Origin of the sequence: Citrobacter sp. wls711 (assembly GCF_005281055.1) — a bacterium.
GTDB classification, from domain to species: Bacteria; Pseudomonadota; Gammaproteobacteria; order Enterobacterales; family Enterobacteriaceae; genus Citrobacter; species Citrobacter gillenii.
The window spans coordinates 57,125-114,795 of sequence record NZ_SZXC01000026.1 but is presented as its reverse complement, the minus strand read 5'-3'; the positions used below and the strand labels follow the sequence as shown (position 1 = coordinate 114,795).

Genomic DNA, 57,671 nt, shown 5'->3' with positions numbered 1-57,671 from the left:
ATTGGCCTGGTGTTCTGGATGGCTAACAGCCTCGGCTGGGCGGATACCAACGTCGCGGCAACCTATTCGCTGACGCTGCTGTTCCTGCGTACGCCGCTGCTGTCTGCCGTTGGCGCGCTGCCCACGCTGCTCACCGCCCAGGTGGCGTTTAATAAACTGAATAAATTTGCACTGGCACCGTTCAAGGCTGAATTCCCTCGTCCTGGTGCATTCCCAAACTGGAAAACGCTCGAGCTACGTAACGTGGTTTTCCACTATCAGGACAATACTTTCTCCGTTGGGCCGGTCAATCTGACCATTCACCGTGGCGAGCTGATCTTCCTGATTGGCGGCAATGGCAGCGGGAAATCTACGCTGGCCATGTTACTGACCGGGTTATACCAGCCGCAGTCTGGCGAGATCCTGCTCGACGGTAAGGTGGTGGCGGTCGACAAATCTGAAGACTACCGCAAGCTGTTCTCCGCCGTGTTTACCGACGTCTGGCTGTTTGACAAACTGCTGGGGCCGGAAGGTCAATCGGCCAACCCGGCGCTGGTCGATAAGTGGCTGGAACATCTGCAGATGGCGCACAAGCTGGAGTTGAACGACGGGCGCATTCTGAATCTTAAGCTGTCGAAAGGGCAGAAAAAACGCGTGGCGCTGCTGCTGGCGTTAGCCGAGGAACGCGACATTATTCTGCTGGATGAATGGGCTGCCGATCAGGACCCACACTTCCGTCGCGAATTCTACCAGGTGCTGTTGCCGCTGATGCAAGAGATGGGCAAAACCATTTTTGCCATTAGTCACGACGATCACTACTTTATTCATGCCGATCGCTTGCTTGAGATGCGCAATGGCCAGCTGACTGAGCTGCTGGGCGACGATCGCGACGCTGCCTCGCGTGATGCCGTCGCACGTACTGCCTGAATCGGTGAGTTGTTACCCGATGGCACTACGCTTATCGGGCCTTTAACTCCGCGGCCGCCGGTTTTTTATCCATCCGGCGGCTTCGTTTATTGTTATTTACATAATTCGGCATCATGATTAATGATATTTCATATCATGGATTTATGATTGATGTCCGTAATAAACAAAAATAGCGCCAGGCTACGTGATGAAGAACGTGCCCGCCTGATCTGGCTGCTGACCACTGATAAAGCCATTATTTCAACGCTGCTGGGCAAGCTTACCCTGGCTGAGCAATATGACGTCGGTACGCTTGCCGACGATATTGCTGAGGTAGGGGCGCTGGTGGAGCATTTGCCGCCACCCGACCTGGCCGATACCCTCGAAGCATTACCCTCCGAAGAGCGTCACGCGCTGTGGCGGCTGATCCAAAGCGACAAGCGTGGTTATGTGTTGCTGGAGGCGTCTGAAAACGTCTGGGACGATCTGATCGATGAAATGTCGGACCGGGAATTGCTCGACGCGCTGCAATACCTCGACATCGACGAGCAGATTTACGTGGTGCAGCATTTACCGCGTAACCTGACTGGTCGATTGCTGGCGACGTTACCGGCGGAAGAGCGGGCGCGCGTGCGCCAGGTGATGCACTACGAGAAGAATCGCGTCGGTGCGATCATGGAGTTCGAGGTCATTACCGTGCGCCCGGACGTGACGCTGGAGGTGGTACAACGCTACCTGCGACGGCTGGGTAAAATGCCGGAGAACACCGATAAACTCTTCGTCACCGACCGCAATAAAGTGCTGGTGGGCGAGCTGACGTTAACCCGTATTCTCCTCAATGACGTGCAACGCAAAGTCAGTGAGGTGATGGAAGACGATCCGCTCACCTTTGCCCCGGAAGATATCGCCGAGCACGCCGCGCGTACCTTTGAACGTGATAACCTGGTCAGTGCGGCGGTGGTGGACCCAACCGGCAAGCTGATGGGGCGTTTAACCATCGATGAGATCGTCGATGTGGTGTATGAAGAAACGGACACCGATCTGCGCCGGATGGGGGGCTTAAGCGCCGGAGAAGATGTCTTTGCCCCGGTTACCAAAGCGGTAAAAACCCGTTGGGCCTGGTTGGCCGTTAATCTCTGTACCGCATTTATCGCATCGCGCGTCATCGACGGTTTTGAACACACGATTTCACAGCTGGTGGCGCTGGCCTCGCTCATGCCCATCGTGGCGGGGATCGGCGGCAATACCGGTAATCAGACCATCACCATGATTGTCCGCGCGCTGGCGCTGCAAAACATTCAGCCAGGAAACCTGACGTTCCTGATCCTGCGCGAAATGGGCGTGGCGGTGATTAACGGGCTGGTCTGGGGCGGGATTATGGGCGGCATCACCTGGTGGTTGTACGATGACATGGCGCTCGGCGGCGTGATGACCCTGGCAATGATGCTTAATCTGTTAATGGCAGCGCTGATGGGGGTGATTATTCCAATGACCATGGTCAAGCTGGGGCGCGACCCGGCGATCGGCTCAAGCGTGATGATCACCGCCATTACCGACACCGGCGGGTTCTTTATTTTTCTCGGTCTGGCGACGCTGTTTTTGGTGTAGTCGGGCGTTTGCCTCTGACGATGCGTGGCAGGACCAGCATCGTCAATACCCCGGCAACCACGCCAATTGCCAGGTTGCCAGTCGACACCGTTGCGGCAACGGTAATCAGCATCACCAGCGTTTCGCTGATCGGCATTTTCGCCAGTGTCGCTGGCTGAATGCTGTGCCAACTGAACGTTTTCACCGCCACAATGACCATAATACCTGCCAGCACTGACATGGGGATTTTTGCCATCATGTCGCTTAACGCAGTGACCAACAGCAGCAAGACCAGCCCAGCGGCGAACGTGGAGACGCGGCTGCGTCCTTTACCCATCTCAACGTTAACAATCGTTTGACCAATCATCGCGCATCCGGCGATACCGCCATATAACCCGGCCAGAATATTGGCTATCCCCAGCCCCGTACTTTCACGATTCTTATTCGAGGGCGTGACCGTCAGATCGTCAACCAGTCGGGCGGTAAGCAGCGACTCCATCAAGCCGACAAAGGCAATACTCAGCGCGCAGGGCCAGATAATCGCCAACGTGTGCAGGTTGAGAGGCACCAACAGCTGCGTGAATCCGGGTAATCCACCGCTCAATGAGCCTTCGTCACCGACGGTAGGTAACAACTGCCCGCTGGTCACGGTGAAGACCGTCAGCAGCACGATGGCAATCAGCGGCGCTGGAATACTTTTAATAAACCGCGGTACCCACAGCACGATAAGCAGCGTCAGAACAAACAGCCCCCAAATCAACGGGCTTTTACTCCAGAAGTGCGGAACCTGAGCAAAGAAGATCAAAATGCCCAGCGCGTTAACAAAGCCGGTCATCACGGCCCCAGGGATAAAACGCATCAGTCGTGCCATCCCCAATACACCAAACAGGATTTGGATAACCCCGGCCAGCAGCACCGCGGGCAGGATGTACTGTACGCCGTGCTGATGCACCATTGGGCCAATGACCAGCGCCACCGATCCGGCTGCGGCGGTAACCATGGCCGGACGTCCGCCTAAAAAGGACATCGCCAGACACAGGACAACCGAGGCTATCAGGCTGACTTTGGGGTCTACGCCGGCGATAACAGAAAAAGAGATCACTTCCGGGATCAGCGCCAGCGCCGTGACCACGCCGGCCAGCGTTTCGCGCATCAGCAGGCGGGGTTGACGCAGCACAACGCCGACGGAATGTTCCGCCACGGCGGCAGGGGATGAATCAGTCGCAGACATAGTTACTCTCAGGTCAGAAATGGCCTGATAACAGCAGACCGGCAAGCATCCGTGCGGTGAATAGCAAAGCGCAGCATAGTACCCGCCTGACGGGCAGGTTTCCAGAAATGATTGTCAATAACCGTATAAAGAATCAACCTATTAATAACATTTTTAAAATTTAAACATAAAATATAAACAATATTTTATTATTTTTTACTTAAGTGTTACCGTTGGGCCGTTCGATTTTCACCTGCATGAAAAGCAAAAAGCGATACTAAAAGTAAGGCATTAACATTATGAAAAAAGTGACAGCCATGCTCTTCACCATGGCCCTGGGGCTGAATGTTGTCTCGATGACGGCACAAGCGAAAGCGGTGGAAGAGCAGGAAACGGATGTACTGTTGATTGGCGGCGGCATCATGAGCGCCACATTGGGAACCTATTTACAGGAACTGGAACCACAATGGTCTATGACCATGGTCGAGCGACTGGATGGGGTGGCCGAGGAGAGTTCAAACGGCTGGAACAATGCCGGTACGGGCCACTCCGCGTTGATGGAACTGAACTACACGCCGAAAAAAGCCGACGGTACCGTCAGCATTGAAAAGGCCGTTGAAATTAACGAAGCCTTCCAGATTTCCCGCCAGTTTTGGGCCTATCAGGTCAACAACGACGTGATGCATGACCCACGCTCATTTATCACTACCGTTCCCCACATGAGCTTTGTCTGGGGGGATGAGAACGTTAACTTCCTGCGCGCGCGTTATAAAGCCCTGCAGCAAAGTTCGCTGTTCCGTGGCATGCGCTACTCCGAAGATCACGCCCAGATCAAAGAGTGGGCACCGCTGGTGATGGAAGGACGCGATCCAAACCAGAAAGTGGCGGCAACGCGTACCGAGATTGGGACTGACGTCAACTACGGCGAAATTACGCGCCAGCTGATCGCCTCGTTACAGAAAAAGCCTAACTTTGCGCTGCAACTCAGTACTGAAGTACGGGGTTTTAAGCGTAACGCTGATAACAGCTGGACCGTCACGGTTGCCGATCTGAAAAACAACGCAGCGGAACGCGACATCAAGGCGAAGTTTGTCTTTATTGGCGCCGGTGGCGCTGCGCTGAAACTGTTGCAGGAAACCGACATCCCGGAAGCGAAAGGCTACGGCGGATTCCCGGTTGGCGGACAGTTCCTGGTGGCGGAAAACCCGGATGTGGTGAATCGCCACCTGGCGAAAGTATACGGTCAGGCTTCTGTCGGTGCACCGCCGATGTCCGTACCGCACATTGACACCCGTATTCTGGATGGCAAACGCGTGGTGCTGTTTGGACCGTTTGCGACCTTCTCCACCAAGTTCCTGAAAAACGGTTCATTGTGGGATCTGCTGAGTTCTACCACCACTTCAAACGTTATGCCGATGATGAATGTGGGTCTGGATAATTTCGATCTGGTGAAATATCTGGTCAGCCAGGTCATGCTCAGCGACGACGACCGTTTTGCTGCGCTGCAGGAATACTACCCGCAGGCGAAGAAAGAAGACTGGCGTTTGTGGCAGGCGGGCCAGCGCGTGCAGATCATCAAAAGTGATGAAGACAAGGGCGGCGTGCTGCGTCTGGGGACCGAAGTGGTGAGCGACAAAGACGGTACAATTGCCGCACTGTTGGGTGCATCACCGGGCGCGTCAACGGCGGCACCGATCATGCTGCATCTGATGGAAAAAGTGTTTAAAGATAAAGTCGCCAGCCCGCAATGGCAGGCGAAGCTGAAAACGATTATTCCGTCTTACGGCACCAAGCTGAACGGTAACGTCGAGGCCACGGAACAAGAGCTGCAGTACACCAGTGGCGTTTTGGGTCTGAAATACGATAAACCGCAGGTGGCTGATGAAACGCCTCAACCGCAGTTAAAACCTCAGGCTCAACCGCAGCCAGAGCAGAAAGCGGTTGCGGATATCGCACTGTAATCGCATGGTTGCATGCCGGATGGCGCTACGCTTATCCGGCCTACAACACGCTATACGTAGGCCGGATAAGGCGGTACGCCGCCATCCGGCACATTCTCATTTATCGCGCGACTGCGTCCTGAATCTTCTCTTCTGCTTTCCAGATACGGTATTTTACTTCTACGTTTTCCGGGGTGTAGACCACAATCGGTAATTTGCTGTTGTAACGCAACATACCGTCGTCACCTAAATGAGCGGTAATAAACTTCTTCTCTTTCTTGCCGTCCGGGCAGGCCATCATGGTTGACACCGGAGAGGTAACTTTGTCGAATACGTAGTAGTCGTAACCCCAACCTTCCAGCGTTTTGCTGTCCAGTTCTCCGCCCAGGCGATGCTGGTTGCAGTCAACGTCCAGCGTTTGGCCGATCAGCAGTTCTACCTTTAGAGTAGATTCATCTTTCTCAGGAGTAAGCTGGATAACCTGGCGTTTCATCCCTTTGTCTGCTTTCGGATACGGGGCGACTTTTTCCAGCGGCTGAGCGGGAGTATCACTGGTTGCTGCCCATGCAGAGGTGCTGGCAAACGTGGCTAGCAGGATGGCAGGGACGATGGTCTTCATCTTATTGTTCACAGTGTTTCCTTTCTTCTGTCTTCTGAACGTGTTTGTCGCAGGTTAGCATATTCACATGCGCTATTAATCTAAATTTACTTATATTTAAGGTGTATTAATTGAATGTTTAATTATTAAGTAGAGGTATGTGCTAAGAATTATCCTATTTTTAAGATTATTCTCTTGTATATATATTCGCTATATAATTGTTTATATAGCTCATTGAAATGTGAGTAAAAGCGCGTTTTTTTATACCAACCCTACACTCTTTTGATCCGGCAACAGCATTTACCCCGATTGGGGTATGCACCTCTAACACATCCTGAAATATCTTACTGTTAAAAATAACTACTCATAAATAGTGCGGTTACTTATTGTCGTTCAACCCGCTCAGGGAGAGCGTCATTTATGGAAGGACAATGTCATGGTTGATTTATCCCGTCGAGGCATGTTGACAGGTAGCTGGCGTAACGCCAGTACGGGGATCCGTCCGCCGTGGAGCATGGAAGAATCTCACTTTCTGGCGCATTGCCTGCGTTGTGACGCCTGCGTCCAGGCGTGTGAAACCGGCATCCTGCAGCGAGGCCAGGGCGGTTTTCCGAGCGTAAATTTCAAACACGGCGAGTGCAGCTTTTGTTACGCCTGCGCAGAGGCCTGTCCCGAATCACTCTTTCTTCCGCGTCACACCAGGGCCTGGGATCTGAATGTTACGATCGGTGAAAACTGTCTCGCCAATCAATCTGTAGAGTGCCATCGCTGTCAGGATAGCTGTGAACCCATGGCCATTACCTTTCGCCCCACGCTGTCCGGTATATATCAGCCACAGCTCGACAATCAAGCCTGTAGCGGATGTGGTGCGTGTGTCGCGACCTGTCCGGTATCAGCCATTAATGCGGAGTACCACCATGGACACTAACTGGCAGGTTTGCAGCCTGGTCGTTCAGGCCAAAAGTCAGCACATCAACGATATCGCTACGCAGTTACGTACATTTCCAGGTTGTGAAGTTGCACTCAGCGATGTGGAAAGCGGCCAACTGATTGTGGTGGTAGAAGCAGAACACAGTGAAACACTAATGAAAACAATTGAGTCAGTGCGCAACGTTGCGGGCGTACTGGCGGTGTCGCTGGTTTATCACCAGCAGGATGAGCAAGGTGAGGAAACACCATGAAACTCAGTCGTCGTAGCTTTATGAAAGCTAACGCCGTTGCGGCCGCTGCGGCGGCTGCCGGGTTAAGCGTGCCGGGCGTTGCCCGCGCGGTAGTCGGTCAGCAAGAAGCGATCAAATGGGACAAAGCCCCGTGCCGTTTTTGCGGTACTGGCTGTGGCGTATTGGTTGGCACCCAGCAAGGCCGTGTTGTGGCATGCCAGGGTGACCCGGAAGCGCCGGTTAACCGTGGACTTAACTGTATTAAAGGGTATTTCCTACCCAAAATCATGTACGGAAAAGACCGTTTAACGCAGCCGATGCTGCGCATGAAGGACGGTAAATATCACAAAGAAGGCGAGTTCACCCCGATTAGCTGGGATCAGGCCTTTGATGTGATGGAAGAAAAATTCAAAACGTCGTTGAAAGAGAAAGGACCTGATGCCATCGGCATGTTTGGTTCCGGTCAGTGGACCATCTGGGAAGGCTACGCCGCCGCGAAGCTGTTCAAAGCTGGTTTCCGTACCAACAATATCGACCCGAACGCGCGTCACTGCATGGCCTCGGCGGTGGTGGGCTTTATGCGTACCTTTGGTATGGATGAGCCGATGGGCTGCTATGACGATATCGAACATGCGGATGCGTTCGTGCTGTGGGGCGCGAACATGGCGGAGATGCACCCAATTCTGTGGTCGCGCATCACTAACCGTCGTCTGTCCGATCCCAACGTCAACGTTGCGGTTCTCTCTACCTATCAGCATCGTAGCTTTGAGCTGGCAGATAACGGCATGGTCTTCACGCCGCAAAGCGACCTGGTGATCCTCAACTACATCGCCAACTATATCATTCAAAACAATGCGATAAACCAGGATTTCTTCAGCAAACACGTTAACCTGCGCAAAGGTGCGACGGATATTGGCTACGGCTTACGCCCAACGCATCCGCTGGAAAAAGCCGCGAAAAACCCAGGTTCCGATGCGTCTGAGCCGATCAGCTTCGAAGAGTACAAGGCGTTTGTTGCGGACTATACGCTGGATAAAACCGCAGAAATGACCGGCGTGCCGAAAGATCAGCTGGAACAGCTGGCGCAACTGTATGCCGATCCGAAGAAGAAAGTTATCTCCTACTGGACGATGGGCTTTAACCAGCATACTCGCGGCGTATGGGCCAATAACCTGGTCTATAACCTGCACCTGCTAACCGGCAAAATCTCTCAGCCTGGCTGCGGACCGTTCTCGCTGACCGGTCAGCCTTCCGCCTGTGGTACCGCCCGTGAAGTGGGGACGTTCTCTCACCGTCTGCCTGCGGACATGGTGGTGACTAACGAGAAGCACCGCGATATCTGTGAAAAGCACTGGAATCTTCCGACCGGCACCATCCCGGCGAAAGTCGGTCTGCACGCCGTGGCGCAGGACCGTGCGCTGAAAGACGGCAAGCTGAATGTCTACTGGGTGATGTGTAACAACAACATGCAGGCCGGGCCGAACATCAACGAAGAGCGTATGCCGGGTTGGCGCGATCCGCGCAACTTTATCATCGTGTCCGATCCGTATCCGACCGTCAGCGCTCTGGCTGCCGACCTGATCCTGCCGACCGCAATGTGGGTAGAAAAAGAAGGGGCCTACGGTAACGCCGAGCGTCGTACTCAGTTCTGGCGTCAGCAAATTAAAGCGCCGGGTGAAGCGAAGTCTGACCTGTGGCAAATGGTGCAGTTTGCCCGTCGTTTCAAAACCGAAGAGGTCTGGCCGGAGGAACTGCTGGCACAGAAACCGGAGCTGCGCGGTAAAACGTTGTACGACGTCCTGTTCGCCACGCCTGCGGTGACGAAATTCCCGCTGACGGAACTGGCTGACGATCAGCTGAATGATGAATCCCGCGAACTGGGCTTCTATCTGCAAAAAGGGCTGTTCGAAGAGTACGCCTGGTTTGGTCGCGGTCATGGCCACGATCTGGCGCCATTTGACGATTATCACAAAGCGCGCGGTTTACGCTGGCCGGTGGTCGACGGTAAAGAGACCCAGTGGCGCTACAGCGAAGGTAACGACCCTTACGTGAAGGTGGGCGAAAGCTACAAGTTCTACGGCAAGCCGGATGGCAAAGCGGTCATCTTCGCGCTGCCGTTTGAACCCGCCGCAGAAGCACCGGATAAAGAGTATGACCTGTGGCTCTCCACCGGTCGCGTGCTGGAGCACTGGCACACCGGCAGCATGACGCGCCGCGTACCTGAACTGCACCGCGCCTTCCCGGAAGCCGTCCTGTTTATTCATCCGCTGGATGCGAAAGCCCGCGATCTGCGTCGTGGCGACAAGGTGAAAGTGGTTTCCCGTCGTGGCGAAGTGATTTCGATTGTTGAAACCCGCGGTCGTAACCGCCCACCGCAGGGGCTGGTGTACATGCCGTTCTTCGACGCCGCACAGCTGGTGAACAACCTGACGCTGGATGCGACGGATCCGCTCTCTAAAGAGACGGATTTCAAGAAGTGCGCCGTGAAGCTGGCGAAGGTGTAACGCGTTATGTCCCGGTCAGCAAAACCCCAAAATGGCCGCCGCCGCTTTCTGCGCGATATGGTTCGCGCAGCGGGCGGGCTGGCTGCCGTTGGCGTGGTGCTGGGGTTGCAACAGCAAACTGCACGTGCAACCGGCGTGCGGTTGCGCCCGCCAGGGGCATTGGCTGAAGACGCCTTTGCCAGCGCCTGCGTGCGCTGTGGACAGTGCGTTCAGGCTTGCCCGTACGACACGCTGAAACTGGCGACGCTGGCCTCCGGGCTGGCGGCGGGGACGCCGTATTTTGTCGCGCGCGACATTCCCTGCGAAATGTGTGAAGACATCCCGTGCGCCAAAGTCTGCCCAAGCGGCGCGTTGGACGGGGAGATCGAATCCATTGACGATTCACGCATGGGACTGGCGGTACTGCTGGATCACGAGAACTGCCTCAATTATCAAGGGCTGCGCTGCGATGTCTGTTATCGCGAATGCCCAAAGATAGACGAGGCCATCACCCTGGAACTGGATCGCAATATGCGCACCGGTAAGCACGCGCGGTTTATTCCGACCGTACACAGCGATGCCTGCACCGGATGCGGTAAATGTGAAAAGGTCTGCGTGCTGGAACAGCCGGCAATAAAAGTGCTGCCGCTGTCGCTGGCGAAAGGGGAGTTGGGACACCATTACCGCTTCGGTTGGCTGGAGGGGAACAATGGCAAATCGTAAACGTGATGCCGGGCGTGAAGCGCGGGAGAAAAAAGGTTGGTGGCGCAGCCACCGTTGGCTGGTGCTGCGTCGTCTGACGCAGTTTTTGGTGCTGGCGATGTTTCTCAGCGGCCCGTGGTTCGGGGTGTGGATCCTGCATGGCAATTACAGCAGCAGCCTGTTGCTGGATACCATCCCATTCACCGATCCGCTGATTACGCTGCAAAGCCTCGCCAGTGGACATCTGCCCGCGACCGTAGCGTTAATCGGTGCTGCACTTATTACGGGGCTGTATGCTCTTGCCGGTAAGCGGTTGTTTTGCAGCTGGATCTGCCCAATGAACCCGGTCACTGATTTTGCAAGTGTGTTACGCAGAAGGTTTGACCTGAATCAGTCTGCGACTATTCCGCGCCATATACGGTACGTCCTGCTGGTCGTTATCCTGGTGGGATCCGCGCTGACCGGTACGCTGCTTTGGGAATGGATAAACCCGGTCTCTTTGCTGGGACGTGGCCTGGTAATGGGATTCGGTAGCGGTATCCTGCTGATTATTGCACTGTTTTTATTTGATTTACTGGTTGTTGAGCATGGCTGGTGCGGACACCTTTGCCCATTAGGCGCGCTGTATAGCGTGCTGGGAAGCAAAGGGGTGTTAACCGTGTCAGCAAAAGAACGCGAGAGATGTAACCGCTGTATGGATTGTTTTCATGTTTGCCCGGAACCGCATGTGCTACGTGCCCCGGTGCTGGATGAGCAAAGTCCGGTGCAGGTAACCAGTCGCGATTGCATGGGTTGCGGTCGCTGTGTGGATGTCTGTTCTGAGGATGTTTTTACAATAACAACACGATGGAGTTCGGGAGCGAAATCATGAAAAGCCATGACCTGATTAAAGCGCTGAGTCAAATGGCGGCCGCGCTGGCCCTGGTAGTGAGTGGGGCCGTTTGGGCTGCAAACGGAGTGGATCTGAGCCAGTCACCGGAAGTCTCGGGGACCCAGGAAGGGGCGATTCGCATGCCGAAAGAGCAGGAGCGTATGCCGCTGAACTATGTTAACCAGCCGCCGATGGTCCCGCACAGCGTTGACGGTTACCAGGTAACGACCAACACCAACCGCTGCCTGCAATGCCACGGCGTCGAAAGCTATCGCACCACCGGCGCGCCGCGCATTAGCCCGACGCACTTTATGGATAGCGATGGCAAAGTACTGGCGGAAGTCGCGCCGCGTCGCTATTTCTGTCTGCAGTGCCATGTCCCGCAGGCGGATGCTGCACCGATTGTCGAAAATACCTTCACCCCCTCGAAAGGTTACGGGAAATAAGAGGTCATTATGGAAAATTCTAACCGTAAACCAGGCTGGATTAAGCGCGTCTGGCAATGGTGGCGTCGCCCCAGCCGTCTGGCGCTCGGCACGCTGTTGTTAATCGGCTTTGTGGGCGGCATTATTTTCTGGGGCGGCTTTAATACCGGTATGGAAAAGGCCAATACGGAAGAGTTCTGCATTAGCTGTCACGAAATGCGCAACACGGTATACCAGGAATACATGGAAACCGTACACTACAACAACCGCAGTGGTGTACGAGCTACGTGTCCTGATTGCCACGTCCCGCACGAGTGGGGCCCGAAAATGATCCGTAAAATCAAGGCCAGCAAAGAACTGTACGCGAAAGCACTGGGGTTGATAGATACACCGCAAAAATTTGAAGACCATCGTCTGACGATGGCGCAAAATGAATGGCGGCGTATGAAAGACAATAATTCGCAAGAGTGTCGTAACTGCCACAACTTCGAGTTTATGGATTTAACTGCCCAGAAAGGTGTAGCGGCTAAAATGCATGACCAGGCTGTAAAAGAAGGGCAAACGTGTATTGACTGTCATAAAGGGATTGCACACAAGCTGCCTGATATGCGCGAAGTCAAACCGGGCTTTTAACAGGATGTAAATAATCAGGATGCTTGAAGCCAGAGAACTGCTCTGTGAGCGAGATGACAGAATACTGTTTAGCGAGCTGTCATTTCGCGTTAACGCAGGGGAATGGGTGCAAATTACCGGAAGTAACGGTGCGGGGAAAACGACCCTGTTGCGGTTGCTTACCGGGCTGGCTCGTCCTGATGCCGGAGACGTTCTCTGGCAAGGTCAACCGCTGCATCAGGTGCGGGACAATTTCCATCAGGAACTGCTGTGGATCGGACATCAGCCGGGGATAAAAACCCGGCTTTCGGCGTTGGAGAATCTGCGCTTTTTCCATCATGATGGCGATATCGCCCAGTGTCTGGAGGCGCTGGCACAGGCAGGTCTTGCCGGATATGAAGATATTCCGGTCAATCAGCTCTCCGCCGGGCAGCAGCGTCGTGTTGCGCTGGCTCGCCTGTGGCTAACCCGCGCCCGACTGTGGATCCTCGATGAACCGTTCACCGCGATTGATGTTAATGGCGTTGAGCGTCTCACCCAACGTATGGCACAGCATACGGAGCAGGGCGGAGTTGTTATTCTGACGACTCACCAACCTCTCAATGTAGAAACCAATAAAGTGCGGCGCATCGCGCTGACCCGCGAGAGGACAGCGCAATGATGTGGCGAATTTTCCGTTTAGAACTGCGGGTTGCGTTTCGTCATAGTGCGGAGATCGCCAATCCGTTATGGTTCTTCCTGATTGTGATTACGTTATTCCCGCTGAGCATTGGCCCAGAGCCACAGCTGCTGGCGCGCATTGCACCAGGGATTATCTGGGTGGCGGCATTACTGGCGTCGTTGCTGGCGCTGGAACGCTTATTCCGTGATGACCTGCAGGACGGTAGCCTTGAGCAGCTGATGCTGTTGCCGTTACCGTTACCGGCTGTGGTGCTGGCGAAGGTGATGGCGCATTGGGTAGTGACTGGCCTGCCGCTGCTGATCCTCTCGCCGCTGGTGGCGTTGCTGCTGGGCATGGATATGTACGGGTGGCAGATTATGGCGCTAACCCTGCTGCTCGGCACGCCGACACTGGGTTTTCTCGGGGCACCGGGCGTGGGGTTAACGGTGGGATTAAAGCGTGGCGGCGTATTGTTAAGCGTACTGGTGCTACCGCTCACGATTCCATTACTGATTTTTGCTACCGCCGCGATGGATGCTGCCTCAATGCACTTACCCGTTGAAGGCTACATGGCAATTCTGGGTGCACTGTTGGTTGGCAGCGCGACGTTAAGTCCGTTTGCGACAGCGGCGGCGCTACGTATTAGCGTGCAGTAACTGTAGGCTGGATAAGGCGCAAGCGCGGCCATCTGGCACTAAGGTAATTTCATTTGTTTTGCTTGAGTCTGGTGACTGAACTATGTGGAAAATACTTCATCAACTGGCGATGCCCCCACGGCTCTATCAGATCTGTGGCTGGTTTATCCCGTGGCTGGCCATTGCCAGCGCAGTGGTACTGGTAACGGGCTGGATCTGGGGATTTGGCTTTGCACCCGCGGATTATCAGCAGGGACAGAGTTATCGCATCATCTACCTGCACGTCCCGGCGGCAATCTGGTCGATGGGCATTTACGCCTCGATGGCGGTTGCCGCGTTTATCGGCCTGGTCTGGCAGATGAAAATGGCCAATCTGGCGCTGGCGGCGATGGCCCCCATTGGTGCGGTGTTTACCTTTATTGCCCTGGTGACCGGTTCTGCATGGGGTAAACCGATGTGGGGAACCTGGTGGGTGTGGGATGCCAGACTCACCTCTGAACTGGTGCTGCTGTTTCTCTACGTTGGCGCGATTGCGCTGTGGCACGCATTTGATGACCGCCGTGTAGCAGGGCGTGCCGCGGGGATTCTGGTGCTGATTGGCGTGGTGAACTTACCGATCATTCACTACTCGGTAGAGTGGTGGAATACGCTGCACCAGGGGTCAACCCGTATGCAGCAAAGCATCGACCCGGCGATGCGCGCGCCGCTGCGTCTGGCGATCGTCGGTTACCTGTTACTGTTTGTCACGCTGACGCTGATGCGCATGCGTAACCTGATTTTGTTGATGGAAAAACGCCGCCCGTGGGTGAGTGAACTGATCTTAAAAAGAGGCCGCCAATGACCCCTGCATTTGCATCCTGGAGTGATTTTTTCGCCATGGGCGGTTACGCCTTGTATGTCTGGCTGGCCGTGGCGATGAGCGTTATCCCGCTGACGGTGCTGGTACTACATTCCGCGCTACAGCACCGCGCGATTTTACGCGGCGTGGCGCAGCAGCGGGCAAGAGAAGCCCGCATGCGTGCGGCGCAAGTACAACGGGAGGCGGCGTGAATATTCGACGTAAAAATCGGCTATGGATAGCCTGTGCGGTACTGGCGGGCCTGGCATTGACCATCACGCTGGTGCTTTACGCACTGCGTTCCAATATCGACTTGTTCTATACGCCGGGCGAAATCCTCTACGGCAAGCGTGAAACCCAGCAGATGCCAGAAGTCGGCCAACGCCTGCGCGTGGGTGGCATGGTCATGCCGGGCAGTGTAAAGCGTGACCCGCAATCGCTGAAGGTGAATTTCAGCATCTATGACGCTGAAGGCGTGGTGGATGTGACGTATGAAGGCATCCTGCCGGATCTGTTCCGTGAAGGGCAGGGCGTCGTTGTTCAGGGTGAGCTGGGTGAGGGGAATCATGTTCAGGCAAAAGAAGTTCTCGCCAAACATGATGAGAATTACACCCCGCCGGAAGTCGAAAAAGCGATGCAGGAAAACCATCGTCGCCCGGAAAGTGTGTATAAGGATAAAACGTCATGATGCCTGAAATTGGCAACGGGCTGCTGTGCCTGGCGCTTGGCGTCGCATTGCTGCTCTCGGTTTATCCGCTGTGGGGCGTTGCGCGCGGCGATGTACGGATGATGGCCTCTGCACGGCCCTTTGCCTGGCTGTTGTTTATCTGTGTGATGGGCGCGTTTTTGGTGTTGATTAACGCCTTTGTGGTCAATGACTTTACCGTGACCTACGTCGCCAGTAACTCCAATACCCAGCTTCCGGTCTGGTATCGTGTGGCGGCTACGTGGGGCGCGCATGAAGGCTCGCTGCTGCTGTGGGTGCTGCTGATGAGCGGCTGGACCTTTGCCGTGGCGCTGTTTAGTCAGCGTATGCCGCTGGATATCGTCGCCCGCGTGCTGGCGGTGATGGGGATGGTTAGCGTCGGCTTCCTGCTGTTTATTCTGTTTACCTCCAACCCGTTTTCCCGCACGCTGCCGGACTTCCCGATAGAAGGGCGCGATCTGAACCCGCTGTTGCAGGATCCGGGACTTATTTTCCACCCGCCGCTGCTGTATATGGGCTATGTCGGCTTCTCCGTTGCCTTTGCTTTTGCCATTGCAGCGCTGATGAGCGGGCGTCTGGACAGCACCTTTGCCCGTTTTTCACGCCCGTGGACGCTGGCGGCGTGGGTGTTTCTGACGCTGGGTATTGTGCTCGGTTCGGTCTGGGCTTACTACGAGTTGGGCTGGGGCGGCTGGTGGTTCTGGGATCCGGTAGAGAACGCCTCGTTTATGCCGTGGCTGGTGGGGACGGCGCTGATGCACTCCCTGGCCGTTACGGAGCAACGCGCCAGCTTTAAGGCCTGGACGTTACTGCTGTCGATCTGCGCGTTCTCACTGTGCCTGTTGGGGACGTTCCTCGTGCGCTCGGGCGTGCTGGTGTCGGTACATGCCTTCGCCTCCGACCCGTCGCGCGGGATGTTTATCCTGGCCTTTATGGTGCTGGTGATTGGTGGTTCTCTGCTGCTGTTTGCGGTACGTGGGCATAAGGTTCGCTCGCGGGTCAATAACGCGCTGTGGTCACGCGAATCGCTGCTGCTGGGGAACAACGTTTTGCTGATTGCCGCCATGCTGGTAGTCCTGCTGGGCACGCTGCTGCCGCTGGTGCATAAACAGCTGGGGCTGGGCAGTATTTCGATTGGTGAGCCGTTCTTTAATACCATGTTCACCTGGCTGATGGCACCGTTCGCGCTGTTGCTGGGGATTGGGCCGCTGGTGCGCTGGGGACGCGACAGACCGCGCAAACTAAAAACGTTGCTGATTATCGCTTTTGTCACCACGCTGGTAATGTCCGTGCTGCTGCCGTGGTTGTTTGAGGATCGCATTGCCGCGATGACCGTCGTCGGCATGGCAATGGCCTGCTGGATATTTGTGCTGGCCATGTCTGAGGCATTTCTGCGTATTTCACGCGGCACGAAGCTGACGCCGAGTTACTGGGGCATGGTATCGGGTCACGTGGGGCTTGCCGTCACTATCGTCGGTATTGCGTTTAGCCAGAATTACAGCGTTGAACGCGATGTGCGCATGAAGGCGGGCGACAGCGTTGGCATTCATGATTACCAGTTCACCTTCCGTGAGGTGAAAGATATCACCGGTCCTAACTATCGCGGCGGTGTCGCGATTATTGGCGTCACGCGTGACGGCAAACCGGAAGCGACGCTGCATGCGGAAAAACGCTTTTATAACAGCACCAGCTCGATGATGACCGAAGCGGCCATTGACGGCGGGTTTACCCGAGACCTGTACGCGGCGCTGGGCGAGGAGCTGGACAACGGCGCATGGGCCGTGCGTCTGTATTACAAACCGTTTATTCGCTGGATTTGGGCCGGAGGGTTACTGATGGCGCTGGGCGGATTGTTCTGCCTGTTTGATCCGCGCTATCGCCAGCGCACGCGTCCCCGCACTGCCGGGCAAGAAAAAGCGCCGGAGGCTGTATGAAGCGCAACGCACTGTTAATTCCGTTTATTATTTTTCTCGTGATTGCCGCAGCGTTGCTGTGGCAGCTGGCACGTAACGCGCAGGGCGACGATCCTACAAATCTGGAGTCGGCGCTGATCGGTAAACCGGTACCGACATTCCGTCTGGAGTCGCTGGAGAACCCGGGTCAGCATTATCAGGCCGATGTGCTTACGCAGGGCAAGCCGGTACTGCTTAACGTCTGGGCGACCTGGTGTCCGACCTGTCGCGCTGAACATCAGTATCTGAACCAGCTTTCCGCGCAGGGCATTCGGGTTGTGGGTCTGAACTACAAAGACGATCGTCAGAAAGCTATCGTCTGGCTGAAAGAGCTGGGTAATCCGTATGCGCTGAGCCTGTTTGACGGCGACGGAATGCTGGGTCTGGATCTGGGGGTATACGGCGCGCCGGAAACATTCCTGATCGACGGTAAAGGCATTATTCGTTACCGCCATGCCGGTGATTTAAACGCCAGGGTGTGGGAGAGCGAGCTCAAACCGTTGTGGGATAAGTACAGTAAGGAGGCTGCGCAATGAGATTTTTATTGGGCGTGCTGATGCTGATAGTCTCCGGTTCGGCGTTGGCCACTATCGATGTGATGCAGTTCAAGGACGAAGCGCAGGAACAGCAGTTCCGCCAGCTTACCGAGCAGCTGCGTTGTCCTAAATGTCAGAACAACAGCATCGCTGATTCTAACTCAATGATTGCCACCGACCTGCGTCAGAAAGTGTATGAGCTGATGCAGGAAGGGAAAAGCCAGAAAGAGATCGTCGATTACATGGTGGCGCGTTATGGCAACTTCGTAACCTACGATCCGCCTCTGACACCGCTGACCGTACTGCTGTGGGTGATGCCGCTGGTGGCGATTGGTCTGGGAGGCTGGATTATTTTCGCCCGCTCTCGTCGTCGCGTTCGCCTGAAGCAGGAAGAATTTCCTGACGATATCACACCGGATGGCACGCGGGGTGGATGGTGGTTGTTTGCACCTGGCGTTGTTATTGCGTTGGTGGTGGGCGCGGTGAGCTATTATCACACCGGTAATTATAAACAGGTAAAAGTCTGGCAGCAGGCCACCGCCCAGGCTCCGGCATTGCTGGAACGCGCGTTGGATCCGAAAGCCGAGCCGCTGAATGAAGAAGATATGACGCGCCTGGCGCTGGGGCTGCGTACGCGGCTGCAATCTGACGCCGGAAACGTTGAAGGTTGGATCATGCTCGGGCGTATTGGCATGGTATTAGGCAATGCCAGTACAGCGACCGAAGCCTACGCTAACGCTTACCGGTTGGATCCGAAAAATAGCGATGCCGCGCTGGGCTATGCGGAAGCGTTGACTCGATCCTCCGATCCGGACGATAACCGTCGGGGAGGGGAACTGTTAAGCCAACTGGTCAGGAGCGATCATGCCAACGTCCGTGTGCTGAGCATGTATGCGTTTAATGCGTTTGAGCAGCAGCGTTTTGGCGAAGCGGTCGCCGCGTGGGAAATGATGCTGAAATTATTACCTGCCAACGATACTCGCCGCTCGGTGATTGAGCGCAGCATTAAACAAGCGCTGGAACAGTTGTCGCCGCAGGAAAAATAAGCGTGGAAGATGCCGGATGGCGACGCAAAGCGTCTTGTCCGGCCTACCGATGCACGCGACTTGTAGGCCCGATAAGCGTAGCGCCATCGGGCAATATCTGGTTATTGCATGCCGCGTGTTTGTAAAAACAGGATGGTAGCCGCAACGCGAGAACGCACGTTAAGTTTGCGCAGCAGATTGCGAATATGCACCTTTACTGTTTGTTCGGAGATATTCAGCACTGACGCGATCTGTTTGTTTGACAGTCCCTGTGCCAGTTCGTGTAACACATCCAGTTCACGCTCGGTCAGCATGCTGAATGGATCTTCTTCTGCGCCAAACAGTTCACGTTCTCGCAGGTAGCTGCTGACGCGTTCGCTGAAGGCTTTGCCACCTTTCGCGCCGCTGCGAATAGCATCAAGCAACACTTCCGGATCGCTGTCTTTCAGCAAATAACCGTCGGCGCCAGCATCGATTAAGGCATAAACATCGCTGGCGGAATCCGATACGGTAAGAATGATAATTTGTGCTGTGACACCATCCCGGCGCAGCGCATTCAGGGTATCCAGTCCGCTCATACCTTTCATATTGAGATCCAGCAGGATCACATCCAGGTCAAGCCGGTTTGCCAGATCGATAGCACTCGCGCCGTCGCCGGCTTCGGCAACCACATCAAATGCGCTATCCAGCTGCAGTAATTGACTGATTCCTCGCCGCATGAGTGGGTGGTCGTCGACAATCATCACCCGAAAAGGCGTTGCTTCAGGCATACTATTCTCCTGAGTTTTATTAGTATCATTATTGTTTTCAGCGCATCAATCGTCCAGATTCATCGCGCTGATGAGAGGATAAATTTTACCCCAATTTGTGCATGGGTAAGTAGTAAAACCTGTGCTGAAGAGAGGGGGAACGGTAAGAAGCGGAGGGTGGGTGGATTACCGTCGTTCTTCATCAGGAATGGGTACCACCTTACCCACACTCTGATATTGTAGAGTTTAAAATTTATTGATGGAATAGGGGGCGCGTGATGCCCCTTTATTTATTGTTGCTGTTCTTTCTTTGCTGGTTTCATCCAGGCATCATCGTATTTAATATTCCCTCTAACATAATTCCATTCAATGCTATGGAATCGAAAACCCACTACCTCATGCATGTTAGGGGTTGAACTACCGGGATAGTAGACATGTGTAAAATCTACAGAGGATATAACGACATTTTCCAGAGTAATATTATAAATCTCTACTTCGATCCCCGCTTCTATAGTTTCATAATATTTAATGACTGCCTTTTGCAGTCTCTTTCCTTCACAAACAGCTACAGCTAAGTAAGGACTTACTTTATCAAGTTGCTTATGCACAATTACGGGATCATGCTGCCTACAGCCTGTCATGCTGCCAGTATTGCTATCTACAGGTTGTCGAACACCGTAGCTACTATTCATGACTTCTATAGCACCTTCACGGCCTAAAGATAAACAATCTCCCGGAATCTGTATTCCGTTTTCATCATATAAAAATAAATAAGCTGGTAATGACATAATCAATACTCCATATTTGTTAGCTGTCCATTATTATCTATAAAGAATTTATGTACATAGTCCTTGCCACTCAATCCATATGACACTGTATAGGAATAACCATAACTCCATTTAAAATCAATGCAATCTCTCGGATATGAAAGTTGTAAGTCATATTCTGATTTTTCGATGTGATATCCCTTACTCTGACTTGATTCGATTCGGTAGTAGTTCAATACATCTTTTTGATCAGTGCTAAAACAGAGATAATTGCCATTTATAAAAGTAACTCTTGGGTGTGGTGCAGGCATACCACCGGGGCATCCAGATAGTATTAATACCAATGGCATTATTATTAATCTTTTCATCCGGAGAATCCTTTCATAACAGATTTATATATAGATAGTATTGAATGAATAGATTCATTAGGATTGAGGTTACGGTATTTAACCAGGGCGTAAGTATCTCTGTTAAGCCCAAATGCTTGTATCAACCAATAATCGCTGGCTATTGATGCCTGTTGTTCTAATCCATAGTGAAGAAAGTCAGCCTTATCTAAACTGTAACTGTAATCAGCGAAACGAGAGAATAAACCTCTGGTTCTAACAAACATACCTTTCTGTGCTTGCCAGGCGTGAACCATCTCATGCATGAATCTGTGTTTTTTCTCTAGTATATCTAATGAAAAATCAGGTGAATATGTTCCCTCTCTAAACCAAAGTTCACCGTTTGGCGTCATGGCAATATCTACGGGTTGTAAGTTGAAGGGGAGATAGCTTTCACGGTGTACCCACACCTTGCTATAGATAATACTCCCACCAAACAGCGTCCTGGCTAGTGCAATCTCTCCTATTGTAAGTTGCCTGACACCTCCGGGGCTATGGGAGTTCCCGACGTGGGGTTTATTGTTCCGTTTACGGACATAGTATATCCATACGATTTGTATTGTTTTGTGCGCTAATGGTACTCCTACCCTAAAGCATTGGGAATGTTTCTTTCCGGGACAAATTCTGAATTCTTTAAAATTAAATTACTATAAATCATCTGGTTGCTGAATAAATCAGCCCTGTCATTACAAAGTGATTGCAAGGTATTATGATTGGGCTGGCTACTGTATGACTTTGAAATATTCTCGGCTTCATTCACTTTGGGATGCGATCTGTACGCGGTGTATTTGGCTGGACAGAAAACGGTAAGTGATGATAAATCAAAAATAGCAATCTTTGCTATGTCGATGGTTGGTTACGTCAGCAACTTTGTAAATTTGAAGTTGCTAATACGAAGTGGTCTGTGGTTGAAGACTATTGTGGAGAAATTATCTACGACATCAGAAATAGGTAAGCTATTAATATTAAAAGCCTTGAAAATTACCAGAAAATCCTTTTTCTTAAGCTCCTGAGGGTATGTATGTTAAGTGGAATGGGAAGCCATAGGTAGATGATGAATATGTGGAAAGGGCTGCTCAGCTGTTTCAGACAAAACTACAAAAGGATGAGTATCTTAAATTAATTTTCTCAAAAAATAGCACTGTTTCAGGAGGCCATTCACCTTAGTATGGCTACAGAAAGTGAATTGACTCTTTTGGTTGTATGGAAAAGTATTGCGTATGGATTAGTCGCATCAAATCAGAAGAGGCCCAAGATATTAACTGGCCTGAACAGTACGGCTTATCTGCTCTTTCACATGCTTGCTGGCATCGGTGTTGATCGCCGGCAGGGCCATCATCGGTTTAACCCGAACATCAGTATCGAGGAAGAGCTCAACTCGCCCAGAATGATATCTTTTGCACCAGGCAGACCATCAAAATCCCTTTTTCATAAACGAGTTTGATGACTTCCCGGTGATATGTAGAGCTGAAATTTTACAGTGAAGTCGATGCTCTGCGCCGGGGTTTTTCCCCGATAATTCCCCATTGCTTCTCCGTACAGAAAACAGACATAAAAAAACCAACCGTAGAAGGTTGGTTTTTTTGGGGAATTTTGGTCGGCACGAGAGGATTTGAACCTCCGACCCCCGACACCCCATGACGGTGCGCTACCAGGCTGCGCTACGTGCCGACACTATGGCGCTAATACTACTGCTTTCCACCACGATTGCAAGAGGATGGTTTACTAACTGATTTATAATTAATCAGTTAGCAATAAATCGTTTCTCATCCGTCAGGACCTGTAGCAGTAAGCTCAGCTGTGGTTTCTGATCTTTAATCTTCTCGCCGCGCAAATCATAGGTCTGATAGTTACCGTTGTTGTTGAGCACCAGCGTCATTTCTGGAGTGGTAATCGCCATTGTGCTGCTGTCGGCGGCCGTTACCCAATAGTGGCGGCGCGTGGCATTAAACAAATCCTGACCCTGAGAATATTCGTTCGCCGGCGTGCTGACGTGCAGCAGGCGCTGCATCAGCGTGGTCATCAGGTCGGTATGATCGGTCAGGCTGTTAATGCGCTGAGCGGGTGTACCCGGCCAGTGAATTATCAGTGGAACCTGAAGATGACCGCGCGACCAGTCGAAGCGATTCTCATCCTGCGACAGTGGGACACCCCGACCGGCGGTAATAATCACCACCGTGTTGTTGAGCTTACCCGAATCACGCAGGGCGCCCAGAACGCGGTTAATGTTCGCATCTACGTCCTGAGCCGCGTTGGCGTAGCGTTTAACAAAGTTCTTCTGGTTGCTGTCATCAATGTTGGTCCCGTTAAAGGAGACCCATGAGAACCAGCGGTTATCTTCCTGCGCGTAGCGGCCCAGCCAGTTGATCCATTGGTTCGCCGTTTGTTCGTCAGATTGTGTCTGCACGCTTGGCATGGAGAAGTCTGACAGCAGCGCCTGGCGATAGAGCGGGCTGGTAAAGCCATCAGAGGAGAATAACCCCAACTGATAACCTTGTTGATTCAGGGCAGAGATCAGCGCGGCAGGCGTTCTGCTTGCCAGAATGCCGTCCATATAGCTTGGCGACACGCCATAGAACAGGCCAAAAATACCGTTATCGGAGGTATTACCGGAACTCATATGGCGCGTGAAGGAAATATTTTGCCCGGCAAATTCCGCCAGGGCTGGCATCTGTTTTTCAAAGCGTGAGTAGTTCAGACCGTCTACGGTGATCAGCAGGACGTTCTGGCCGGTACCCATATCACGATAGCGTAAATCGCTAAGCGGATACTGCACGGAGACCGCTTCCGGATTACCTTGTTCGATCAGGCGGCGCTGATACTCTTGCGCATCCAGCAAACCATGTTTTTCCAGAAACTTACGCGCTGTCATTGGGTAAGACAGCGGCAGGTTTGCGCGCTGCATAGTGATCGGCCGATAGAAATTGGCGTCCGCCCAGATGTACACCACATGCGATGCGATGAACGATACGAAAAAGAAAGCGGCTAAAGGTTTCGCGAAATGACGGCGACGCGTCAGGCTGCGCAGCTTTTGCCAGCTCCAGGTCGCAAACAACATTTCTATTAGCAGAATAATCGGCACGCTGATGAACATCAGCTGCCAGTCACGCGCCGTTTCGTTCTGATCGGGGTTAATGACCAGTTCCCAGACAATCGGATTGAGATGCAGGTGGAAACGGGTGAACACTTCGCTGTCAATCAACAGCAGCGTCATGCCCACGGTCGCCAGGATGGCTGATAAGAATCGCATCAGCCTCTGGGACATGACGATAAACGTCAGGGGGAACAGGATCAGCAAATAGGCGGCAAACACCAGGAAGCTAAAATGCCCTACAACGCTCAGATAAGAATAAACACGACCTGCAAGCGTTGTCGGCCAGTCGGCGACAAACAGGTAACGACTACCGAGCACCATGGCCAACAGAATGTTGAACAAGGCGAACCAGTGCCCCCAGCTAACCATCTGGGAGACTTTCTCACGGTAGCGTTGACGATGAGTTACCATAAACTGTTGTTCGTTTCCCCGGAGCAGGCTCTTAGTGCGCTTGGTCGTCGTTTATCGAAGACTGCAATGCGCGGGCAAATGAATTCGCAATCGCCTGGCGCTGGGCCGGTGCGACGCTTGTATTGATAAGGTTAGTGACCATGTTTCCCAGTACCATCAGGGAAAGATCGGTCGGTGCCTTATGTTTTTCCAGTACGTTGAGCATTTCATTCAGCAATTGTTCAACGTGTTCGTCACTATAGCGGGAAATTTGTGGCATAAATCGAAATCTGTCTGTTCATGAAAGGGCAACATATTACCGTAGCGACAGTTTTTTTTCTGCTTTTTTATCTTCTATTGCGTCACTGCCCGGCAGGTGGTTGAATACCGCCCGGTCTTAAAGGAGAGTTTATCATGAGTCTGGATATCAACCAGATTGCCCTGCACCAGCTTATCAAGCGTGATGAGCAGAACCTTGAGCTGGTCTTGCGCGATTCATTACTGGAGCCGACGGCGACCGTTGTCGAGATGATGGCTGAGCTGCATCGGGTATATAGCGCCAAGAATAAAGCCTATGGCCTGTTTAGCGAAGAGAGCGAACTGGCGCAAACGCTGCGTTTGCAGCGTCAGGGCGAAGAGGATTTTCTGGCGTTCAGTCGTGCCGCAACCGGGCGTCTGCGCGATGAGCTGGCGAAGTATCCGTTTGCTGACGGCGGCATCGTGCTGTTCTGTCATTACCGTTACCTGGCGGTAGAGTATCTGCTGGTGGCGGTGCTGAACAACTTAAGCAGCATGCGCGTGAATGAAAATCTGGATATCAACCCGACGCACTATCTGGATATCAATCATGCTGATATCGTGGCGCGTATTGATTTAACCGAGTGGGAAACCAACCCGGAGTCCACGCGGTATCTGACGTTCCTGAAAGGAAGGGTAGGACGTAAAGTTGCCGATTTCTTTATGGATTTCCTCGGGGCCAGCGAAGGACTGAATGCGAAAGCGCAAAACCGTGGCCTGCTGCAGGCGGTAGACGACTTCACTGCCGAAGCTCAACTGGATAAAGCTGAACGCCAGAACGTGCGTCAGCAGGTTTACAGCTACTGCAACGAGCAGCTTCAGGCCGGTGAAGAGATTGAACTGGAGTCTCTGTCAAAAGAGCTTTCCGGCGTCAGTGAGGTCAGCTTCAGTGAATTTACCGCGGATAAAGGCTATGAGCTGGAAGAGAGCTTCCCGGCAGATCGCAGTACGCTGCGTCAGTTAACCAAGTTTGCCGGTAGCGGCGGTGGGTTAACCATCAACTTCGACGCCATGCTGCTGGGTGAACGTATTTTCTGGGATCCGGCAACGGACACCTTAACCATCAAAGGTACGCCGCCTAACCTGCGCGATCAGCTGCAGCGTCGTACTTCTGGCGGGAAATAAGGGCATACTACATAAAAGGACGCAGTAGTGAGTAAAGGAATACGTCAGAAGCCGCCTGTTAATTTCAGTTTATTTCGGCAGGTTTTTTACGCGCACATTGTAACATTTTTGATGATGTTGATGCTTGGTATTGTGTTCACCGTTCTCTCGTTGGTACTGTTTTATACTCATGGTGCCAACTGGTTACTGAGCTTGTCCATATGCCCACTGTTCTTATTTACTGGTTTATTCATTACTGGATTTGCTTTTAAATCAACCTATTCCAGCATGAGTTACTATTACGATAAGGGGCAGTTGAAACGGTATGGACTCAATCTTGATGCTACTTTGACACATAAAGAGAAGGTGGAAATAAGCATCGATAATGCAAAGCGTCGAGTGCGCGTAGATGAACTGGAACTCCATGTCTTTTTTGATTTTCAGTTTGATAGCAAGACATGGAGCGGCGGCGACTTACTTACCAATGAAAAGGTATTTGATGCGTTGAATGAAGGGCAAACTATGCCAATACGAATTTTGCCGTGGAAACCGGAAAGTGCCAGCGTTCGTCAACGGGCATTATTCAATCGGCTTAAAGGTATGAATACAGCAGCGGAAACTACAGATCCTCGATTAGGGGAGGCGTTAATTGAATTTGACGAGATTTAAGAAAGCGGAAAAGCAAAGTGGGTTCTCGTTGCTCTTAATGTCGTCAAACTAAATTAAACGCATAAAAAACCCCGCCGAGGCGGGGTTTTTCTTCAACTTGTTGGCGATTACGCGCGAACGAAGTCGATGTGAGACAGTTTTGGCTTGAACGGGTGACGCTGTACAGCCTGAGCTTTAACTTTAACTTCTTTACCGTCAACAACGATGGTCAGAACTTCGCTGTAAAATTCAGCTTTAGCTTGCATGTTCATGATTGAATCGTGATCCAGTTCGATAGCAATCGGGGCTTCTGCGCCACCGTAGATGATTGCCGGGAACTTGTTAGCGGTACGCAGGCGGCGGCTCGCACCCTTACCCTGCTCTTTACGTACTTCAGCGTTAATAGTAAACATTTAAATCTCTCTTTAATAATTCCTGCTACAGGCGACCCAGCAACAGGTAAGTGATCTGCTTTGCGTATGCAAAAGCGGGCGAGATTCTATCCTCAAATGACGGGTACATCAATCAAAAGTACGATTAACCGCGCAATTCATGTGCCCGTCGGAAGCGGCCTTCGTAATCAAAGACCTTTTCACGTACCTGCCAGTACTGACCTTTCATGCGAGCGACCACAAAATCGGGATGGCGTAACAGCGCCTGCTGCGCCAGGATGTCGGCGGCGGTTATCCAGCGTATAGGGACGCCGGGCGTGCGGGTGTGTGGGCGAATAAACAGCTGTTCAAAGGCGGTACGTTGAGCGGGGGTGTGCAAACGAAATCGTTCGCTGACGTCGGCGCCATCCTCATCATAATACGTTATTTTCAGCCATTCACCTTTGTCATCCTGGCCATGCTGTAACGCCATGCCGCTACAGCGCAGTACCAGCGCATCCTTGAGCCTGAGCGCCGCCTTCAGCATATCGTCCGGATCGACCAGTATGGTATCGCATGCCCGACAGCGGCGAGCGGCAATGTCATTTTCAGCATTGCACTGTGGGCAGTTTTTAAAACGAAAGCGGAAGTCACATTGTTCACGGTGACCGTCATCATCTTCAAACCAACCCTGGCAGCGACGGCCAAAGTGTTCGATCAGCGTGCCATCGGCTGTGGTCTTACCCCAGAAGGTGTTAGCAAACCCGCAGGCGGGGCAGAATACCTGCACCGGAACGTTGTCGCTTTTTCCTTTTGGCGCACCGACTTCCGGGGCGTAAAGATCGTGAGGATTGCCCGCGTAGTCGAGGATCAGACAATCCGTTTTTCCCGGCGACAGGCGTAGCCCACGTCCGACGATTTGTTGGTACAGGCTTACGGACTCGGTGGGGCGCAGGATCGCAATGAGATCGACATGTGGGGCGTCAAACCCGGTGGTCAGCACCGCTACGTTGACCAGATAGCGAAAGCGCTGGGTTTTGAAATCCTCAATCAACACATCTCGCTCTGCGCCAGGCGTGTCACCGGTGATCAGTGCGGCATCGTCTGCGGGCAGCAGACCAACAATCTCTTTCGCGTGCTCCACGGTAGCGGCAAATATCATGACGCCTTTGCGCGTCTGAGCAAACTCGATAATCTGACTGATGATATGCGGTGTTATCCGCTGCTGTTTTTTCAGCTCATGGTTGAGGTCAGCTTCGCTGAACAAACCATTACTTTGTGCTTGCAGGCGGCTGAAGTCATACTGGACGACCGGCATGTCGAGGCGCTCTGGCGGCGTCAGATAGCCGTGCTTAATCATGTAGCGCAGCGGCAGCTCATAAATACAGTCGCGAAAAAGCGCTTTTTCATCGCCGCGCACCATACCGTGATAATGAAAATGGTAAATCCAGCCTTTACCGAGGCGGAAAGGCGTGGCGGTCAGTCCGAGCAGGCGTAGGTGAGGGTTGACGTGGGTCAGGTGAGTCAGAATTTGCTGATACTGGCTCTCTTCGTCGTCACCAATGCGATGGCACTCGTCGACGATGAGCAGGGAAAATTCACCCTGAAACGCTTCCAGATTACGCGCCACCGACTGTACGCTGCCGAAAACCACTTTACCGTGGCTCTCTTTACGCTTCAGGCCAGCGGCAAAGATATCGGCTTCCAGCCCCAACGCACAATATTTGGCATGATTCTGTGCGACCAACTCCTTCACATGCGCCAGCACTAATACGCGCCCACGCGCCACACGCGCCAGTTCAGCAATCACCAGGCTTTTACCCGCCCCGGTTGGCAGGACGATGACCGCAGGTGTGCGGTAGTGGCGAAAATGGTTGAGCGTGGCATCCACGGCTTCTTGTTGGTAAGGGCGAAGTGTAAAAGTCATGGTCTCACTAGGGTAAACAATAACAATGAATAGTATGCCACGAATCTTTTTCCCTTGAGGGAAGTTGTTAGCCCGCTATACTGAGCGGAAAACGGCTCCACTTTTCGGGCATAACGCTCGATTTCCGTATTGTTACAGGCAAAATCACACTCATGCGACTTGATAAATTTATCGCTCAGCAACTCGGCGTCAGCCGCGCTATTGCCGGGCGTGAAATCCGTGGTAACCGCGTTACCGTCGATGGCGAAATCGTCAGAAATAGCGCCTTTAAACTGCTGCCAGAACATGACGTCGAATACGACGGTAATTCACTGACTCAGCAAAATGGCCCGCGCTATTTTATGCTCAACAAGCCTCAGGGCTATGTGTGCTCCACGGAAGACCCGGATCATCCGACAGTGCTTTATTTCCTCGATGAACCTGTTGCCCACAAGCTGCATGCGGCAGGGCGTCTGGATATCGACACCACCGGGCTGGTACTGATGACCGATGACGGTCAGTGGTCACACCGCATCACCTCCCCGCGTCACCATTGTGAGAAAACCTATCTGGTGACGTTAGAGTCGCCGGTGGCGGAAGATACCGCCGAACAGTTTACCCGTGGTGTACAGTTGCATAACGAAAAAGATCTGACAAAACCGGCGGTGCTGGAAGTGATTACGCCAACCCAAGTGCGCTTGACCATTAGCGAAGGGCGCTATCATCAGGTTAAGCGTATGTTTGCCGCCGTTGGCAACCATGTTGTGGAACTGCACCGTGAGCGAATCGGCGCCATCAAACTGGATGACGATCTTGCGCCCGGCGAATACCGCCCCTTGACTGAAGAAGAAATCGCCAGCGTTAACGTAACCCCTCGTTAATTTCAGGAGCTAAATGTGACCACCCGGCAGAACTCTTCAATTGCCATTGTTTTTATCCTTGGCTTGTTGGCCATGTTAATGCCGTTGTCGATTGATATGTATCTTCCGGCGCTGCCGGTGATCTCTGCTCAGTTTGGCGTGCCTGCGGGCAGTGCGCAAATGACCCTCAGTACCTATATTTTGGGGTTTGCAGTGGGGCAACTGATCTACGGCCCTATGGCAGACAGCATCGGGCGTAAGCCGGTGATTCTGGGGGGAACGCTGGTGTTTGCGGCGGCGGCAGTCGCCTGCGCGCTGGCACAAACTATCGATCAATTGATTACGATGCGTTTCTTCCACGGCCTGGCGGCTGCGGCGGCGAGCGTGGTGATCAACGCCCTGATGCGCGATATTTATCCGAAAGAAGAGTTTTCACGCATGATGTCCTTCGTCATGCTGGTCACGACGATTGCGCCGCTGCTGGCGCCGATTGTCGGTGGCTGGGTGCTGGTATGGTTAAGCTGGCACTACATCTTTTGGATCCTGGCCGTGGCGGCAATTCTGGCTTCGGTGATGATTTTCACCTTGATCAAAGAGACCTTGCCCGTTGAGCGACGCCAGCCGTTTCGTTTGCGTACCACAATGGGCAATTTCGCCTCGCTGTTTCGCCATAAGCGCGTGTTGAGCTATATGCTGGCCAGCGGATTTAGTTTTGCCGGGATGTTCTCGTTTCTCAGCGCTGGTCCCTTTGTCTACATTGAGATCAACCATGTTTCGCCGCAGAACTTTGGCTATTACTTTGCGCTGAACATTGTCTTCCTGTTTGTGATGACCATTATTAACAGCCGCTTTGTTCGGCGGGTTGGGGCATTGAATATGTTCCGCACCGGGCTGTGGATCCAGTTTGTTATGGCGGGCTGGATGGTATTTAGCGCGCTGTTCGGGTTGGGCTTCTGGGCGCTGGTGGTCGGTGTTGCGGCGTTTGTTGGTTGCGTATCGATGGTGTCATCTAACGCGATGGCAGTGATCCTCGATGAGTTCCCGCATATGGCTGGCACGGCGTCGTCGCTGGCGGGAACCTTCCGCTTTGGCATCGGTGCCATTGTAGGTGCGCTACTGTCACTGGCGACCTTTAACTCGGCCTGGCCGATGATCTGGACGATTGCCTTTTGTGCGTCCTGTTCCATTCTCTTCTATCTCTATGCCAGTCGAGCCAAAAAACGGTGATCTAATACACAACCTGGGGGGCATTTGCCCCCCGGAGTTGATGTACATCAACCGCTAATCTATCTATTCCCCTGGTTATGTATATTTTATGTAAAATCAATTTATGTAAAAAGTCACATCATTGTAGTTAAAAAGGTTGAGTTAGATCGCAGAAACGCGTACATATAGCCCGGAAAACTGCCAGAACCGTTGAATAAATTTAAATATTGGGTTCGGAAAGTGGCATACAGACAGGGTGTAAACGTTTGCCAACTGTCTAAAGACGTATTGTCAATGATGTGTTAATATTGATGTAAAATAATTGTGAAGTAATTGTACTTCCAGGGAAAGAAAGTGATGACATTACAACTCTCAATCGTTCACCGTCTGCCGCAGTGCTATCGTTGGTCGGTGGGTTTCGCAGGTTCAAAAGTTGAACCGATTCCGCAAAACGGCCAGAGCAATGAGAATAGCCTGGTGGCGCTCAAGTTACTCAGTCCGGACGGTGACAGTGCGTGGTCGGTAATGCATAAACTCAGCCAGGCGTTGAGCGACATTGAAGTTCCGTGTTCCGTACTGGAATGTGAAGGGGAGCCGTGTCTGTTCGTCAATCGTCAGGATGAATTTGCAGCGACCTGCAGACTGAAAAATTTCGGCGTGGCTATCGCAGAACCTTTTTCAAATAATAACCCATTTTGAGCGTCAGCTTAGCGCGAGCAGCTGACGCGTATAGGCTTGTTGTGGCGCGTTGAAGACGTGCTCGCATTGCCCCTGTTCCACGACCTCTCCTTGCCGTAGCACAATAACCTGATGGCATAGCGCACGTACAACATGCAAATCGTGGCTGATAAAGATGTAGGCCAGGCGATGCTTTTGCTGTAATGACTTAAGCAACGTCAGGATTTGCGCCTGGACGGTCCTGTCGAGTGACGATGTCGGCTCATCCAGAATAATCAGCGATGGTTTTAAAATCAGTGCTCTGGCAATCGCAATACGTTGACGCTGACCACCGGAAAACTCGGCAGGGTAACGATGCCGCGTGTCGCTATCCAGGCCGACTTCTGCCATTACCGCTTTCACCTGCGCTTCACGTTGCTCGGCAGACAACGTGGGTTGATGCACGCGTAACCCCTCTTCAATAATCTGTAATACGCTCAGGCGCGGGTTCAGCGATGAGTTAGGGTCCTGAAAGACAACCTGAATGCGGTGGCGTACCGGCAGCAGTTGACGGCGGTTTAAGGTATGCAGCGCCTGACCATCGAATACAATGCGACCTTGTGAGGCGATGAGCCTCAGCAGTGCCAGACCGGTGGTACTTTTCCCCGATCCTGATTCGCCAACCAGTCCCAGCGTTTCTCCCGGTTTCAGAGAAAAACTGACGTTGTTGACCACCACGTTATGGTCCACCACGCGCTTAAGCAGCCCTTTACGGATGGGGAAAGCGACGCGAAGCTGCTCCACTTCCAGCAAGGGGGGGTGGCCGGTGGGTAAAGGTACTGGATCGCCGGCAGGTTCACTGTTGAGCAATTTCTGCGTGTAAGGATGGGTGGGGGCAGAAAGCAGTTGCCCGGCACGGTTTTGTTCAACGCACTGACCGTTTTGCATCACCGCAACGGTGTCAGCTAACTTTTTGACGATACTGAGATTATGGGTGATGAACAGCAGGCCCATATTCAGCTCGCGTTGTAGCTCGCGCAGCAGTTGCAGGATTTGTGCCTGCACGGAAACATCCAGTGCGGTGGTGGGTTCGTCGGCAATCAGCAGTTCAGGGCGAGTGAGCAGCGCCATGGCGATCATCACGCGCTGACGCTCTCCGCCGGAAAGCTGGTGTGGGAAATCCGCCAGACGCTTGGCGGCCTGACGGATCCCGACGCGATCCAGACAGGTCAAGATCTCTGCCCGTGCGGCTTCCCGACGCATCCCCCGATGCAGTGACAACACTTCATAGAGCTGTTTTTCCAGAGTGTGCAGCGGGTTGAGCGACACCATCGGCTCCTGGAAAATCATGGCGATTTTATTCCCCCGTACGCCGCGTAGCGTTTGTTCGCTGGCGTGGAGTAGTGATTCACCGTGAAAGCGGATATCACCGGCAAGATAGACCGCCGGAGGTGTGGGGAGCAAACGTAAAATGGAGAGTGCGGTGACGCTTTTACCCGAGCCGGACTCGCCCACCAGCGCCAGGGTTTGCCCGGCTTCGACGTGCAATGAAATTTCGTTCACCACGGTACGTACGGTTCCCTGCTGACGAAAACCGACCGATAAATTGTCAATGGCTAACAGAGGTTGCGTCATCTTATACCGCCTTGTTGGGATCAAATGCGTCGCGTACCGCTTCACCAATAAAGATCAGCAGCGATAACAACAGGGCTACCGACACGAATGCGGTGATCCCAAGCCACGGTGCCTGTAAGTTGTTTTTGCCCTGCAACAGCAGTTCTCCGAGCGACGGGGAGCCGAGTGGTAAGCCGAACCCCAGAAAATCCAGCGAGGTCAGTGTGGTAATTGAGCTACATAAAATAAACGGCAAAAAGGTCAGCGTGGCGACCATCGCATTCGGCAGCATGTGGCGCAGGATAATGCTGCGATCGCTCACGCCGAGCGCCTGTGCGGCGCGGATGTAATCAAAGTTTCGCGTGCGTAAAAACTCTGCGCGTACCACGCCGACCAGGCTCATCCAGCCAAACACGACCGTAATGGCCAATAGCCACCAGAAGTTGGGTTGGACGACGCTGGAGAGTAGGATTATCAAAAATAGCGTCGGCATCCCGGACCAGACTTCAATGAAGCGTTGCCCCCACAGGTCCACCTTTCCGCCGTAATAGCCCTGCAGCGCACCGGCCATCACGCCCATGACGCTGGAGCACAGGGTTAACATCAGACCAAACAGGATGGAAATGCGCGTCCCATAGAGGATGCGCGCCAGTACGTCGCCGCCGTTGGCATCGGTGCCCAGCCAGTTTTGTGCGGACGGCGGGGAAGGGAAGGGGGTGTCGGTGGCAAAGTTAATGCTGGTGGCGCCAAAGCGCACGGGTGCCCACAGGATCCATCCCTGGCTTTCCAGACGCTGCTGCAGCCACGGATCCTGATAATCTGCTTTGGTGGCTAACGGGCCGCCGAAATCGCTTTCACTGTAGTTTTTGACCAGTGGAAAGTACCAGCTGCCGTCATAGCGCACCAGCAGTGGCTTATCATTGGCAATCAGCTCGGAACACAGGCTTAAGCCGAACAGCAGCAGAAAAATCCACAGCGACCAGTAGCCACGGCGATTGTGGCGAAAACGCGCCCAGCGGGCCTGATTGACGGGGCTTAAGCGCGACATTAGCGTCCCTCGAAATCAATACGTGGATCGACCAGCGTATAGCTAATATCACTGAGGATATTGAGCAGCAGGCCGATCAGCGTGAAGATATAAAGCGTACCAAACATCACCGGATAGTCGCGTGACACGGTCGATTCATAGCCCAGTAATCCCAGACCGTTCAGCGAGAACATGACTTCAATCAACAGTGAGCCGGTGAAAAACATACTGATGAAGGTGGCTGGAAAACCGGCTATCACCAACAGCATGGCGTTACGAAAGACGTGTTTGCGCAGAATGTTTTTCTCGCTAACGCCTTTAGCGCGCGCGGTGACGACATACTGTTTGCGAACCTCATCCAGAAAGGAGTTTTTGGTTAGCATCGTCAGTGCGGCAAATCCACCCACCACCGTTGCCAGCACCGGCAGGGTGATATGCCACAGATAATCGGTGATTTTTTGATACCAGGGCAGAGCGTCAAAATTGGCGGAAACCAGACCGCGTAGCGGGAAAAGGTCGTAATAGCTGCCGCCGGCAAAGAAAACGATCAATAAAATTGCAAACAGGAATGCGGGGATGGCGTAGCCGATAATAATGAATGCGCTGCTCCACACGTCAAAGCGGCTGCCGTTGTACACCGCTTTGCGGATCCCCAGCGGAATCGACACCAGATAGATAATCAGCGTACTCCATAATCCCAGCGTGACGGAGACGGGCAGGCTGTCTTTGATTAATGTCAGGACCGAGGCGCTGCGAAACAGGCTGTCGCCAAAATCGAAGCGGATATAGTTCCAGAGCATGTTGAAATAACGTTCGTGAATCGGTTTATCGAATCCGTAACGGCGGGTGATTTCAGCAATCACTTCCGGATCCAGGCCGCGACCACCACGATAATTGCTGTCGCTGATGTTCCCGACGCCGGTTTGCGCGTGGCTGGCACGCACACCCTCACTACCGGCGCCCGGCAGTGCGCCACTTTGCCCGAATTCAATGGCGGCAACGGCCTGCTCGACCGGGCCGCCTGGGGCAATCTGCACGATAAAAAAGTTGATGGTAATGATGGCCCAGAGCGTCGGGATCACCAGCAGCAGACGTCGAATCAGATATGCGCCCATTTATTCTCCCTGTCGTCTGGCAGCGGGAAGTTTGGCCGCTTTGTTGACGTCATACCACCAGTTGTCCACGCCGATGGTGTAAATCGGGCGAACGGCAGGCTGCGAAAATTTGTCCCACCATGCCAGCCGATCTTCGGCCATAAACCACATCGGCAACATGTAATAATTCCAGGTTAACACGCGGTCCAGTGCGCGTCCCAGCGGGATAAGTTTTGCTTTATTACCTTGCGCCGCAATGATCTGGCTAATCAGCTTATCAATGACCGGGCTTTGCACGCCGGGAGCGTTATAGCTGGAATCAATATATTCGGAGGCCCACAGAATTTGCAGATCCGAGCTGGGCCACGGCATCGCACGATACAGCCTTGGCATCATGTCATAGTCGCGGCTGCGCAGGCGGTTGGTGATTTGTGAGTTATCGACCTGGCGGATATTCATCGTAATGCCCAGCCGCTGCAGGTTATGCTGGAACGGTAATACCCATTGGCTGTTACTGCCTGCCGGGAGCAACAGCTCAAAAGTCAGTGCTTTGCCGCTGGTGATATTGACCCGCTGCTGCCCCTTCAATACCCATCCGGCCTTGTCCAGGAGTGCACTGGCCTTCAGCAGGTTTTCACGATCGTAACCGTCGCCTTTTGATGTGGGTGGCTGATAGATTTGGCTGAAGACTTCAGGAGGCAGATCGTTTTTCATCGGTGCAAGTAGCACCAGCTCATCCGCGTCGGGATAATTTTTGGCGGCATATTCGGTGTTCTGGAAATAGCTGGTCGTCCTGCTCCAGGCATTATAAAACAACGCCTTATTCATCCATTCAAAATCAAAGGCCAGCGTGATCGCTTCACGAACACGGCGGTCGCTGAACACCGGACGCTGGATGTTAAACGCTAACCAGCGCGTATCCTGCGCCGACTCGTTTTTTTGTTCGGCTTTGACGATGTACTGTTTTGTGAAGTTCTTACCGGTATAACGTGTTGCCCAGTTTTTGGCATCGTTCTCAAGACGCAGGTCAAATGCACCGGCTTTAAATGCTTCAAAGGCCACGTTGTCATCAAGGTAATAGTCGTAGCGGAGGGTATCAAAATTCCAGCGCCCACGATTAACCGGCAGGTCAGCGGCCCAGTAATCTTTGACCCGTGAGTAGACAATATACTGCCCCATTTTCCACTGGGTGATGCGGTAAGGTCCGCTGGCAAGGGGGGGGGAGGATAACGGGTCGCTGAGCTTGTGATCTTTCCAGTATTTCTCAGGCATCACCGGTAATGAAAACAGGCTGAGCATGTCTTCTTTACCCGGTTTGGCTAACTCAATTCGCACGGTTAACGGGGCGATCGCTTTAACGGTGGTCCCTTTGTATACCAGACGAAACTGCGGCACGCCTTCGGTCATAAATTTGTGGAAGGTAAAGGCAACGTCGCGGGCGGTGATTGGTGACCCATCGTGAAAACGCGCGCGCGGGTTAATGGCGATTTCAACCCAGGAATAGTCGTCCGCGTAGCGGGCTCTGTCGGCAATGAGCGGGTAATAGCTACCGGGTTCATCATCGGAAGTGGTAAACAGCGCATCGTAAAGTGATTCAGTCCGGGCGCCGGGATTCCCTCGCATCGAGTAGCGGTTGAAATTATCGAAGGTGCCGATGGACGAGAGCGTGATTTGCCCCCCTTTGGGGGCAGCGGGATTCACATAGTCGAAGTGGGTAAAATTGAACGCATACTTGGGTTCGCCCAGTACGGAAAATGCATAGCTTTCTTTGATGGACTGAGCCTGAGCGCTAAAACCTATAACGGTGAAAAATAGCAGCAGTACGCGAACAATCCTATGCACGGGTTTTCCTTTTCTTGTCCACCTGCCGATGGACCTCATGTCCGAGCCTCGGGGAGGTTCCGGCAAGCGTTGTGTATCGACGAATCGCACTGTGCGATCACCACTTTGGCATATCTGGCTTCGCCATCCAGCGTACGAAATCAGCCAGCTTTAACGGACGGCTGACCCAGTAACCCTGGAAGAAATGCACCCCGCGATCGCGCAGCCACCGGGCCTGCTCCTGCGTTTCTACGCCTTCAGCAACCGTCAGCATATTCAGGCGTCTGGAGAGTGTCAACACGGCATCCAGTACCGGCGACGTCAGCGTCTCGGTACCAATGGCATTGATAAACCCACGGTCAATCTTCAGGTAATCAACCGTAAAGCGTTCCAGATAGATGAGGGCGCTATGGCCGGTGCCGAAATCATCAATGGCAATTTCGAGCCCGGCAGCATGTATCCATTCAAAGATTTTCGTGGCTTCGTGCTGATCGAGCATATCGCGTTCGGTGATTTCCAGCACCACCTGAAAATAGTTGGCGGGTAACGCGGCGCTCAGTTCCTGAATATCTGCTTTGAAACTCTCGCCATGCAGGTGTGAGGGGGCAATATTGATCCCCAATTTTGCGCCTTTGGGGAGTACTTTTTGCAGCGCAGGCGCATCGTGGGCCACCAGCTTAAAGAGATGCTGGGTGAGCGGCACAATCATTTGCTGCGATTCGGCGTAATGAATAAAGGCATCCGGCGGGATCTCGCCCGTTGTCGGATGACGCCAGCGTAATAAGACTTCTACGCCTTTTACCTCCAGCGTTTGCATCTCCATGACCGGTTGGTAAACCACATAAAACTGATTGTGCTTGATGGCGTTGAGAATATCTTTCCCGGGCCGTAAACGGAGGGTGTAGATGTAGTACCAGACAAGCAGTGCCGCCATAATTCCGGCCATGCACCCCAGCATGAGGGAATACCAGATATCGTTATACGTCCACTCTTGTGCGTACAACCGCACAGTCACCGGCAGGCCGTCAATCGTCGCCTGTCGCGGGGATGAGGCATCAGGAAGATCGGAGACGGGTATCAGGTGAGCTGAAAATGTCGAAATAGCCATGTTGTCGACGATGATGGCAATACCGTCAAAATCATCCTGCCGGGCGGTATAGAGAAGATAGGGGGCCAGATTGATGTTCAGTGAGCTAAATACGCCGCTATTCATCAGGGCAGGATGACGATACCAAATCATTATCGCGGGTTTGTCGGGCACCATCGGCGTACCTGGGAGCAGAGCCACATCGATATCGCGGTTGAGATTAATCGACGGCATCAGCTCCTGGATGGGGGTATTCATGGGGCCCGTGGCGGATGAGCAAAATGCGATGCTGTCATTTATCAGCAAAAAAGCACGTACGTTCAGACTAAAGGCCGCGCTGGAGGTTAATTTAGCCGCAACTTGTTGGCAACTGTCAGTGACCAGGGGTTGCAGTTCATCAGTGGTTGTTTTGAGTTCAGAGAAGTAACTTTTGACGTAATTCTGTATATCGGAGAGCAGCGTGTCGTACTTCACTTCTCGTTTGTGCCACGAGACGAAAAATTGCAATGTGCTGACGAGTAAGGCGACGACGAGCCCCGTTAAAATGCAGGTGATCAGGATTTTTCGACCGGAAGAGGAGGCGCGTTTGAACATAGTTCTTTATGTTTTCCTGCAGTAACTGCTTATTATTAAACCGCTTAATTTGTAAGACTATAGCCTGGATTGACGCTTATCGTGAGATTTTTCTGTTGTGAAAAAGAAAAGCAAAAAGCACTGCCTAAGCAGTGCTTTTGATTTGTCTCATCAGGATAGCCAAGGGATAGCTGCCAAACGAATTAACTGCGACTCAGAACCCGGCGGGCTTCGTTGTAACGCTTTTTCCAGTAAGGCTCGTTCATACTGGAAATAACAACGCCGCTGCTGGTCGAGGCATGTACAAACTGGTTGTTACCGATATAAATACCGACGTGACGGCCCGTAGAGCCCGCACGGAACAGAACCAGATCGCCGGTGCGCAGATTGGTGCGCGAAACGGATTTACCCGTTTCCTGTTGTTCGTAGGTTGAGCGAGGAAGCTCTAAACCAAATTGTTCACGGAATGTACGCTGTACAAAGCTTGAACAATCAATCCCTTTCTTAGTGCTGCCGCCAAGGCGGTAACGCACGCCTTTCCAGTCAGCGTATTGGTCCATAATACGAGATTTAACATCGATATTACGTACCATACTTTCAAATTCATCCTGAGAGGCTTGCAGTGAAGAGTTATCTCCATTGCCCACAGCATGCGTCTCAGAATGCATATTCTTGGCGGTGTTCGTTGTGCTACATGCAGAAAGCAGAACCGCAACTGCTATCGCGGGTATGCCCCGCAAGATATATCTCAAAATCGGTTGAGATTTGACCATGTTGTTTGTTTTCCCTTGAAGTCCTTAACGATAAATATCGTTATAAAAAATGCCAAACATGACGAGACTAATTACCTACGCACGATGAGACAATTCTTTATGGTCAAATCTGTGGTAGAACGCACAAATTTATTCGTAAAGAGAATAATTATCTCGCGAGGCAAAACGAGTTCGAGATTACCCGATCGCCACAGTCATTGCGAGTGATTTTACGTGATTTCTTATAAGAAAAATTGATACAGAAAGTGAATAAACGGCATTGGCTAAATTAAGAACAATTAGGCTGAAAAACACACAATTCATTCATTTTCAACAGGAATAAGATGACAAGAGAATGACAGTCAGCAAGAGAGATTATCGTCAGATATCATCAGGGAATCAGAAGTATCCCTGATGATGTTAATTACTCTGCGTTATTTGTTTAAAAAATGTTTGTTTTTACCGGGGAGATAATTCGTGAACAGGGTGACCAAACGGTCGCTTAATGGTGTCATTAGCCACCAGGGCAGGCCAGTCAAAACGACGGTCATCGAACCGACCACGATATCAGTAAGCCAGTGAGCACCAATCATTACGCGAGGAAAGGCAAAAACAACAGCGATAATAAGGCCGATTAATCCTGCGACTTTTCCGAAATACCTCAGCATAAATGCGGAAAAAATAAGCAGCATCATGCCGTGATCGCCCGGGAAGCTGTCACTTGACGCATCCTTGGTTGAAATATGCAGCAGCTCGCTGACACGATGAATATTATCCAGCATCAGGGTTGGACTGGCGCGTTTAACCGGAATAAGCACCTGGCCTAACTGATTTAATACCACCGCCGTGAGCAGCATCACCAGACCAATTGCAATGATACGGCGGCGCCCGTCCGGGGTTTCTTTGCGCCAAAAACTCAGCATCAGGGCACCCATTGCCAACAGCGAGCAGCCGTCAAACGCGCGGTTGTTGGTGATTGCGACAACCCGCAGGAACATTGGGCTGTCGACCAGTTTTTGGTTGAAGAAGTGGAAAACACCAAAATCGATGGAATACCAGAACCCATGTCCGGCTGGAATATACCAGGACAGAAACAGCGCCAGACCTGCGATATTAAGCAGGAGAATAAAAGGGTATCGGGTTTTCATCATCGTTCACCATTGCCAAAATCGCAGGCAACCTTACGCGTTAGCGTCTAAACGAAGCTTCAACAATGCACCCTGTAACGCGTTCCAGTCAGTCTCGGTGTCCGAGATGAGTTCAATACGGCTGTCCGGAGGTGCGACGTTTTGGGTCTCAATGTGCCAGTCATCACCCTGACGGTTGATGCGTACCAATCCTTCCTTGATTCGCATGACGCCTTTTACGCGACCTACCGGCGCGAGACGCGACCATTCCAGCAGGCCGATGGTATCGAACACGGTGTCCGCATCGAAAATCCAGCCGCAGGCCTGATGCCCCTGACCGCTGTTGAGACTACGACGCCAGCGCTGCTGTGCCGGCAGGCTCAGTGCCGCCAGCCCTTTTTTGTCGGCATGCTGGTGGGCGTGTGCCGCACTTGTGGGAAGCTCTGCCAGATTCAGACGCGGTAAATCCAGTAACTGCGTGTCAATGTGTCCATGGTCGGCATGAACCAACTGACGGTGACCGCCGTAGTGCTGCCACCAGGTTTGCAAGGCATGTTCACTTTCAGCCGTCGCGCGATCGGTTTTGTTGGCGACGATAACGTCAGCGGCGGCCAGCTGGTCGCGGAAATTCTCATTGGCGACGCTTTTTTCATCCAGCAGCAGGCGAGGGTCAAGGATACAGAGTGTCGCGCGCAGATCGATCCACGGTTCGTAAACCGGGGCGGTGAGTAAATCCAGAATCTGTTTTGGATGCCCGAGGCCGGTAGGTTCGATCAATAACCGGTCGGGTTTGCCCTGACGCAGTAACGTATTAAGGCCTACCTGCATCGGCAAACCGTTAACACAACACATGCATCCTCCGGGGATCTCTTTTAGCAGTGCGCCGCTGTCGGCCAACAGCGCGCCGTCAATACCGACTTCGCCAAACTCATTGACCAGCACAGCCCACTTCTCAGCGGGATCTTTGTTGGCGAGTAAATGAAGAATAGAGGTGGTTTTACCGCTGCCGAGAAAACCGGTAATGAGGTTGGTTTTGGTCACGTTGGCTCCAGAATCATCAAATGCTGTTATAGCGTTCAACAATCCTGGCGAAAAAAGGATAAAAAGAGAAGGGCAGAGAGGACGAAGGTGCGCTTCGTCCCGCTGAATGGCAGAAATTGTTAATTTTTTAACGTCTGCATGACGGCCTGATGCGCGCCATATTGCGCAATATTCTGCCAGGCCTGCTCGATAGCTTCGACGAATTGCGGATTCTGCACCAGATCGGGGGCAAAAATCTCGCGCAGGGAAAGCAGTGCGCTGACGCGCTCTGATAGGGAACTGTGCTCGACAAGCGCGCGGATCTTATCACGCAACGGATCGCGCACATCAATGGCTGCACCCGCATCATCAATGCCGCTCACGTAGCGCATCCAGCCCGCAACGCCCAGTGCCAGCAGAGGCCAGTCGCTTTGCCGTGATAAATGTACGCGGATCCCTTCCAGCATTCTTTGCGGCAATTTTTGGCTGCCGTCCATCGCGATTTGCCATGTCTTATGCTTCAGTGCGGGATTGGCAAAACGTTGCAGCAGGCTTTCGGCATACTGATTTAGATCGACGTTAGTGATGTGCAGCGTGGGGGCCTGCTCCGTCATCATCAGACGGTAAGCCGCTTCACGAAAGGCGTTGTCCTGCATGCAATCGCTGATGTGCTGAAACCCGGACAGATAGCCAAGATAGGCCAGAAATGAGTGACTGCCGTTTAGCATCCGCAGTTTCATCTGTTCCCACGGCAGCACGTCATCAACCATCTGGACACCGGCGGTTTCCCACTGCGGGCGGCCGGCGACAAAATTGTCTTCAATCACCCACTGGATAAACGGCTCACAACTGATGCCACAGGGGTCAGCGATGCCCAGCGTTTGGGCAATTTCTTCCAGCGATTCGTCGGTTGCGGCAGGGACAATTCTGTCGACCATGGTGCCCGGAAAACTGACCTGCTGTTGTATCCACGCCGCCAGCTCAGGCGAACGTTTTTGCGCCATGCCCAGGATCGCGTTTTTCACCACATGCCCGTTGTCCGGGATGTTATCGCACGAGAGTACGGTAAACGGCGGTAATCCGCGTTCGCGTCGGCGATGCAGGGCTTCGACGATAATGCCCGGCGCTGAGTGCGGTTCATCCGGCGACTGCAAATCATGAATAATGCGTGGGTTTGTGACATCAAGCGACCCGGTGGATGGATCAATACAGTAGCCTTTTTCCGTGATGGTTAACGACACAATCGCCACCTGCGGTTCACAGAATTTTTCAATAATGGCCGCCAGCGAATCCAGCGTGGCGTTCAGGCATTCGTTAACGGCACCTATCACTATCGGTTGATTGCCGTCAGCACCTTTTTCTAACACGGTATACAGATGATCCTGCTCACGAAGCTGGCTCATCAGCCGATCGCCGCTGAACAAGCTGATCTCACAAATCCCCCAGTTTCCTCCCTGCGTATTGAGTACGCGATTGGTCAACAATGCTTGATGAGCACGGTGAAAAGCACCGAAACCAAAATGTACGATCCGCGAGGTTAAGCGTTGGCGATCGTACAGTGGCATCTGTACATTTTTGGGGAGTGAAGCCGAGGCAATTGTCTTCATTAAATACACCTGATTAACCATTAATTAACAATGGCAGTATAAAGTTATATGACAGCAAGTTAAATTGGTGTGCCTTATTTATCCGGGGAATGTGAGCTGGATCAATCAATCATCGGCGTTCTGTTGATCATCCACCCGATGCCTGTATGGTAGTCGTCATGCAGCTAACTTAATTTGGTATAACAACTTGTGAGGTGAAGCAATGGAACAAACCTGGCGTTGGTACGGGCCTAACGATCCGGTATCGCTTGATGATGTGCGTCAGGCTGGCGCAACCGGTGTTGTGACCGCCTTGCACCACATTCCTAATGGTGAAGTGTGGCCGGTAGAAGAGATTCAAAAGCGACAGGCTATTTTGGCTGAAAAGGGGCTGACCTGGTCGGTGGTGGAAAGCATTCCCGTTCACGAAGACATCAAAACCCAGTCTGGACAGTATCAAACGTGGATCGCCAATTATCAGCAGAGTATCCGTAATCTGGCGACCTGCGGCATTGATACCGTGTGCTATAACTTCATGCCGATCCTCGACTGGACGCGCACTGACCTTGAATATCAGCTCCCGGACGGTTCTAAAGCCCTGCGCTTCGATCAAATTGCCTTTGCGGCCTTTGAGCTGCACATCCTGCAGCGCCCCGGTGCGGAAGCGGAGTACAGCGCAGAAGAACAGCGTCAGGCTCTGGACTATTTCAATGCCATGAGCGAAGCCGATGTAGAGAAGCTGACTCGCAATATTATCGCCGGTCTGCCGGGTGCAGAAGAAGGTTATACGCTGGACAAGTTTCGCGCGCGCCTGGCGGAGTATGACGGTATCAGCAAAGACGATCTGCGCAATAATATGGCCGTATTCCTGCGCGCAATTGTGCCGGTAGCTGAAGAAGCAGGCGTGCGCCTGGCCGTGCATCCTGACGATCCGCCGCGCCCGATCCTCGGCCTGCCGCGTATTGTTTCCACCATTGAAGATATGCAGTGGTTGAAAGAAACAGTAGACAGCATCTATAACGGCTTCACCATGTGTACCGGTTCTTACGGTGTACGGGCGGATAACGATCTGGTGAAAATGATTGAAACCTTTGGCGATCGTATTCACTTTACGCATTTGCGTTCGACCTGCCGTGAAGATAACCCGAAAACCTTCCATGAAGGTGCTCACCTGCAGGGCGACGTAGATATGGTCTCTGTGGTGGCGGCGATCCTGCGTGAAGAACAGCGTCGTAAGAAGGCGGGCGATCTGCGTCCTATCCCAATGCGTCCGGATCACGGGCATCAGATGCTGGACGATCTGCACAAGAAAACCAATCCGGGTTACTCCGCAATTGGTCGTCTGAAAGGGCTGGCAGAAGTTCGCGGCGTTGAGCTGGCGCTGAAACAAACGCAGTTCCGCGATCTGCTGTAATGGCATCAACAGGGATTGGGCGAGTAGCTCGATCCCTGTTCTGCCTTCAGGGCTGAATTAACGCCTGCTCCAGCACTCTCAGCACTTTATTGATCTGCGGTAACTGCAACCCGCCAAAACCGAAAAACATCACTCCGGCGTTGTTCTCCTTGCGCCAGATTTCTTCTGAACCATTTTCAATGTCCTGTAACGTATCAAAGCGAACACCTGCCTGCAGGCAGCGCTGTTGCAGCAAGGCGATGGCGTCGGGCGAGCGATCGATGTGTAACGAGAGATGCAGGCCCGCCGTTGCGCCGTCAATTTTTCCGTCGGGGAACAGCGCAGAAAGACCGTCCCGGAGAAGCGCGAGCCGGGACGCGTAGCTGCAGGCCAGTTTGCCGAGGTGGGTATAAAAAACCTGATTTTGCATTAACTCAGCGAGAAACTGCTGCAATAACCACTGGCTGCCGTTGTTGTTTAACGCTTTCATATTCTGCACTGCCGGGAGCAGTTCATCCGGGCAAATGAGATAACCAAGACGCGCACCCGGCCCCAGCGTTTTTGAGAATGTCCCCATATAGATAACCCGATCGTGATAATCCATGGCTTTCAGCGCGGGGAGGGGATTTTCGCCGTACGTAAAAACGGCATCATAATCATCTTCGATAATGTACGCCCCGACACGCTGCGCCCAGGTCAGCAACGACAGACGCCGCTCCACTGAAAGCACACTCCCCATCGGATACTGATGTGCGGGCGTCACGTAACAAAGTTGGGTTGCATATTCGGGTAATTTATCCGTGCACAGTCCCTGATTATCCACCGCGATAGGCGTAATGTCGGCACCGTAGTAATTAAACAGATGCCAGGCTCCAGAATAACAAGGGGATTCGGTCACAATATGACACTTTTTTTCCTGACTTGCCGCGTGATGAATAATAAATATTTGGCTGAGCAGTGATAACCCTTCCTGAATTCCGTTGGTAATAATGATGTTTTCTGCGCGAGTATTAATTCCCCGGGATAGATTAAGGTATCTGACCATTTGCTCACGCAATGAAAATAATCCATTTGGTGAATGATATCGGGTAAACAATTGCTCTTTTAGTACGCTGGGAGCATTATTCCATTTTCGCCAGCTTGACCAGGGAAAGGCATTGGGATCGGGGACGCCCATCCGGCAATAAAAATCCCGTCCCATCTCACCGTAAACATCGGTGGAAACGCCTGCAGGCTCAGGCTTTACCGGCGGTGAACCCTGGGCTAACGGTATGTGTGCCGCGGGTGTACGTACTGGTGTAGTGAAGATCACTTCATAGCCAATACCCTGTCGGCTCTTAATCAACCCTGCCGCCATCAATTTTTCATACGCCATAACGACTGTGATTTTGGCGACGTTCAGCGCCTGCGCCTGCTCGCGGATAGAAGGAAGTTTGTCCCCGCACAGCAAATTCCCCCTCTGAATAGCCTGAAAATAAAATTGAAAGATCTGCAGTTGCAGCGATGTACGGCTTTCTCTGTTGAGAAACAGTGCCAGCATGAGAAATTCCTTATTAAAACGATAGCCGCATATTACGAGTTTCCATTTTTAACTATTTTGACTCGCCTCATAGAGTGAACGCTGTTCCTATACTCTGCTGCCGGTGTCTCTATTCTCCTTTTTTAATATCCCTTAGCGTGTCGCTATTAAAATAAGGGAGCCAAATATGTCGTGGATGAGAAAGAACGCACTATGGTGGGCATTTGCTGGAGCCGTTGCCATGGCCTTTGCCATTTGGGGAACGTGGCAAGGCGTGCATTACACCAGTAGCACCGAGTTTTGTTTGTCGTGCCATTCGATGCGTACGGTGGGGGAGGAATATCAGACCAGCATACATTTTCGCAATGCCTCCGGCGTGCGTGCCGAGTGTAAGGATTGCCATATTCCACCAGGCATCGTTCCGACGCTTCTGCGCAAAACGGAAGCCTTGAACGATCTCTACCATACGTTTATTTCCCCGTCGATTGATACGCCTGAAAAGTTTACCGCCAAGCGGGCAGAACTTGCTCAGCGGGAGTGGGCGCGAATGAGCGCCAATAATTCAGCAGCCTGTAAATCCTGCCATAGCTATGAGGCGATGGATCACGGCAAGCAATCGACGAATGCAGCGGCACAAATGACCGCAGCGGCGGCGAAAGACAGCAACTGCATTGACTGTCACAAAGGTATTGCCCATCACAAGCCTGATATGAGCAGCGGCTTTCGCGATCGGTTTAAGCAACTCCAACGCCAGGGAGAGACGCCGTCGGAGGCGACCACGCTGTTTTCGTTAGGCGAGAAAGCCCTGACGGCAACGGCTGGGAGTCCCGCCGGTAAAGCGCTACTTTTTCCGGCCACCGAAGTCAGAGTGCTGAAAAAAGAGGGCAGTAATGTCCAGTTGGAAGTGACGGGGTGGCGTGAAAGCAAAGGCCGTGGGCGGGTGATCACGCAGTTTATGGGCAAACGCGTTTTCTCCGCGGTGCTTGATGATTCCCTGATGGCAAACGTAAAAATTCTGCAAACCCAGGTTGACCCAGATTCGCACCAGCAGTGGCAGCAAGTGAGCGTGAGCGCATGGACCTCCGCGCAGGGGCTTATCACCAGTATTGCACCGGTGTGGGAATACTCGGAACAAATGCTGCAATCCACCTGCAGCGCCTGCCACAGCACACCGCCGACCATCCGTTATACCGCCAATGGCTGGATTGCCGGACTGAAAGCGATGTCGACCTATTACCGGCTTAATCCGGTGGAAGAACGCACGCTGTTGAAATACCTCCAGACGCACGCCAGCGATGTGCCTGCCCCCCAATAATAAAGAGGATAATGTATGGATATTCACGATTTTAATCCGTCCCGTCGCCGTTTTCTGAGCGGTATGCTGGCAGTAGGAGCCGCCAGTGCGCTGGCGCCGAACCCGCTGATATCAAAGGTATGGGCGGCAGGAGAAAACCCAGAGCAGTGGATCCAGTCCGGCTCGCATTACGGCGCTTTTGAAGCCAAAGTGGTCAACGGCGAGTGGACCGAAACCCGGCCCTTTAAACACGACAAATACCCGTGCGATATGCTGAATGCAGTACGTGAAGTGGTCTACAACCCTTCGCGAGTCCGCTACCCGATGGTCCGTCTGGACTGGTTACGTAAGCGTGAAAAATCAGACCGCAGCCAGCGCGGTGATAACCGTTTTGTGCGGGTCAGTTGGGATCGGGCGCTGGATCTGTTTTACGAGGAGCTGGAGCGGGTGCAAAAAAACTACGGATCTTCCGGCGTATTTACCGGGTTGGCCGACTGGCAAATGGTGGGCAAATACCATAAAGCGGGTGGTGCAATGGACAGGGGGCTTGGCCTGCACGGGAGCTATGTCACCACCGTTGGCGACTACTCGGCGGCGGCTGCACAGGTCATCTTGCCGCATGTGATTGGTTCGCTGGAAGTCTACGAGCAGCAAACCTCGCTGCCGCTGGTGATTGAGAATACCCATACCATCGTGTTGTGGGGCTGCGATCCGATTAAGAATTTGCAGATAGAATTCCTGGTACCCGACCACGAGGCGTTTGGCTACTGGCAGCAGATTAAAGAGGCGGTCGCACAGGGCAAAATGCGCGTCATCAGCGTTGATCCGGTGCGCAGTAAATCGCAAAACTATCTGGGTGCTGAACAACTGGCGCTGCGACCGCAAACCGATGTTGCCTTGCTGCTGGCGCTCGCGCACACCTTGTATGAAGAAAAACTGTACGACACGGCATTTATTAACGATTACACCGTCGGCTTTGAACAGTTTTTACCGTACCTGACGGGTGAGACTGACAAGCAGGTGAAAAACGCCGAGTGGGCAGCCCAAATCTGTGGCCTGAGTGCAGAACAAATCCGTGACTTCGCCCGCCTGCTGGTGAAAGGCCGCACGCAGTTTATGGGCGGCTGGTGCGTCCAGCGTATGCACCACGGAGAGCAGTATCCCTGGATGCTGGTGGTGCTGGCGAGCATGGTCGGACAAATTGGTTTACCGGGCGGCGGCGTAGGATTTGGCTGGCACTACAACGGCGGTGGAACGGTAACGTCGGCCGGGCCTGTGCTGTCGGGGCTGGGAAGTATTAACAATCCCCCAGAGGCGAAATATAAAGCGGATTTTCGTGGCGCATCGGCGCATATTCCCACCTCGCGTATCGTCGACTGCCTGCTTGCGCCGGGTAAGAAAATTGCCTTCAACGGTGAAACGTTAACCTGGCCTGATATCAAAATGGCCGTCTACAGCGCGGCCAATCCGTTCCATGCGCAGCAGGATCGCAACCGCATGATTGAGGCATGGAAGAAGCTGGAAACCGTCGTGGTGTTAGATCACCAATGGACTGCATCCTGTCGTTTTGCCGATATTGTCCTGCCCGTCACTACGCGCTTTGAGCGGAATGACATTGAGCAGTTTGGTACTCATTCGAATAAAGGGCTGATGGCGCTGCATCAGGTAGTCAAACCGCAATTTGAGGCACGTCATGACTTTGATGTGTTTGCCGGGCTGTGTAAGCGCTTTGATAAAGAAGTGGCATATCGTGAAAACCGCGATGAAATGCAGTGGATACAAGCGCTTTATGACGAAGGCGTGAAGATGGGCGCATCGCTCGGCGTCACCTTACCGGACTTTGATACCTTCTGGAAAGGGGACGGATATATTGAATATCCGGCGGGGCAGCCGTGGGTGCGCCACGGTGAGTTCCGCGACCAACCCGATCTTAATCCGTTAGGCACCCCGTCGGGGCTTATTGAAATCTACAGTAAAACCATCGCGGGTTTTCAATATGAAGATTGTCCAGGACACCCGGTGTGGATGGAGCCGTTTGAACGTAGCCATCAGGGCAAGACGAATAAATATCCGCTGCATCTGCAATCCTGTCACCCGGACAAGCGTCTGCACTCGCAGTTATGCTCAAGCGAGGCGTTTCGTAACACCTACGCGGTGGCCGGCAGAGAACCGCTCTACATCAGCGAGCAGGATGCAACCGCCCGCGGTTTAAAAGCCGGAGATATTGCTCGCGTCTTTAACGCCCGAGGTCAGGTGCTGGCGGGCGTAGTGATTAGCGCCGATTTTCCCGCTGGCGTGATCCGCATTCATGAGGGCGCGTGGTATTCCCCGCAGGAAGGCGGGAAAACCGGGACACTATGCACCTATGGCGATCCGAATGTCCTGAGTGCGGATATTGGAACATCGCAGCTGGCGCAAGGCCCTTCCGCACATAGCGTGCTGGTAGAAGTTGAACGCTACCAGCAGAAGGCCCCGCAGGTTACGGCATTCGGTGGACCTGAGACAGTCAAAGAGGAGGGGGCCAGTGCCGCATAATCACATTCATCAGCAGCGTGCAGCAGTATATCAGTGGTTTTCGCAACTGCTGTTTCGTGAACTGGACGAGAAGCAATTAGCCCGTCTTGAGAGTGAGGAGAGCCGGGAGTGGATGACCTCACTGACGGGGATCTCCGGACTGGCTGCTGACGTCAAAAAGTTAGCGCGTAGTCTGGCTCAGGTGCAGCGGCGCGAATGCCGACAACTGGAGCTGGCGGCCGATTTTGCTTCACTGTTTTTGCTGGCCCCTCCACAGAGCGTGTCGCCTTATGCAGGGCATTATCCGCACACGACGGCACCTGAAGAACGACGGCAAATGAATGTGCTGTTAGTCGAACAGGGGCTGGCTGCGCGGGAGAATGAACCTGCCGATCATATTGCGGTACAGCTGGCGTTAATGGCGAGAATGGTGGGCAAAGAGCAGAGCGTCGCTGAGCAATATTACTTTTTGCATCATCATATTATGTGCTGGGCATCATTGTTCCGGGATAGCTGTTTGCATCGCGACGGCGAGGGCTTTTACCCTCAGGCGGTTAATGTCATCGTGCGTTTTATGCGCGAGGATGAGCAGTATCTGGAATCATTATTGATGGATGATTTTTATCTCAGCAGTCAGCGCTGAAAACAGCAAAGGGACAGCGTGCGCTGTCCCTTTTAGTCTGTGTCTTAGCAGGAACGTTAGTCTGCACGCCCCATATAACGGCGTTCTTCGATATGAATGCGGATTTTCTCACCGGCACTCAGATACTCAGGAACCAGGATCACCAGGCCGGTGGTGAGGGTGGCTGGCTTGTTACGTGCACTGGCTGACGCACCTTTAATGCCAGGTGAGGTTTCAACGATCTCAAGGTCTACGGTCTGCGGCAGTTCAAGCGCCAGCAGTTGGCCATCCCAGGTCAGCACCTGCATGTCCGGCATTCCGCCTTCCGGGATAAACAGCAACTCTTCTTCGATCTGGTCTTTGGTGAAGGTATACGGGGTATAGTCTTCTTTATCCATAAAGACATATTCGTTGCCATCGACGTAAGAGAAATCAACGCCACGACGGCTCAGGGTGACGGTATCCACAATATCGTCGCCTTTGAAGCGCTCTTCGACTTTTAGGCCGGTACGGACATCAGAAAAACGCATTTTGTACAGCGTGGCTGCACCACGTGCGCTCGGTGATTGAATATCAATGTCTTTTACAATCAGCAGCTTGCCGTTGTAGTTAAGTACCATACCTTTTTTAATTTCGTTCGCTCTTGGCATCGAAAAAATCCTGTAGTGAGGAGTGTCTAAAATATCGCGTCAAACTACTCGCGCCGGGTCATTCAGGCAAGCGGAATTCGCACTTTTGCGGGTGCAAAAAAGGTGGTACTGTTCGCTACCTACACAATCCGCGGGTTTACCTTAAAGAGAATATTGTATGGAATGCCGTCCGGATTGTGGCGCATGTTGCACTGCGCCTTCTATCTCCAGCCCCATCCCCGGCATGCCTGAGGGCAAGCCCGCCAATACGCCATGCGTTCAGCTTGATGAATTCCTGCGCTGTAAAATTTTTGGTTCCGCACTGCGGCCAAAAGTGTGTGCAGGCTTACAGCCCAGCGCTGAAATGTGTGGTCAGACAACGCGCCAGGCTATGGTGTACCTTATTGAGCTTGAAGCGCTCACCGCACCTTAAACGTCTTTGATCCGCGCCAGGCAAAAGACCGTGGCGATAATCATCACCAGCGCAAACCAGAACACCGCATGGTAGTTCCAGATTTCAGCGGCAATACCGGCCAGCGATCCGGCAATAATCCAACCCACGCGGATGGTGTTGGTGTAAAGAGTGGTTGCAGAACCCGCCTGTCCTGGCATTAAGTCCTGGAAATAGAGCATGCCAATACCGCCGAGGATACCGATGTAAATCGCGTTCAGCAGCTGCAAGCTGAGCAGAATGACCGGCGAATGCGCCACCAGCATTCCGGCATAAAAGAAGAAACCGGCGACCACGGCGATCCGCATCAACAAACGCTTGCCCAGACGTTTAGCAAAGTATCCGGCAATGAGCATCGTCGGTATTTCCAGCCCGGCGGCGGTGCCCATCATAATGCCTGCGAGTTTTTCCGGCAGATGCAGTTCGTTGATGATAAACAGTGGCATATTAATGATGTACAGGCTGTTGGTGCCCCACATTAATGTGCAGATAGCGAACAGCAACAGCGTATCGCGCCGGTTACGACGCGGGGCTTCCACCGCGCCCGTGGCGAGGGACGCATTTTTGTTCATCGACGGTAAGAACAACCACACCATGACGCCGCAGACGATAAACGCAACGGCGGCACTCAGATACATCACCGTAAAGCTGAAACCCATAGCCAGCGCGTAAGCTAACGGCGGGCCAATCACCCATGCCAGCGAAACCTGCGCACGCAAAATAGAGCTGAACATGACGGCTTCCCGGCCCGTGCGGTCAGCATGCTCGCGGGCGAGGGCAAACATTTGCGGGTTAGCGGTCGATCCAAAGCTACTGAGGAAGACGCCGACAAACAGCAAAATAAAATAGTTACGGTTCCAGGCAAACAGCACACAGGCCAGCATCCCCAGTACGCAGCAAAAAACGATCAGATTTTTGCGATCGCCCTTCTTATCAGAACGCCCAGCTAAAAACTGGCTTACCAGGATGCCGATGACAGCGCTACCGGTAAAAAAGAAACCGACCATACCCGGACGGGCATGAACTTCATCGGTCAGAAAAAGGCTGAGCGTAGGGGTCTGCAATGCGCCGGCGATACCCGTAAGAAAAGCGACAAGCAGGAACGCCGAAGACGTTAAATCAAACGACCTGGGGGAGGCGGCTACCGGGGTGTTATGCATGTTTCAATATCTGTGATGTGAAGAGACGCGGAGTTTACGCTGCCTGCCAGAAAATAAACAGGGCGCGAAATCAAAATCGGCATGAAAAATCAAAATAGCATTTCAGTCTCTAAAAACAGTCTGCTGACGATGCTGAAATCGATAATTTAGCTTCCTTTCTATGTCAGCAATTATTGATGCACAGAAGAAAAAATGTGCGTTATATCTAAATTCAGCAAGTAAATTGCTAACTTTACTTGCGTGCTGAAGCAGAAAGCGCAAAACTTCTTGAAACGTTTCAGCGTCATCTTTTCTTAAGTGTTGGAGTTGGGTGGCGCCTTTTTTCTCATGTTAGCTGAATCGTTTCAATTCAGCAGGAGAGGAGAACCATGTTCCAGTTATCTGTTCAGGATATTCACCCGGGCGAACAGGCCGGAAATAAAGAAGAGGCCATTCGCCAGGTTGCTGCTGCGTTAGTGCAGGCTGGCAACGTGGCGGAAGGCTACGTCAACGGCATGCTGGCGCGCGAGCAGCAAACATCTACCTTCCTCGGCAACGGTATTGCCATTCCTCACGGTACCACGGACACCCGTGACCAGGTGTTGAAAACCGGGGTGCAGGTATTCCAGTTTCCGCAAGGTATTACCTGGGGTGAAGACCAGGTTGCATATGTGGCTATTGGTATTGCGGCCAGCTCCGACGAACATCTGGGTTTGCTGCGTCAGCTGACACACGTACTCAGCGATGATTCGGTGGCTGAACAGCTGAAATCCGCCACCACCGCAGAAGAGCTGCGTGCGTTGCTGATGGGTGAAAAGCAGAGCGAACAGCTTAAGCTCGACAACGACATGCTGTCGCTGGACGTGGTCGCCGGTTCGCTGGTCACGCTGCAAGCCCTGAACGCCGCGCGTCTGAAAGAAGCGGGTGCGGTTGATGCTAACTTTGTTGCCACGGCTATCAATGAGCAACCGCTGAACCTCGGCCAGGGGATTTGGCTGAATGATTGTGCTCAAGGCAATCTGCGCAGCGCAGTTGCGCTCAGCCGAGCGGCAAATGCCTTCGACGTAGAAGGCGAGACGGCCGCGCTATTGGTGACCGTCGCGATGAATGACGATCAGCCTGTGGCAGTGCTCAAGCGCCTTAGCGATTTGCTGCTGGAAAATAAAGCTGACCGCTTGCTGAAAGCGGATGCAGCGACCGTACTGGCCCTGCTGACCAGTGATGATGCGTTAACTGATGATGTGCTGAGCGCAGAGTTTGTTGTGCGCAATGAGCATGGTTTACACGCCCGTCCGGGCACCATGCTGGTGAATACCATTAAACAATTTAACAGTGAAATTACCGTGACAAATCTTGATGGAACCGGAAAACCGGCAAATGGACGCAGTCTGATGAAAGTTGTGGCGCTGGGCGTGAAGAAAGGACATCACCTGCGCTTTACCGCCCAGGGCGAAGATGCTGAACAGGCGCTGAAAGCGATTGGCGAGGCCATCGCAGCCGGTCTTGGGGAGGGCGCATAATGAGCAGACGTGTCGCAACTATTACCCTGAATCCAGCCTATGACCTGGTCGGCTTTTGTCCGGAAATTGAACGCGGTGAAGTGAACCTGGTAAAAACGACCGGCCTGCATGCCGCGGGTAAAGGCATCAACGTTGCCAAGGTACTAAAAGACCTGGGGATCGACGTCACGGTGGGTGGTTTTCTGGGTAAAGATAACCAGGATGGCTTTCAGCAGTTGTTCAGCGAACTGGGGATTGCCAACCGTTTTCAGGTGGTGCAAGGGCGTACCCGTATTAACGTCAAACTGACTGAAAAAGACGGTGAAGTTTCTGACTTCAATTTCTCCGGTTTTGAAGTCACCCCGGCGGACTGGGAACGCTTTGTGAATGACTCCCTGAGCTGGTTGGGCCAATTCGACATGGTCTGTGTCAGCGGCAGTCTGCCAACTGGCGTGAGTCCGGAAGCCTTCACCGACTGGATGACGCGCCTGCGCAGTCAGTGTCCATGCATTATCTTTGATAGTAGTCGTGAAGCGCTGGTTGCAGGTTTGAAAGCTGCGCCATGGCTGGTGAAACCCAACCGTCGTGAGCTGGAAATCTGGGCGGGCCGTAAGCTACCAGAAATGAAAGATGTGATTGAAGCTGCGCATGCGCTGCGTGAGCAGGGTATTGCGCATGTGGTGATTTCCCTCGGTGCGGAAGGTGCATTGTGGGTTAACGCTTCTGGCGAATGGATTGCTAAACCGCCGTCAGTTGAGGTGGTCAGCACCGTAGGTGCAGGGGATTCGATGGTTGGCGGTCTGATTTATGGCCTGCTGATGCGTGAGTCCAGCGAACACACTCTGCGTCTGGCGACTGCCGTTGCCGCCCTGGCGGTAAGCCAAAGCAATGTCGGCATTACCGATCGTCCTCAGTTGGCCGCGATGATGGCGCGCGTCGACTTAAAACCGTTTAACTGACAGCAGGAGAGGCATAATGAAAACGCTGCTGATTATTGACGCTAATCTCGGCCAGGCTCGCGCTTACATGGCGAAAACCCTGCTTGGAGCGGCGGCACAAAAAGCGCATCTGGATATTATCGATAATCCGAATGATGCAGAGATGGCGATTGTCCTGGGTGACACCCTGCCTAACGACAGTGCGCTGAACGGCAAAAAAGTTTGGCTGGGAGACATCTCCCGTGCGGTGGCGCATCCTGAACTGTTCCTGAGCGAAGCGAAAGGTCATGCGAAACCCTACAGCGCACCGGTTGCGGCAGCGCCTGTAGCTAGCAGTGGCCCCAAACGCGTGGTGGCGGTAACGGCCTGTCCGACCGGCGTGGCGCATACGTTTATGGCGGCGGAAGCCATTGAAACTGAAGCCAAAAAACGCGGCTGGTGGGTGAAGGTTGAAACCCGTGGTTCAGTAGGCGCAGGCAATGCGATTACCCCGGAAGAGGTGGCGCAGGCCGATCTGGTGATTGTGGCGGCGGATATTGAAGTTGATCTGGCGAAATTTGCCGGAAAACCGATGTACCGCACCTCTACCGGACTGGCGCTGAAGAAAACCAGGCAAGAGCTGGATAAAGCCGTAGACGAAGCGACGCCGTACCAGCCTGTAGGGAATGGGCAGTCCGGAGCAACAGAAGGTAAGAAAGAGAGCGCAGGTGCATACCGTCACCTGCTGACCGGCGTGTCTTACATGCTGCCGATGGTAGTTGCCGGTGGTCTGTGTATTGCACTGTCTTTTGCCTTTGGTATTAAAGCATTTGAAGAGCCGGGCACACTGGCTGCGGCGTTGATGCAAATTGGCGGCGGTTCAGCCTTTGCGCTCATGGTGCCGGTTCTGGCGGGTTATATTGCATTTTCCATCGCTGACCGTCCCGGTCTGACGCCGGGTCTTATCGGCGGTATGCTGGCGGTCAGTACCGGTTCTGGCTTTATTGGTGGGATTATCGCCGGTTTCCTTGCCGGTTACGTGGCGAAACTCATCAGCACCAGGCTGAAGCTGCCGCAAAGTATGGAAGCGCTGAAACCAATCCTGATCATTCCGCTGCTCTCGAGCCTGGTGGTTGGGCTGGCAATGATTTACCTGATTGGTAAACCGGTTGCCGGTATTCTGGAAAGCCTGACCCACTGGCTGCAAACCATGGGAACGGCGAACGCCGTGCTGCTTGGGGCGATTCTTGGCGGCATGATGTGTACCGACATGGGCGGTCCGGTCAACAAAGCGGCGTATGCCTTCGGTGTCGGCCTGCTCAGTACGCAGACGTATGCACCGATGGCGGCTATTATGGCGGCGGGGATGGTTCCCCCTCTGGCGCTGGGTCTGGCTACGCTGGTGGCACGTCGTAAATTCGACAACGCACAGCGTGAAGGGGGCAAAGCGGCTCTGGTGCTGGGCCTGTGCTTCATCACCGAAGGGGCGATCCCGTTCGCTGCCCGTGACCCGATGCGTGTGCTGCCATGCTGCATCGTCGGTGGCGCGCTGACTGGCGCACTGTCGATGGCGGTGGGTGCGAAGCTGATGGCGCCTCACGGCGGCCTGTTTGTGCTGCTGATCCCTGGCGCGATTACGCCGGTAGTGGGATACCTGCTGGCGATTATTGCCGGTACGCTGGTAGCGGGTCTGTCTTATGCCTTCCTGAAACGTCCAGAAGAGGCGGCTGTCGCCAAAGCGGCATAATGTAACACCTTGTGCCGGATGGCGGCGCGAGCGCTTTATCCGGCCTACGGATACCGATCTTGTAGGCCGGATAAGACGCAGTAGCGTCGCCATCCGGCATTTCTCTGCCCGTCTTTATTTCTCCAGTTTGTGTCCTGTCTCTCAATTTTCTCCTTCCTTGCAAACTGTATCTAAAAAAAATTGTGATTCTGTTCATATCTATTCGCTTTAGATCTTGTGAATGGATTTACTTTGTCAAAAACAAGCCTACTATGAACACGTGTTTAAATATGAACATGTGCTCTAATAACTATTGCTGTGGCGGTGGTTATTTTTAACGAACTCATTTGTGGCATTTTATTGCCAGGGGACGTGCTATGCGTGAAAAGGAATACATAGTAACCATTGGCTCGGCCAATATGGATGTTGCCGGGTATTCGCATGCTTCTCTCAATTATGCGGATTCGAATCCGGGGAAAATAAAATTTACCCCCGGAGGCGTAGGTCGCAATATTGCACATAATTTGGCGTTGCTAGGGAAGAATTCATGGCTGCTGACAGCTGTGGGCAACGATTTTTATGGACAGTCGTTACTGGCACAGACCAACCAATCAGGCGTCTATGTTGATAAATGCCTGATAGTATCCGGAGAAAATACATCGAGTTATTTGTCGCTGCTGGATAATACTGGTGAAATGCTGGTTGCTATTAATGATATGAGTATTACCGATCACATCTCAGCCGCGTTCTTATCGCAACATGCCGATTTTATTCGTAATGCGAAAGTGATTGTTGCCGACTGTAATATCAGTGAGGACTCGCTGGCATGGGTGCTGGAAAATGCGGGCGAGGTCCCGGTGTTTGTGGACCCGGTATCGGCATGGAAATGCGTCAAAATTCGTGACCGACTCGACAGGATCCATACCTTAAAACCTAATCGACTTGAAGCGGAAACCTTAAGCGGTATTGCGCTTTCTGGTCGTGAAGACGTCGGGAAAGTGGCCGT

Annotated in this window: 54 protein-coding genes, 1 tRNA gene and 1 pseudogene (2 of these 56 running past the window's edge); 32 read left to right on the top strand and 24 right to left on the bottom strand. The window is 52.8% G+C overall.

The window, feature by feature from the left end; translation table 11 throughout:
* Positions 1-906 carry the 3' portion of a multidrug ABC transporter permease/ATP-binding protein gene (locus FDW98_RS12005; protein WP_096756424.1) on the top strand. Its footprint begins 738 nt before the window's first position, so only the last 906 of its 1,644 coding nucleotides appear in the window; its start codon lies off the left edge, out of view; the stop codon is at positions 904-906.
* 150 nt (positions 907-1,056) lie between these two features.
* Complete coding sequence (gene mgtE, locus FDW98_RS12000) at positions 1,057-2,493, top strand: magnesium transporter (protein ID WP_096756425.1); 1,437 nt, start codon at positions 1,057-1,059, stop codon at positions 2,491-2,493.
* On the opposite strand, the gene FDW98_RS11995 is transcribed toward mgtE, so the two are convergent.
* Positions 2,456-3,703, bottom strand: a complete 1,248-nt coding sequence (locus FDW98_RS11995; protein WP_096756426.1) for a SulP family inorganic anion transporter — start codon at positions 3,701-3,703, stop codon at positions 2,456-2,458. The genes mgtE and FDW98_RS11995 overlap by 38 nt on opposite strands.
* A gap of 278 nt (positions 3,704-3,981) precedes the next feature.
* Here FDW98_RS11995 and mqo point away from each other — a divergent pair, with 278 nt between their 5' ends.
* Positions 3,982-5,643 (top strand): malate dehydrogenase (quinone), encoded by a 1,662-nt coding sequence (gene mqo / locus FDW98_RS11990; protein ID WP_096756427.1) that lies wholly within the window; start codon positions 3,982-3,984, stop codon positions 5,641-5,643.
* 100 nt (positions 5,644-5,743) lie between these two features.
* On the opposite strand, the gene eco is transcribed toward mqo, so the two are convergent.
* Positions 5,744-6,241, bottom strand: coding sequence for a serine protease inhibitor ecotin (gene eco, locus FDW98_RS11985; RefSeq protein ID WP_096759370.1), 498 nt, complete (start codon positions 6,239-6,241; stop codon positions 5,744-5,746).
* 415 nt (positions 6,242-6,656) lie between these two features.
* On the opposite strand from eco, the gene napF reads away from it, so the two are divergent.
* The 15 genes from napF (at position 6,657) to FDW98_RS11910 (ending at position 18,847) form a co-directional block, all read left to right on the top strand.
* Positions 6,657-7,148: a ferredoxin-type protein NapF gene (gene napF, locus FDW98_RS11980; protein ID WP_096756428.1), complete on the top strand. Its 492-nt coding sequence runs from the start codon at positions 6,657-6,659 to the stop codon at positions 7,146-7,148.
* Complete coding sequence (gene napD, locus FDW98_RS11975) at positions 7,138-7,401, top strand: chaperone NapD (RefSeq protein WP_096756429.1); 264 nt, start codon at positions 7,138-7,140, stop codon at positions 7,399-7,401. The genes napF and napD overlap by 11 nt, the downstream gene beginning before the upstream one ends.
* Positions 7,398-9,884 (top strand): nitrate reductase catalytic subunit NapA, encoded by a 2,487-nt coding sequence (napA, locus tag FDW98_RS11970; RefSeq protein WP_096756430.1) that lies wholly within the window; start codon positions 7,398-7,400, stop codon positions 9,882-9,884. Before napD ends, napA begins: the two co-directional genes overlap by 4 nt.
* 6 nt (positions 9,885-9,890) lie before the next feature.
* Entirely contained in the window at positions 9,891-10,586 is a 696-nt protein-coding gene (napG, locus tag FDW98_RS11965; RefSeq protein WP_096756431.1) for a ferredoxin-type protein NapG, read from the top strand.
* A complete protein-coding gene (gene napH / locus FDW98_RS11960; protein WP_096756432.1) occupies positions 10,573-11,436 on the top strand; it encodes a quinol dehydrogenase ferredoxin subunit NapH in 864 nt (287 codons plus the stop codon). Before napG ends, napH begins: the two co-directional genes overlap by 14 nt.
* Complete coding sequence (gene napB, locus FDW98_RS11955) at positions 11,433-11,882, top strand: nitrate reductase cytochrome c-type subunit (protein WP_096756433.1); 450 nt, start codon at positions 11,433-11,435, stop codon at positions 11,880-11,882. Before napH ends, napB begins: the two co-directional genes overlap by 4 nt.
* Before the next feature lie 9 nt (positions 11,883-11,891).
* A complete protein-coding gene (gene napC, locus FDW98_RS11950) occupies positions 11,892-12,494 on the top strand; it encodes a cytochrome c-type protein NapC (protein ID WP_096756434.1) in 603 nt (200 codons plus the stop codon).
* Between the two features lie 13 nt (positions 12,495-12,507).
* Positions 12,508-13,134 (top strand): cytochrome c biogenesis heme-transporting ATPase CcmA, encoded by a 627-nt coding sequence (gene ccmA / locus FDW98_RS11945; protein ID WP_096756435.1) that lies wholly within the window; start codon positions 12,508-12,510, stop codon positions 13,132-13,134.
* Positions 13,131-13,790, top strand: coding sequence for a heme exporter protein CcmB (gene ccmB / locus FDW98_RS11940; protein ID WP_045445367.1), 660 nt, complete (start codon positions 13,131-13,133; stop codon positions 13,788-13,790). The genes ccmA and ccmB overlap by 4 nt, the downstream gene beginning before the upstream one ends.
* A gap of 82 nt (positions 13,791-13,872) precedes the next feature.
* The gene (locus FDW98_RS11935) at positions 13,873-14,610 is read left to right on the top strand and encodes a heme ABC transporter permease (RefSeq protein WP_096756436.1); all 738 of its coding nucleotides are present in this window, start codon (positions 13,873-13,875) and stop codon (positions 14,608-14,610) included.
* Positions 14,607-14,819, top strand: a complete 213-nt coding sequence (gene ccmD, locus FDW98_RS11930; RefSeq protein ID WP_096756437.1) for a heme exporter protein CcmD — start codon at positions 14,607-14,609, stop codon at positions 14,817-14,819. The genes FDW98_RS11935 and ccmD overlap by 4 nt, the downstream gene beginning before the upstream one ends.
* Positions 14,816-15,295, top strand: coding sequence for a cytochrome c maturation protein CcmE (ccmE, locus tag FDW98_RS11925; RefSeq protein WP_096756438.1), 480 nt, complete (start codon positions 14,816-14,818; stop codon positions 15,293-15,295). The genes ccmD and ccmE overlap by 4 nt, the downstream gene beginning before the upstream one ends.
* Positions 15,292-17,247 (top strand): heme lyase CcmF/NrfE family subunit, encoded by a 1,956-nt coding sequence (locus tag FDW98_RS11920; RefSeq protein ID WP_096756439.1) that lies wholly within the window; start codon positions 15,292-15,294, stop codon positions 17,245-17,247. The genes ccmE and FDW98_RS11920 overlap by 4 nt, the downstream gene beginning before the upstream one ends.
* On the top strand, positions 17,244-17,801 hold the full coding sequence (gene dsbE / locus FDW98_RS11915) for a thiol:disulfide interchange protein DsbE (RefSeq protein WP_096756440.1): 558 nt from the start codon (positions 17,244-17,246) through the stop codon (positions 17,799-17,801). Before FDW98_RS11920 ends, dsbE begins: the two co-directional genes overlap by 4 nt.
* Positions 17,798-18,847: a cytochrome c-type biogenesis protein CcmH gene (locus FDW98_RS11910; protein WP_096756441.1), complete on the top strand. Its 1,050-nt coding sequence runs from the start codon at positions 17,798-17,800 to the stop codon at positions 18,845-18,847. The genes dsbE and FDW98_RS11910 overlap by 4 nt, the downstream gene beginning before the upstream one ends.
* A 101-nt stretch (positions 18,848-18,948) precedes the next feature.
* Here FDW98_RS11910 and narP read toward each other — a convergent pair whose 3' ends face one another.
* The 8 genes and pseudogenes from narP to FDW98_RS11870 all read right to left on the bottom strand — a co-directional run bounded on the left by narP (position 18,949) and on the right by FDW98_RS11870 (position 24,492).
* Entirely contained in the window at positions 18,949-19,596 is a 648-nt protein-coding gene (gene narP, locus FDW98_RS11905) for a nitrate/nitrite response regulator protein NarP (protein WP_096756442.1), read from the bottom strand.
* A gap of 269 nt (positions 19,597-19,865) precedes the next feature.
* Positions 19,866-20,363, bottom strand: coding sequence for a type VI secretion system tube protein Hcp (locus FDW98_RS11900; protein ID WP_096756443.1), 498 nt, complete (start codon positions 20,361-20,363; stop codon positions 19,866-19,868).
* 2 nt (positions 20,364-20,365) lie between these two features.
* Complete coding sequence (locus FDW98_RS11895) at positions 20,366-20,710, bottom strand: putative T6SS immunity periplasmic lipoprotein (protein WP_096756444.1); 345 nt, start codon at positions 20,708-20,710, stop codon at positions 20,366-20,368.
* A complete protein-coding gene (locus tag FDW98_RS11890; protein ID WP_249935701.1) occupies positions 20,707-21,081 on the bottom strand; it encodes a type IV secretion protein Rhs in 375 nt (124 codons plus the stop codon). Before FDW98_RS11890 ends, FDW98_RS11895 begins: the two co-directional genes overlap by 4 nt.
* Before the next feature lie 905 nt (positions 21,082-21,986).
* A pseudogene (locus FDW98_RS23645) lies at positions 21,987-22,138 on the bottom strand (hypothetical protein).
* A gap of 184 nt (positions 22,139-22,322) precedes the next feature.
* Positions 22,323-22,399, bottom strand: a tRNA-Pro gene (locus FDW98_RS11880).
* 73 nt (positions 22,400-22,472) lie between these two features.
* A complete protein-coding gene (gene yejM, locus FDW98_RS11875; RefSeq protein WP_096756446.1) occupies positions 22,473-24,233 on the bottom strand; it encodes an LPS biosynthesis-modulating metalloenzyme YejM in 1,761 nt (586 codons plus the stop codon).
* Positions 24,234-24,264: 31 nt separating this feature from the next.
* Positions 24,265-24,492 carry a YejL family protein gene (locus FDW98_RS11870; RefSeq protein ID WP_096756447.1) on the bottom strand — a complete coding sequence of 76 codons (228 nt, stop codon included), beginning with the start codon at positions 24,490-24,492 and terminating at the stop codon, positions 24,265-24,267.
* 134 nt (positions 24,493-24,626) lie between these two features.
* Between FDW98_RS11870 and yejK the strand changes: the two genes are divergently transcribed.
* Positions 24,627-25,634: a nucleoid-associated protein YejK gene (gene yejK / locus FDW98_RS11865; protein ID WP_005129293.1), complete on the top strand. Its 1,008-nt coding sequence runs from the start codon at positions 24,627-24,629 to the stop codon at positions 25,632-25,634.
* A gap of 27 nt (positions 25,635-25,661) precedes the next feature.
* Positions 25,662-26,282, top strand: a complete 621-nt coding sequence (locus FDW98_RS11860; protein WP_096756448.1) for a hypothetical protein — start codon at positions 25,662-25,664, stop codon at positions 26,280-26,282.
* A gap of 107 nt (positions 26,283-26,389) precedes the next feature.
* Here FDW98_RS11860 and rplY read toward each other — a convergent pair whose 3' ends face one another.
* Positions 26,390-26,674 carry a 50S ribosomal protein L25 gene (gene rplY, locus FDW98_RS11855; RefSeq protein WP_096756449.1) on the bottom strand — a complete coding sequence of 95 codons (285 nt, stop codon included), beginning with the start codon at positions 26,672-26,674 and terminating at the stop codon, positions 26,390-26,392.
* A 124-nt stretch (positions 26,675-26,798) separates the two neighbouring features.
* Positions 26,799-28,559 (bottom strand): DEAD/DEAH box helicase, encoded by a 1,761-nt coding sequence (locus tag FDW98_RS11850; RefSeq protein WP_096756450.1) that lies wholly within the window; start codon positions 28,557-28,559, stop codon positions 26,799-26,801.
* Between the two features lie 152 nt (positions 28,560-28,711).
* On the opposite strand from FDW98_RS11850, the gene rsuA reads away from it, so the two are divergent.
* From rsuA to FDW98_RS11830, 3 genes are all read left to right on the top strand, one after another.
* Positions 28,712-29,419: a 16S rRNA pseudouridine(516) synthase RsuA gene (rsuA, locus tag FDW98_RS11845; protein WP_096756451.1), complete on the top strand. Its 708-nt coding sequence runs from the start codon at positions 28,712-28,714 to the stop codon at positions 29,417-29,419.
* A 15-nt stretch (positions 29,420-29,434) separates the two neighbouring features.
* Positions 29,435-30,625, top strand: a complete 1,191-nt coding sequence (locus FDW98_RS11840) for a Bcr/CflA family multidrug efflux MFS transporter (protein ID WP_096756452.1) — start codon at positions 29,435-29,437, stop codon at positions 30,623-30,625.
* Between the two features lie 333 nt (positions 30,626-30,958).
* On the top strand, positions 30,959-31,303 hold the full coding sequence (locus FDW98_RS11830; protein WP_029139605.1) for a YejG family protein: 345 nt from the start codon (positions 30,959-30,961) through the stop codon (positions 31,301-31,303).
* A 3-nt stretch (positions 31,304-31,306) separates the two neighbouring features.
* Here FDW98_RS11830 and yejF read toward each other — a convergent pair whose 3' ends face one another.
* From yejF to FDW98_RS11785, 9 genes are all read right to left on the bottom strand, one after another.
* Positions 31,307-32,896 (bottom strand): microcin C ABC transporter ATP-binding protein YejF, encoded by a 1,590-nt coding sequence (yejF, locus tag FDW98_RS11825; RefSeq protein WP_096756453.1) that lies wholly within the window; start codon positions 32,894-32,896, stop codon positions 31,307-31,309.
* Between the two features lies 1 nt (position 32,897).
* Positions 32,898-33,923: an ABC transporter permease gene (locus FDW98_RS11820; RefSeq protein ID WP_096756454.1), complete on the bottom strand. Its 1,026-nt coding sequence runs from the start codon at positions 33,921-33,923 to the stop codon at positions 32,898-32,900.
* On the bottom strand, positions 33,923-35,017 hold the full coding sequence (locus tag FDW98_RS11815; RefSeq protein WP_096756455.1) for a microcin C ABC transporter permease YejB: 1,095 nt from the start codon (positions 35,015-35,017) through the stop codon (positions 33,923-33,925). Before FDW98_RS11815 ends, FDW98_RS11820 begins: the two co-directional genes overlap by 1 nt.
* Positions 35,018-36,877, bottom strand: coding sequence for an extracellular solute-binding protein (locus FDW98_RS11810; RefSeq protein WP_096756456.1), 1,860 nt, complete (start codon positions 36,875-36,877; stop codon positions 35,018-35,020). It lies immediately after the preceding gene.
* A 58-nt stretch (positions 36,878-36,935) separates the two neighbouring features.
* Positions 36,936-38,498, bottom strand: a complete 1,563-nt coding sequence (locus FDW98_RS11805) for a cyclic di-GMP phosphodiesterase (protein WP_096756457.1) — start codon at positions 38,496-38,498, stop codon at positions 36,936-36,938.
* A gap of 182 nt (positions 38,499-38,680) precedes the next feature.
* A complete protein-coding gene (mepS, locus tag FDW98_RS11800) occupies positions 38,681-39,250 on the bottom strand; it encodes a bifunctional murein DD-endopeptidase/murein LD-carboxypeptidase (RefSeq protein WP_096756458.1) in 570 nt (189 codons plus the stop codon).
* Between the two features lie 413 nt (positions 39,251-39,663).
* Positions 39,664-40,377 carry a phosphatase PAP2 family protein gene (locus FDW98_RS11795; RefSeq protein ID WP_096756459.1) on the bottom strand — a complete coding sequence of 238 codons (714 nt, stop codon included), beginning with the start codon at positions 40,375-40,377 and terminating at the stop codon, positions 39,664-39,666.
* Between the two features lie 33 nt (positions 40,378-40,410).
* Positions 40,411-41,397 carry a GTP-binding protein gene (locus FDW98_RS11790; protein ID WP_096756460.1) on the bottom strand — a complete coding sequence of 329 codons (987 nt, stop codon included), beginning with the start codon at positions 41,395-41,397 and terminating at the stop codon, positions 40,411-40,413.
* A 119-nt stretch (positions 41,398-41,516) separates the two neighbouring features.
* Positions 41,517-42,983: a mannitol dehydrogenase family protein gene (locus FDW98_RS11785; protein WP_096756461.1), complete on the bottom strand. Its 1,467-nt coding sequence runs from the start codon at positions 42,981-42,983 to the stop codon at positions 41,517-41,519.
* A 202-nt stretch (positions 42,984-43,185) separates the two neighbouring features.
* Between FDW98_RS11785 and uxuA the strand changes: the two genes are divergently transcribed.
* Positions 43,186-44,376 carry a mannonate dehydratase gene (uxuA, locus tag FDW98_RS11780; protein ID WP_096756462.1) on the top strand — a complete coding sequence of 397 codons (1,191 nt, stop codon included), beginning with the start codon at positions 43,186-43,188 and terminating at the stop codon, positions 44,374-44,376.
* Positions 44,377-44,422: 46 nt separating this feature from the next.
* On the opposite strand, the gene FDW98_RS11775 is transcribed toward uxuA, so the two are convergent.
* The gene (locus FDW98_RS11775) at positions 44,423-45,895 is read right to left on the bottom strand and encodes a PLP-dependent aminotransferase family protein (protein WP_096756463.1); all 1,473 of its coding nucleotides are present in this window, start codon (positions 45,893-45,895) and stop codon (positions 44,423-44,425) included.
* Positions 45,896-46,061: 166 nt separating this feature from the next.
* Here FDW98_RS11775 and torC point away from each other — a divergent pair, with 166 nt between their 5' ends.
* Genes torC through torD form a run of 3 tightly spaced genes read left to right on the top strand, consistent with a single transcriptional unit; the run spans position 46,062 to position 50,325 of the window.
* On the top strand, positions 46,062-47,189 hold the full coding sequence (gene torC, locus FDW98_RS11770) for a pentaheme c-type cytochrome TorC (RefSeq protein ID WP_096756464.1): 1,128 nt from the start codon (positions 46,062-46,064) through the stop codon (positions 47,187-47,189).
* Positions 47,190-47,204: 15 nt separating this feature from the next.
* Positions 47,205-49,703 carry a trimethylamine-N-oxide reductase TorA gene (gene torA / locus FDW98_RS11765; RefSeq protein WP_096756465.1) on the top strand — a complete coding sequence of 833 codons (2,499 nt, stop codon included), beginning with the start codon at positions 47,205-47,207 and terminating at the stop codon, positions 49,701-49,703.
* The gene (torD, locus tag FDW98_RS11760; RefSeq protein ID WP_137398852.1) at positions 49,693-50,325 is read left to right on the top strand and encodes a molecular chaperone TorD; all 633 of its coding nucleotides are present in this window, start codon (positions 49,693-49,695) and stop codon (positions 50,323-50,325) included. Before torA ends, torD begins: the two co-directional genes overlap by 11 nt.
* A gap of 56 nt (positions 50,326-50,381) precedes the next feature.
* Here the strand turns inward: torD and yeiP are convergent, their stop codons facing one another.
* On the bottom strand, positions 50,382-50,954 hold the full coding sequence (yeiP, locus tag FDW98_RS11755) for an elongation factor P-like protein YeiP (protein ID WP_096756467.1): 573 nt from the start codon (positions 50,952-50,954) through the stop codon (positions 50,382-50,384).
* A 157-nt stretch (positions 50,955-51,111) separates the two neighbouring features.
* Here yeiP and FDW98_RS11750 point away from each other — a divergent pair, with 157 nt between their 5' ends.
* A complete protein-coding gene (locus FDW98_RS11750) occupies positions 51,112-51,366 on the top strand; it encodes a YkgJ family cysteine cluster protein (protein ID WP_096756468.1) in 255 nt (84 codons plus the stop codon).
* On the opposite strand, the gene setB is transcribed toward FDW98_RS11750, so the two are convergent.
* Positions 51,363-52,544 carry a sugar efflux transporter SetB gene (gene setB / locus FDW98_RS11745; RefSeq protein WP_096756469.1) on the bottom strand — a complete coding sequence of 394 codons (1,182 nt, stop codon included), beginning with the start codon at positions 52,542-52,544 and terminating at the stop codon, positions 51,363-51,365. The genes FDW98_RS11750 and setB overlap by 4 nt on opposite strands.
* Positions 52,545-52,912: 368 nt before the next feature.
* Between setB and fruB the strand changes: the two genes are divergently transcribed.
* The 4 genes from fruB to FDW98_RS11725 all read left to right on the top strand — a co-directional run.
* On the top strand, positions 52,913-54,043 hold the full coding sequence (gene fruB / locus FDW98_RS11740) for a fused PTS fructose transporter subunit IIA/HPr protein (protein ID WP_096756470.1): 1,131 nt from the start codon (positions 52,913-52,915) through the stop codon (positions 54,041-54,043).
* On the top strand, positions 54,043-54,981 hold the full coding sequence (gene fruK / locus FDW98_RS11735; protein WP_003834544.1) for a 1-phosphofructokinase: 939 nt from the start codon (positions 54,043-54,045) through the stop codon (positions 54,979-54,981). Before fruB ends, fruK begins: the two co-directional genes overlap by 1 nt.
* A 16-nt stretch (positions 54,982-54,997) precedes the next feature.
* A complete protein-coding gene (fruA, locus tag FDW98_RS11730; protein ID WP_096756471.1) occupies positions 54,998-56,686 on the top strand; it encodes a PTS fructose transporter subunit IIBC in 1,689 nt (562 codons plus the stop codon).
* 356 nt (positions 56,687-57,042) lie between these two features.
* Positions 57,043-57,671, top strand: the 5' portion of a protein-coding gene (locus tag FDW98_RS11725) for a pseudouridine kinase (protein ID WP_096756472.1). The gene runs 313 nt beyond the window's last position; 629 of the gene's 942 nt are visible here — the first part of the coding sequence; it begins with the start codon at positions 57,043-57,045; the stop codon falls past the right edge of the window.

Coding starts and splice junctions, on each gene's coding strand:
- mgtE (WP_096756425.1), top strand. CDS start 1,057: ATGTCCGTAATAAACAAAAATAGCGCCAGGCTACGTGATGAAGAACGT.
- FDW98_RS11995 (WP_096756426.1), bottom strand. CDS start 3,703: ATGTCTGCGACTGATTCATCCCCTGCCGCCGTGGCGGAACATTCCGTC.
- mqo (WP_096756427.1), top strand. CDS start 3,982: ATGAAAAAAGTGACAGCCATGCTCTTCACCATGGCCCTGGGGCTGAAT.
- eco (WP_096759370.1), bottom strand. CDS start 6,241: ATGAAGACCATCGTCCCTGCCATCCTGCTAGCCACGTTTGCCAGCACC.
- napF (WP_096756428.1), top strand. CDS start 6,657: ATGGTTGATTTATCCCGTCGAGGCATGTTGACAGGTAGCTGGCGTAAC.
- napD (WP_096756429.1), top strand. CDS start 7,138: ATGGACACTAACTGGCAGGTTTGCAGCCTGGTCGTTCAGGCCAAAAGT.
- napA (WP_096756430.1), top strand. CDS start 7,398: ATGAAACTCAGTCGTCGTAGCTTTATGAAAGCTAACGCCGTTGCGGCC.
- napG (WP_096756431.1), top strand. CDS start 9,891: ATGTCCCGGTCAGCAAAACCCCAAAATGGCCGCCGCCGCTTTCTGCGC.
- napH (WP_096756432.1), top strand. CDS start 10,573: ATGGCAAATCGTAAACGTGATGCCGGGCGTGAAGCGCGGGAGAAAAAA.
- napB (WP_096756433.1), top strand. CDS start 11,433: ATGAAAAGCCATGACCTGATTAAAGCGCTGAGTCAAATGGCGGCCGCG.
- napC (WP_096756434.1), top strand. CDS start 11,892: ATGGAAAATTCTAACCGTAAACCAGGCTGGATTAAGCGCGTCTGGCAA.
- ccmB (WP_045445367.1), top strand. CDS start 13,131: ATGATGTGGCGAATTTTCCGTTTAGAACTGCGGGTTGCGTTTCGTCAT.
- FDW98_RS11935 (WP_096756436.1), top strand. CDS start 13,873: ATGTGGAAAATACTTCATCAACTGGCGATGCCCCCACGGCTCTATCAG.
- ccmD (WP_096756437.1), top strand. CDS start 14,607: ATGACCCCTGCATTTGCATCCTGGAGTGATTTTTTCGCCATGGGCGGT.
- FDW98_RS11920 (WP_096756439.1), top strand. CDS start 15,292: ATGATGCCTGAAATTGGCAACGGGCTGCTGTGCCTGGCGCTTGGCGTC.
- dsbE (WP_096756440.1), top strand. CDS start 17,244: ATGAAGCGCAACGCACTGTTAATTCCGTTTATTATTTTTCTCGTGATT.
- FDW98_RS11910 (WP_096756441.1), top strand. CDS start 17,798: ATGAGATTTTTATTGGGCGTGCTGATGCTGATAGTCTCCGGTTCGGCG.
- narP (WP_096756442.1), bottom strand. CDS start 19,596: ATGCCTGAAGCAACGCCTTTTCGGGTGATGATTGTCGACGACCACCCA.
- FDW98_RS11900 (WP_096756443.1), bottom strand. CDS start 20,363: ATGTCATTACCAGCTTATTTATTTTTATATGATGAAAACGGAATACAG.
- FDW98_RS11895 (WP_096756444.1), bottom strand. CDS start 20,710: ATGAAAAGATTAATAATAATGCCATTGGTATTAATACTATCTGGATGC.
- FDW98_RS11890 (WP_249935701.1), bottom strand. CDS start 21,081: ATGACGCCAAACGGTGAACTTTGGTTTAGAGAGGGAACATATTCACCT.
- yejM (WP_096756446.1), bottom strand. CDS start 24,233: ATGGTAACTCATCGTCAACGCTACCGTGAGAAAGTCTCCCAGATGGTT.
- FDW98_RS11870 (WP_096756447.1), bottom strand. CDS start 24,492: ATGCCACAAATTTCCCGCTATAGTGACGAACACGTTGAACAATTGCTG.
- yejK (WP_005129293.1), top strand. CDS start 24,627: ATGAGTCTGGATATCAACCAGATTGCCCTGCACCAGCTTATCAAGCGT.
- rplY (WP_096756449.1), bottom strand. CDS start 26,674: ATGTTTACTATTAACGCTGAAGTACGTAAAGAGCAGGGTAAGGGTGCG.
- FDW98_RS11850 (WP_096756450.1), bottom strand. CDS start 28,559: ATGACTTTTACACTTCGCCCTTACCAACAAGAAGCCGTGGATGCCACG.
- rsuA (WP_096756451.1), top strand. CDS start 28,712: ATGCGACTTGATAAATTTATCGCTCAGCAACTCGGCGTCAGCCGCGCT.
- yejF (WP_096756453.1), bottom strand. CDS start 32,896: ATGACGCAACCTCTGTTAGCCATTGACAATTTATCGGTCGGTTTTCGT.
- FDW98_RS11820 (WP_096756454.1), bottom strand. CDS start 33,923: ATGTCGCGCTTAAGCCCCGTCAATCAGGCCCGCTGGGCGCGTTTTCGC.
- FDW98_RS11815 (WP_096756455.1), bottom strand. CDS start 35,017: ATGGGCGCATATCTGATTCGACGTCTGCTGCTGGTGATCCCGACGCTC.
- FDW98_RS11810 (WP_096756456.1), bottom strand. CDS start 36,877: ATGAGGTCCATCGGCAGGTGGACAAGAAAAGGAAAACCCGTGCATAGG.
- FDW98_RS11805 (WP_096756457.1), bottom strand. CDS start 38,498: ATGTTCAAACGCGCCTCCTCTTCCGGTCGAAAAATCCTGATCACCTGC.
- mepS (WP_096756458.1), bottom strand. CDS start 39,250: ATGGTCAAATCTCAACCGATTTTGAGATATATCTTGCGGGGCATACCC.
- FDW98_RS11795 (WP_096756459.1), bottom strand. CDS start 40,377: ATGAAAACCCGATACCCTTTTATTCTCCTGCTTAATATCGCAGGTCTG.
- FDW98_RS11785 (WP_096756461.1), bottom strand. CDS start 42,983: ATGAAGACAATTGCCTCGGCTTCACTCCCCAAAAATGTACAGATGCCA.
- uxuA (WP_096756462.1), top strand. CDS start 43,186: ATGGAACAAACCTGGCGTTGGTACGGGCCTAACGATCCGGTATCGCTT.
- FDW98_RS11775 (WP_096756463.1), bottom strand. CDS start 45,895: ATGCTGGCACTGTTTCTCAACAGAGAAAGCCGTACATCGCTGCAACTG.
- torC (WP_096756464.1), top strand. CDS start 46,062: ATGTCGTGGATGAGAAAGAACGCACTATGGTGGGCATTTGCTGGAGCC.
- torA (WP_096756465.1), top strand. CDS start 47,205: ATGGATATTCACGATTTTAATCCGTCCCGTCGCCGTTTTCTGAGCGGT.
- yeiP (WP_096756467.1), bottom strand. CDS start 50,954: ATGCCAAGAGCGAACGAAATTAAAAAAGGTATGGTACTTAACTACAAC.
- FDW98_RS11750 (WP_096756468.1), top strand. CDS start 51,112: ATGGAATGCCGTCCGGATTGTGGCGCATGTTGCACTGCGCCTTCTATC.
- setB (WP_096756469.1), bottom strand. CDS start 52,544: ATGCATAACACCCCGGTAGCCGCCTCCCCCAGGTCGTTTGATTTAACG.
- fruB (WP_096756470.1), top strand. CDS start 52,913: ATGTTCCAGTTATCTGTTCAGGATATTCACCCGGGCGAACAGGCCGGA.
- fruK (WP_003834544.1), top strand. CDS start 54,043: ATGAGCAGACGTGTCGCAACTATTACCCTGAATCCAGCCTATGACCTG.
- fruA (WP_096756471.1), top strand. CDS start 54,998: ATGAAAACGCTGCTGATTATTGACGCTAATCTCGGCCAGGCTCGCGCT.